This window comes from Streptomyces sp. NPDC058683 (assembly GCF_042716195.1).
Classification (GTDB): domain Bacteria; phylum Actinomycetota; class Actinomycetes; order Streptomycetales; family Streptomycetaceae; genus Streptomyces.
Window position 1 is genome coordinate 1 of the sequence record NZ_JBHXSK010000022.1, and the last position, 54,737, is coordinate 54,737.

Consider the following 54,737-nt stretch of genomic DNA (forward strand, 5'->3'; position numbering starts at 1 on the left):
GTCCACCGGAGACGGGGCCCCACGCGCGCGTGCCGTCAGCTACCGACGGTCTCCAGAGCCGGGGCCGGCTCCCCCTCGGTCACCGTCCGCGCGGCGCGTCGCCGGCCGGGGATGAACAGGGCCGCGATCCCGGCGAGGGCGACCACGGCCGAGCCGGTGACCAGGGCGGGCCGCAGCCCGTCCACGAAGCTCTGGGCGCTCTCGTAGCCGCCCTGGGCGGCGAAGATGGACGACATGACGGCGATGCCGAGCGCGCCGCCGACCTCGCGCAGCGCGTTGTTGGCGCCGGAGGCGATGCCCTGTTCCTGCGGGCGTACGGCGGACATCACGAGGTTGGCGGCCGGGGCGAAGTACAGCGCCATGCCGATACCGCTGATGATCAGACCGGGCAGCTGGACACCGTAGGAGGCGTGGGCGGTGACCACGGAGGCCATGTAGCCGAGCCCGGCGGCCTGCAGGAAGAGTCCGGCGGCGGCGACCGGGCGGCCGCCTATCCGGTCGGAGAGGATCCCGGCGATCGGTGCGACGAGCATCGGCATGCCGGTCCAGGGCAGCATCCTGAGGCCCGCCTCGGTGGGCGAGTAGCCGAGGACGCCCTGCATGTACTGGCTGAGCAGGAAGATCGAGCCGAACATCCCGAGGAACATCAGCAGGCTCGCCGCGTTGATCCCGGAGAAGGCGCGGGAGCGGAAGAGCCGCATCGGCAGCATGGGGTTCTTGGCGCGGCTGCCGTGGATGACGAAGCCGACGAGCAGGGCGCCGCCCGCGAACAGCCCGGTGAGCACGAGGGAGCTGGTCCAGCCGTCGGCCGGGCCGCGCACCAGGCCGTAGACGATCCCGAAGAGACCACCGCTGGCGAGCAGGGTGCCGGGGAAGTCGAGCGGGGCGCCGGTGCCGTGGGACTCGGCGAGACGGAGACGGGCGAGCGGCAGCAGGGCGAGGCCGAGCGGGACGTTCAGCCAGAAGATCCAATGCCAGGACACGTGTTCGGTGAGGCTGCCGCCGATGAGCGGCCCGGAGGCGACGGCGAGCCCGTTGACGGCACCCCAGATGCCGTACGCCATCCCCCGCTTGGCCTCGGGCACGGCCGCCGTCAGCAGGGTGAGCGTCAGCGGCATCATCACGGCCGCGCCGACGCCCTGCACCGCGCGGGCGGCGATCAGTGAGTCGATGCCGGGCGCCATGGCCGCGGCGGCGGAGGCGACGGTGAAGACGGTGATGCCGGCGAGGAAGAGCCGGCGGCGGCCGAAGCGGTCGCCGAGGGCCGCGCCGAACATCAGCAGGACGGCGAAGGTGAGCGTATACGCGCTCACGGTCCATTCGAGGTCGTCCAGGGCACCACCGAGGTCCTTGCGGATGGAGGGCAGTGCGGTGGTGACGACGAGGTTGTCGAGGGCCGCCATGAAGCCGGCGACGCTGGTGATGACGAGCGCCCATACGGCGCTCCCCTTGCGTGCGGTGTGCTGCGCGGTCTGCTGTGACATCGCTCCCCCAGAGCGTGTTCCAAGAGTTGATTAGTTATGAGTCACTAACTTTCATGCCCATGAAAAGGCCCGGACCGGGAAGGACGAACCGCCCCCTCACCCGCCCCTTCACCCGTCGCCGCAGTCCTCCAGCCGCCCGGTGGCCCCGGCGTCCGGGTACATCCCCTGCCAGACCCGGTGTTCGGGTGGAAACCCCATGGCCGCATAGGTGTTGATGAGCATTCCTTTGGCCAGGAAGGTCGTGGTGCGGTCGACGTCGGCCCCCGAGAGCAGATGCACGGTGTCCCACAGCCGGCCCCAGCCGGCCCGCACGAGCTCGCCGAACTCGTGCTCGCCTTCCGCCTCGGCGGCCGCGACCGTGATGTACGTCTGCATCTGCATCTGGAGCCGCTCCGGCCGCTCCTGGATGAGCCGCACATACGCGTCACCCATGGCGTGCAGGGCATCTTCGCCCCGCAACCCCTCGGCAGCCTTCTCGAAGAGCTCACGCATATCGTCGATGCAGCGCTGCGAGGCGGCGGCGAAGATCGCCTTCTTGCCCGGGAAGAGCCGGAAGAGATAGGGCTGCGAAACCCCGACCCGCCTGGCGATCGCCTCGGTGGAGGTGCCGTAATAGCCCCTCTGCGAGAACTCCGCGATCGCCGCGCGGACGACGCTCTCGCGCCGCTCCTCAGCACTCATCCTGACCATGCGATGAAGTTAGTACTCAATCACTAACCATGTCAAGGGACCGGGAACGCCCCCTCCTCGCGGGCCGTTTCATGGCCAGGGGGCCGCACATGCGTAAGGGGCGCCCCACCATGGAGAGCGCCCCTTACCGGGCCGTGGAACTCGCCGGGCTCAGCCCAGCCGTACGACCGCCCGAGACATGCCCAGCACCTTCTGCCCGGCGCTCATCGCCGTCAGGTCGACGCGCACGGTGTTGTCGTCGAGCTTGGCGGCAACCTTGCCGCTGACCTCGATCAGGGCGCCCTGGTCGTCGTTCGGGACGACGACGGGCCGGGTGAAGCGCACGCCGTACTCGGTGACCGCGCCCGGGTCGCCGGTCCAGTCGGTGACCACGCGGATCGCCTCGGCCATGGTGAACATGCCGTGCGCGATGACGTCCGGCAGACCCACCTCCTTGGCGAACTTCTCGTTCCAGTGGATGGGGTTGAAGTCCCCGGAGGCGCCCGCGTACCGCACCAGCGTGGCGCGGGTCACGGGGAAGGTCTGGGCGGGCAGTTCGGTGCCGACCTCGACGTCCTCGTACGCGATCTTCGACGTCATCGGATCCTCACGCCTCGCCTTCTTCGGCGTCCGCAGCGCGGGCCACCAGCTTGGTCAGGGCGCTCACCACGAGCTCGCCCGCCTCGTCGTGGACGTCGCCGCGGATGTCGATGACGTCGTTGCCCGCGAGGGACTTGACCGCCTCGATCGTCGAGACGACGGTCAGCCGGTCGCCGGCACGCACCGGACGCCGGTACGCGAACTTCTGGTCGCCGTGCACCACCCGGCTGTAGTCCAGGCCCAGCTGCGGGTCCTCGACGACCTGCCCGGCCGCCCGGAAAGTGATCGAGAAGACAAAGGTCGGCGGGGCGATCACATCGGAATAGCCGAGCGCCTTGGCGGCCTCCGGGTCCGAGTACACGGGGTTGATGTCGCCGATCGCCTCGGCGAACTCACGGATCTTCTCCCGGCCCACCTCGTAGGGCTCGGTGGGTGGGTAGGTCCGTCCCACGAAGGACTGGTCGAGCGCCATTGGCCCGGCACCTCCTGATATCTGCTGTGATGCCCCACAAACTAGCGGGAAAGCCATCTGCCGAAACGCCGTGAGGCCGCCCCCGAGTCGGGGACGGCCTCACGAACGAGCCTGTTGTTATCGCGTTTCGCGGTGCGCAGTGTGCGCATTGCAACGCGGGCAGTGCTTCTTCATCTCAAGACGGTCCGGGTTGTTACGCCGGTTCTTCTTGGTGATGTAGTTCCGCTCCTTGCACTCCACGCAGGCCAGCGTGATCTTCGGGCGGACGTCGGTGGCAGCCACGTGAGTGCTCCTAAGACGAACGGATGGACTGATTCAACGCAAAAAGAGTAGCCGATCGAAGGACCGACCCCGCAATCGGCTACTGTCAGTAGCGGTGACCGGACTTGAACCGGTGACACAGCGATTATGAGCCGCTTGCTCTACCGACTGAGCTACACCGCTTTGATGAGATCAGTCCCGCCTCGCGACGGGACCTCTCACACCAGAGCCCCAATACGGAATCGAACCGTAGACCTTCTCCTTACCATGGAGACGCTCTGCCGACTGAGCTATTGGGGCGAGCGATGAAGACATTACACGCTCGGCCGCCGTTCACCCAAATCCGTTTCCCGCCGCCCCACCGGGCCCCTTCCGCCCGGCTCACGGCAGCCTCTCGGGCCTCTTCCGACGCTCCTCACGCGCGCGTACCGACCCGTTCCCGACCGGTCCGACGACGCCGGTACGACTATTGCGCTCCTCCCCGCCGCACGCGGCTCGCCACCCTAGGCTCGACTCACTCTGCGTGATCTTGAGTCCCCGCCCGGACCGACCTTCCTGGAGCGCGATGCCCGACAGCCAGCCGCAGCCGCCCTCGTCGTCGTCCAACTCCCCGGGCTCCTCGGGACAGTCCGAGCCGACCGGGCTCCTGCTGTGCGGGGCACGGCTCACCGACGGCCGGACCGTGGACGTACGGCTGGGCGGCGGGCGCATCGAGGCGGTCGGTACGGCCGGCAGCCTGGCACCGGGTCCGGCCCGCGCGGGCGGCGCGCGCGTGGACCTGAGCGGCTACCTCCTCCTCCCGGCCCCGGCCGAACCGCACGCCCACGGCGACACCGCGCTCTCCGCCGATCGCGGCGGCCCCGTTTCGTACGACCCCGACGACGTCCAGCGGCGCGCCACGGAGGCGGCCCTGCTGCAACTCGGTCACGGTGCCACGGCGGTACGCGCGCACGTGCGCGTCGGCGACGTCCAGGGGCTGGCCGCCCTTGCCGCCGTCCTCCAGGCGCGCCGCGCGCTGCGCGGGCTCGCGGAACTGACGGCGGTCGCGATGCCGCGTGTGCTGACCGGGGTGGCCGGCGCCGAGGGGCTGGCGATACTGCGGGACGCCGCGAAGATGGGCGCGTCCGTGCTGGGCGGCTGCCCCGACCTGGACCCCGATCCCACGGGCTATGCGGAGGCCGTCCTGGAGGTGGCCTCCGAGCACGGCTGCCCGGTCGATCTGCACACGGACGCCGTCGACCCGGCCCGGCTGGCGAGGCTCGCGGCGATGGCGGGTGGCATGCGCCCCGGCGTGACACTCGGCCCGTGCGCCGGGCTCGCGCGCCTGCCCGCCGAGGCGGCCGTCCGGGTCGCGGACCAGCTCGCCGCGGCCGGCGTCACGGTGGTGTGCCTGCCCCAGGGCGGCTGCGGGTCCGTCGACCGCCGCGGCACGGCTCCGGTACGGCTGCTGCGCGCGGCCGGGGTACGGGTCGCCGCCGGCAGCGGCGCCCTGCGCGACCTGTCGAACCCCGTCGGCCGGGGCGACCCCCTGGAGGCCGCCTACCTTCTGGCCTCCCGCCACGGTCTGCGCCCCGAGGACGCCTACGACACCGTCAGCGCATCCTCGCGGGCCGCCCTGGGCCTTCCCGAGGTCCGCGTCGAGGCCGGCTTCCCCGCCGAACTCCTCGCCGTACGCGGCGACCACCTGGCCGGCGCCCTCTCCCTCGCCTACAGCAGGATCGTGGTGCACCGGGGGCGCGTGGTGGCACGCACGAGCGCGGTCCGCGAGTACTGCAACTCGGCGGCGACAGCGGAGCTGGGGCTGCCTCGGCAGGGGCGGGGCGAGGTGTCCTGAGAGGCGCCCGGGCGGAGGCGCCGGGCGCGTGACGAGGGAGTGCGAGCGGGTGCCGGGGCGGCTGGGCGGCTGGGTGGCTTGCGGTGGTGGGAGTACGCGGGGGCGCGCGACGCGGAAGCGGGAGGCAGGAGGCGGCGCGGAAGCGGGCGCGGTCGGTGGTTGCCGGGCGCGCGGCGGAGGGTGTGAGCAGGCGCGCGGGCGCCGGGGCGCGTGTTCGAAGCGTGGGCGCCGGTGGGCGAATGAGTGCGTGAGAGCGCGCGGCGCGCAGGAGCGTGTCAGCAGGGAAGGCTCGAACCTGGCGGGGCGCTTCTCGGGATCTGTGTGGGCGCGCGGGGCGCATGAAGTCATGCGGCGGATGCGGGGCTTCGGGCGTACGGTCGGAAACATGCGCATTGTCATCGCTGGTGGTCATGGTCAGATCGCGCTGCGGTTGGAGCGGCTGCTCTCCGCGCGTGGGGACGAGGTCGCAGGAATCATCCGGAAGGCCGAGCAGGGCGACGATCTGCGGGCGGCCGGTGCCGAACCGGTGCTGCTCGACCTGGAGTCGGCGTCGGTCGAGGAGGTCGCGGCGCGTCTGCGGGGAGCGGACGCGGCGGTGTTCGCGGCGGGCGCGGGCCCGGGCAGCGGCACGGCCCGCAAGGAAACGGTGGACAAGGGTGCGGCGGTGTTGTTCGTGGAGGCGGCCGTACGCGCGGGCGTGCGCCGTTTCGTGGTCGTCTCGTCGATGGGCGCGGACCCGGCGCACCAGGGCGACGAGGTCTTCGACGTGTATCTGCGGGCCAAGGGCGAGGCCGACGCGTACGTCACCCGGCAGAGTGCCCTGGACTGGACGATCCTGCGCCCCGGTTCGCTGACGGACGAGCCGGGCAAGGGCCTGGTGCGTCTGGAGGCACACACGGGCCGGGGTCCGGTCACGCGCGACGACGTGGCCGCCGTACTCGCGGAGTTGGTGGACACGTCGGCGACGGCCGGCCTGACCCTGGAGCTGATCGGCGGTTCGACGCCGGTCACGGTGGCCGTGAAGTCGGTGGCCGGGAACTGAACTCACCGCCCCGGCCGTTGGGACTTGTGACGGTGACGACGGCCGGGCGGAGCCCTCAGAACAGCGACAGCTGTCCGGGAAAGTCCGGCACGGCGTAGCCGTCCAACGACGGTTGCTCCGCCCCGAGTCGGGCTTGTCGCCGCGAGCCGGGGCAGGAGACCAGGTCGCCGGTCTCCCGCGCCCCGGGCGGGTCATGCCGCGCGAAGCGTCCCGCGACGACGGCGATTTCACGGCGGCACACCGGACAGGTTCTACGTCGGGAGGACATGTGCCCAGTGTGCCCCGGGGCGGGGCACATGCACCGGGGGCCGTGGGGGTCCAGGGGCGGCTGATCCGGGCGTCCCCGATGTCGGTGGTGCGGGCGCCGGCAGTGCGCCCGTGAGGCCCGCACCCGTTACGAGGGCCGGCTCCACGGAGGGGCGGCGACGGCGCTGAGCGCAAGGGTGCTCAGGCGCCCTCGGTCTGGTGCGCCTCCGCGTTCTCCTACGCCTTCGGAAGCGGCCACTTCGCCCTCGCTGTGGGGCACGTCACGCCTCCGCTCGACGCCGTCCATGGCACAACGAAGAGACCCGCTCCGACCTGTGTTTCCACGGTCCGGAGGGGGTCTTCCTCAAAGTGGCGGCGCCAGGATTCGAGCCTGGGAAGGCGGCGCCGGCAGATTTACAGCGGGCCGAGCGGGCCAACCCCGCCCTCTGTGACCTGCGAAAACGTCAAAGTCGTACCAGTGCGGGGCCACCTGGGGAGGCGCCGCCGCGCCTTCCTTCTGTCCTGTATCGCGTTGGCTACCTCTCGTTGCTGCCTGGCAACGCTTCGCTCCTCCGCGATCCCCTCAGTGCAGCGCGAATGGGGTACTGGATCCAGGAGGTCACACGGACGAAATTTCTCCGGCGCGGTGCTCATCCGACCCCGAGGAATGAGTACGCCGAGCGTGCCACCAACTCCGGATGGTGTGACCTACTAGAGCCAAGGCAACAGCGGCTGCGATGAACCGAATCACAGTCCAAGTAATTTCAACGACTACACGTTGCCTGTCCGCCTCTGTAGCCAGCCGCATAGAGGTCTCAAAAAAGGTTACGAACGGAACAACCAGCCGGAATGGAAGGCCACCGACGCCTGGGATTCGCGCCAGGTTGCCAAAGAGCCCCAAGGGGGCTCCGAGAATGAAAGCCGCTATTCCCCACACAAACATCCCGGAGGAAATTCCCTCGCTGACGGCACCAGATTCCAGCCCGGCCGGGATGGTGGGACTCAGATATTTGAACAGGTAGTACGCGACCACGCCGACAGCCAAACCCAAAGACGACAGCAAAGCTGACTCAATTTTGGATCGGCGCAAATAGCCTACCAAGAACGCATAACAGGCCCACGACCACCCGCTGGAAAAAACTGCATTCAGGGTGACGCAATCGGGATTGCCGCATTTTTCGGCAAGAGGGCCCGCCAGGCCAAGCAGCAAACCCACCCCGAGGGACGCTACGATCGGCGCAACGCGAGTGCGCAGGAAGTGTGCGATTTCTCTTCGCCATCCCGTGACTGACTCAGAACTGGCGGCGCCACTCCGGTACTGCACGGGCGACCGCACAGACCGGAGTGGCGCACCAACTTACCCCAGCTACCGAGGGGTTACCGCTCGATGCGGGGACCAGAACCTACTTGATGCTGTAGTAGGTTTCGCAGGTGTAGGCAGCGCCCGCCGTGCGGTGGGCATTGGAGTAGTCGTTGGCTGCCACCCAACCACTGTCGACCGTCCCGCCGGCAATCTTCACCGAAGACTTGTGGACGTCATCGTGGTGGTAGTAGTTCGAGTAGCAGTACTTACCAGACGTGTTCAGGTAGTAGCCGTAGCACCACTGCCCGCCACTCGCAGGGACGCAGGCCTCCGACAGCGGCGAAACGGCGCCCACCGAATGGTGCACGCTGACCGTCGCCACACCCCATTGAGAGGGGTTGCCCAGCTCGGCGGGCGGCTTCGTGCCGTCACCACGCTTATGGAAAGTGATCTGGCCAACCTTGGAACCGTCCGCGGCGATGACAGTGCCGTGCGCGGTAACGGTCGCAACCCGAGGGCTGTCTGCCGCGGCCGGCGCGGCGAAGCTACATACTGCGAGCACCATGCTCACAAAGCCGAGAGCCAACGATCTACCGGATATCCTCACGAGATTTCCTTCCTCCCCAACTCCCCCGTAGGAGTTGCCTAGTGATCTTCAGCAAGGAAATGGCGGTAGTCAACAGCCTCAGGGAGTGTTGTCCGAAAACACCCCGCCGGGTTTGTGGGCCCTGTGCACTTAACCTCGGACTTTCACGCAATGCCCTGTTCCGTCATAGATACCGAAACGCGAGAAGTATCCCTGACCTGCAACGATAGGACTTACTGAGGGTCCTGTTGGCTGCGAGGAAGCAGGACATTCCAGGTGAAGGTGCGTAGCGGCTGGTACCCGCCTGGCGCACCGCCGTCCGGAGGGTGTTCCACCGTCAGAGGCACTTCCAGTCAGACGCTGGACTGAGGATGCCCGCAGGGGCCGGGCGGGCCCTGCCGGGCTCGGCTCAAGCCACGGACGGGAGTCGTGCTGGGGGCGGGGTAAGTGCGGTCCGTGAATCCGTGACCTGCGGGTCGCGCCTTCCGCTGTGCGAGCCACCCGGAGACCCGCGGTCGCCGTTCACTGCGATGCCCTCGCGGACGGTGCGAACGTGCATGAAGTCCCGCCCGGGGTAGTACCGCTGGAGCCCCTCGTCTGTCGTCCACGCGCCCAGCCGAAGCCACCGAACACCGGCGGCGGTGCGCGCGATCGCCAGCCAACCTCACTCGGTGTCCGCCTGCAAGCCCATCGAACCGCGTGGCATCCGCACCCCGCCGGACACCGGAGGGCGACTACGCGGAAGACCTCACGAACGCCTGGACGCAGCCCTGTCCCGAGGTCAGTTGAGGCGGTGGACCCGAGACCGGTTACGGGGAGGCGTGGGCGAAGGCTCGCCAAAGTGTCCTGCGCGAAGCGGAGACGTCCTCACTGCTCGCTCGCCGACCTGCGACCTACGGCATGCCTGGGTGTAGTTCCGGCGTGGGCGCCATGGAGTGCGCCCAGCGAGCCGGCCACAGCATCGCGGTGCTGCACAAGGTGTACGCCAAGGTGCTTGACCAGACCCGGGAGCATGCCAACAGCCGGATCGATGCAGCACTTCGGGAGTGGAACGAGCCTGAGTGATCATGCTCACCCCCGGGGGGCACCTGGGGGACACGCATTGGTCAACAGTGGGGTGCGGGCGATACGGGGTGAGACACGTCCACGTCTCGTCCACGCCGGATCGAGCGGGGCCGACCAACAAGAAACCCCCTCCGACCAGGCTAAGAACCTGATCAGAGGGGGTCTTCCCCAAAGTGGCGGCGCCAGGATTCGAACCTGGGAAGGCGAAGCCGGCAGATTTACAGTCTGCTCCCTTTGGCCGCTCGGGCACACCGCCGGGGTTTGCCACCAAGTCGAACCGTTTTTCGGCGGTGCTCCCTGGCAACGACGTAAACAATACCCGATCCCTAGGGGTGCTCCGCCACCCGATTGATCGGCGCTCGCGAGACGTGAGGTGGCTAGGCTGGTCCGGATGCGGCCCGGTCCCCACACCAGGTGCGGCCGCCGTCGCGCGCCGGAACGCATCCCGTTACGCCCCCAGATACAAGGAGCCACAGGACATGGCCGACTCCAGTTTCGACATCGTCTCGAAGGTCGAGCGGCAGGAGGTCGACAACGCCCTCAACCAGGCCGCCAAGGAGATCTCGCAGCGCTTTGACTTCAAGGGCGTGGGCGCCTCGATCGCCTGGTCCGGCGAGAAGATCCTGATGCAGGCGAACTCCGAGGAGCGGGTCAAGGCGATCCTCGACGTCTTCCAGTCGAAGCTGATCAAGCGCGGCATCTCGCTGAAGGCGCTGGACGCGGATGAGCCGCAGCTCTCCGGCAAGGAGTACAAGATCTTCGCGTCGATCGAGGAGGGCATCTCCCAGGAGAACGCGAAGAAGGTCGCGAAGATCATCCGCGATGAGGGCCCCAAGGGTGTGAAGGCCCAGGTCCAGGGCGAGGAACTGCGCGTCAGCTCCAAGAGCCGCGACGACCTCCAGGCCGTGATCGCGCTCCTGAAGGGCCAGGACTTCGACTTCGCGCTCCAGTTCGTGAACTACCGGTAGTCACTGCCGGCCGAGGTACGAGGAAGGGTGGGCACCCCTGGTACCCACCCTTCTCCTCTGCCGGTCTGCAGCAGGCGCGCTCAGTCGCGCGAATTGCCGAACAGAAGGCGGTAGACGATCAGCAGGACCACCGAGCCGCCGATCGCCGCCACCCAGGTCGCGCCGTCGTAGAAGTCCTTGGTGATGGGGTGGTCCAGCCAGCGGGCCGATATCCAGCCACCGAGGAACGCGCCCACGATGCCGATGAGGGTCGTGCCGATGAAGCCGCCCGGGTCGCGTCCCGGCAGCAGGATTTTGGCGATGGCGCCGGCCAACAGTCCCAGGATGATCCAACCGATGATGCCCATGCCCTGAACCTGCCCTTCCGCGCTGTGTTCGCGCTGTTCCGGCCCTGTGTCTTCGTTCTCGGCCGGCTGTGCCGGACAGGCCGTCCGAGAACGCCCGCAGGCAGCCGTCGCGCGTCTGTTCGTGCCCTGTCGATGACGAGGACGCCACGGCGACTCCTCACGGTTGCGGCGATCAGTAGGGTGCGGCGCATGGCCTCCTCCTCTCCCGGTCTGCGGCGCACGCTGGGCGTGCACGACGCCGTGGTCGTCGGTCTCGGCTCGATGATCGGGGCCGGCGTGTTCTCAGCCCTGGGTCCGGCGGCCCACGCGGCCGGGTCGGGGCTGCTGCCCGGGCTGGCCGTCGCCGCCCTGGTCGCCTACTGCAACGCCATGTCCTCGGCCCGCCTCGCCGCCCGCTACCCGCAGTCGGGCGGCACCTACGTGTACGGGCGGGAGCGGCTCGGCGCCTTCTGGGGATACCTCGCCGGATGGGCGTTCGTCGTCGGCAAGACGGCGTCCTGCGCCGCGATGGCACTCACCGTGGGCGCCTACGCCTGGCCGGGGCAGGCGCACACGGTTGCGGTCGCGGCCGTGGTGGCGCTGACCGCCGTGAACTACGGCGGCATCCAGAAGTCGGCCTGGTTGACGCGGGTGATCGTGGCCGTGGTGCTGGCGGTCCTCGCTTCCGTGGTGGTCGTGTGCCTGACGTCCGGGCGAGCGGACGCCGGGCGGCTGGACATCGGCCTGTCCTCGGGTGTGGGCGGCGTGCTTCAGGCGGCCGGCCTGCTGTTCTTCGCGTTCGCCGGGTACGCGCGGATCGCGACCCTCGGCGAAGAGGTGCGGGACCCGACGCGCACCATCCCGCGCGCGATTCCACTGGCCCTGGGTATCGCGCTGGTGGTGTACGTGTGCGTGGCGGTGGCCGTGCTCTCCGTGCTCGGCGCCGACGCACTGGGACGGGCGGGGGCGCCGCTGGCCGACGCGGTGCGGGCGGCCGGGGTGCCGGGGCTGGTGCCCGTGGTGCGGGTGGGGGCGGCGGTGGCCGCGCTCGGCTCGCTGCTGGCGCTGATCCTGGGCGTGTCACGGACCACGCTCGCCATGGCCCGTGACGGCCATCTGCCCCGGGCGCTGGCCTCCGTGCATCCTCGTTTCCAGGTCCCGCACCGCGCGGAGCTGGCCGTCGGCGCGGTGGTCGCCGTGGCGGCGGCGACGGTGGACGTCCGGGGTGCCATCGGTTTCTCCTCCTTCGGCGTGCTGGCGTACTACGCGGTGGCCAACGCATCGGCCTGGACGCTCGATCCGGCCCCGCGCGCCCGTGTGGTTCCGGTGGCCGGCCTGCTGGGCTGTGCGGCGCTGGCCTTCGCGCTGCCGCTGGTGTCGGTGGCCGCCGGGGCGGCCGTGCTGGCCGCGGGCGCGGTGGCGTACGCCGTACGGCGGCGGGTGACGGCTCGGTAGCCGGCTGCCGCGCTCAAAAGGCCCGGTCTCTCAGGAGGCCTGTTCCGGAGCCGGAGCCGTGCGTATCCGGACGTCGTCCCACGGCGCCAGATCCGTGCCCTCGTCGGTCTCCTCGTACCAGCCCGTGCCGTTCAGCCAGACGCACAGCCAGTCGGTGAGGGTGGGCGCGTCCACGAACCATGCGCCGTCGGCGCCGTCGGCGTTCGGCTCGTGGAGCAGGACCGTGGCCTGCGGGGTGCGGCAGTCCACGCAGGCGTACATACCGCAGCCCCAGTGGGATATCGGCAGGACGCCCTCCGGCCAGGGCCACTCCGGGTTCTTGCGGCCGTACTCGCGGTTGGCGAGGTACTGGGCGACGGCGGCCGGTTCGCCGGAGGGGGCGGCGTCGAGCAGGGGCAGCAGGCCGTAGGACGGGCCGAAGCCGCCGTCGCCGACCTGCTCGTAGAGCGCGGCGAGGAGGGGTGGCAGGGGGAAGCCCAGGGCCTCGCGGGCGAGGTCGAGGGTGGCTGCGTCGACGGGCGCGGGGAGCGAAGGCCAGCCCCACGGACGGGAGTCGCGGGCCCGTACGGCCACCCGTGTCAGCAACTGCTCGATCTCGGTCATGGCTTCATGATGCAGGCCGCCACTGACAATCGCGGCGGCCTGTGGACAACCCCGGGCCCGGGTGCGGGCCTGTGGACAACTCGTGTGCGGAAAGAGCCGGATGAAAGGTGGTCAGCGAGTTGCGAACGGCTGGTCCGTGGGCACGATCTCGCGTCCCAGCGGAAGCAGGGAGACCGGGATCAGCTTGAAGTTGGCGATGCCGAACGGGATCCCGATGATCGTCAGGCACATCACGACACCGGTGACGATGTGGGCGAGGGCCAGCCACCAGCCCGCGAGGACCAGCCACAGGACGTTGCCGACACAGGACGGGGCGCCGGCGTCCCGCCGCTCGACGGTGGTGTACCCGAAGGGCCACAGGGCGTAGACGCCGATACGGAAGGCCGCTATGCCGAAGGGAATGCCGATGATCGTGATGCAGAGGATCACGCCCGCCAGCAGGTAGCCGAGGAACAGCCAGAAGCCGCTCAGGACGAGCCAAATGACGTTCAGGATGGTCTTCACTGCGGGCGACCTGCCATCTTCTCTAGCCGGGCGATCCGCTCCGCCATGGGCGGATGCGTCGAGAACATCTTGGACAGTCCCTGGCCCGGACGGAAGGGGTTCGCGATCATCATGTGGCTCGCGGTCTCGATCCGCGGCTCGGGGGGCAGCGGGAGCTGCTTGGTGCCGGCCTCCAGCTTGCGCAGGGCGCCGGCGAGGGCGAGCGGGTCGCCGGTCAGCTGGGCACCGGAGGCGTCCGCCTCGTACTCCCGGGAGCGGCTGATGGCGAGCTGGATGACGGTCGCGGCGAGCGGGCCCAGGATCATGATCAGCAGCAGGCCGAGGAAGCCGGGGCCGTCGTCGTCGTCCGAACGGCCGACCGGGATCAGCCAGGCGAAGTTGACCAGGAACATGATCACCGAGGCGAGGGCGCCGGCGACCGACGAGATGAGGATGTCGCGGTTGTAGACGTGGCTGAGCTCGTGGCCGATCACCCCCCGCAGTTCGCGCTCGTCCAGGATGCGCAGGATGCCCTCGGTGCAGCACACGGCGGCGTTGCGCGGGTTGCGGCCGGTCGCGAAGGCGTTCGGGGCCTCCGTCGGGGAGATGTACAGGCGGGGCATGGGCTGGCGGGCCTGGGTGGAGAGGTCGCGGACCATCCGGTACAGGGCCGGCGCCTCGAATTCGCTCACCGGGCGCGCGCGCATCGCGCGTAGCGCCAGTTTGTCGCTGTTCCAGTACGCGTACGCGTTCGTGCCGAGGGCGACGAGGACCGCGACGATCAGACCCGTCCGGCCGAAGAAGCTGCCGATGACGATGATGAGTGCCGACAGTCCCCCAAGGAGAACTGCCGTTCTGAGTCCGTTGTGCCGGCGGTGCACGGTACGCCCTCCAAGTCGTGCGGCAGGGGAGCCCTTTGCCTGCGGTGCTGCCTTCCGATCTGCGATGCCACCGGTGTCGTGGTGTCACGTCCAGTGGACCCTTCCGCACTGGTCAACGCCAGGCGACGGCCACTAGTTCCCTTGTGTCCGCTGTGCGCCGCGTGAGCCGTCCGGGTGAAAGCCGCGCCCCGCCCCGCGCGCCGGTGGACCGCACGCGCGCGTGAAGGGCGTCAGAACAGGCCGGTGGCGGCGAAGCGGAGCACCAGCTGGGGCGCGCCGGACAGCGCGACGCCGAGGGCGCCGGTGAGGGCGAGCGCGGCCGTGAGGGGGGCCGGAAGGCGGTGCCTGGCGGTGTCGCCTTCGGGGGCGCGGAACAGCAGGGCCGTCCACTGGAGGTAGTAGTAGAGGGCGATCACGACGTTGACGGCCATGACGACGGCCAGCCAGCCGAGGCCGGCGTCGACGGCCGCCGAGAAGACGGTGACCTTGGCGAACAGTCCGATGATGCCGGGCGGGAGCCCGGCCAGGCACAGCAGGAAGAACGCCAGGAGCAGTGCGGTCAGCGGGTTCTTGCCGTACAGGCCGCGGTAGTCGGAGAGCCGGTTGAGTTCCTTCGTACGGCCGACCAGGGCGGCCACCGCGAAGGCGCCGAGGTTCACGGCCGCGTACATGAGGGCGTAGGCGACGGTGGAGCCGACGGCCTTCTGGGGGTCCTTGGCGTATCCGGCGGCGGCGATCGGCACGAGCAGGTAGCCGGCCTGGCCCACCGACGACCAGGCGAGCAGTCGTACCGCGCTGTACGCGCGCGTGGCCTGCTGGCGCAGGGCCGCGACGTTGCCGACGGTCATGGTGAGGGCGGCCAGGGCGGCGAGTGCGGGGGCCCAGACGTCGGCGTACGACGGGAAGGCGACGACGGTGACCAGGATCAGGCCGGAGAAGCCGACGGCCTTGCCGACGACGGACAGGTAGGCGGCGATGGGGAGCGGGGCGCCGATGTAGGTGTCGGGGACCCAGAAGTGGAAGGGGACGGCGGCTGTCTTGAACGCGAAGCCCACAAGGGTGAGGACGACACCCGTCTGGGCGAGGGTGTGCAGCTGGCCGTCGACGTGCTGGATGCGGTCGGCGACCTGGGTGAGGTAGAGGCTGCCGGTGGTGGCGTAAACGAAGCTGATGCCCAGGAGGCTGACGGCGGTCGCGGTCACCGAGGACAGGAAGAACTTCAGGGCGGCTTCGGAGGACTTCGCGTCGCCGTGCCGGATGCCGACGAGGGCGAAGGCGGGCAGGGAGGCGACCTCCAGGGCGACGATCAGGGTGGCGAGGTCGCGGGAGGCGGGCAGCAGGGCGGCGCCGGCGGCCGAGGAGAGCAGCAGGAACCAGAACTCGCCCTGGGGGTAGCGGCGGTTGCCGTCCTTCAGGGTGGTGACGGACAGCAGGGCGGTGAGCAGGGCGCCGCCTAGCACCAGGAACTGCACGACCAGGGTGAACCGGTCGGCCGTGTAGCTGCACGCGCGCGTGGCGCCCGTCAGGCAGAAGGTGCTGCGGTCGTGGTCCAGGAGCGGCAGCAGCAGGACGGCGGCCGCGGCGAGTCCGGCGACCGACACCCAGCCGAGGAGCGGCTTTCTGGCCTCCGGCACGAACAGGTCCGCGACGAGGACGGCGAGGGCGACGACCGCGGTGAGGGTGGGCGGTGCGATGGCGAGCCAGTCGACGGACTGGACGAGGTTCGCGGCCTGCGGCTGGGCCAGGACGCTCATCGGGGGCCTCCTGCGAGGAGCTGCTGCACTGCCGGGTCGGTGAGCCCGAGCAGGGCCTTCGGCCACAGTCCGGCGACGACGGTGAGGGCGACGAGCGGGGTCCAGGCCGCGAACTCGTAGGTGCGGACGTCGGCGAGTTTCGGCATGTCCTGCGGTACGGCGCCCATGCAGACGCGGCGGACCACGGCCAGCATGTACGCGGCGGTCAGCAGGGTGCCGAAGGCGGCGATCGCCATGAAGGTGAGGAAGGCGGGGCGGCTGAGGCCGGCGGCGGGTTTGAACGCGCCGAACAGGGTGAGCATCTCGCCCCAGAACCCGGCGAGTCCGGGCAGTCCGAGCGAGGCGACGGCGGCGAAGGCGAGGAGCCCGCCGAGGCGCGGTGCCTTGCCGTAGAGCGCGGCGCCGGTCTCCTCGGCCAGGGTGTCGAGGTCGGTGGTACCGGTGCGGTCCTTGAGGCCGCCGATCAGGAAGAACAGCAGGCCGGTGATGAGGCCGTGGGCGATGTTGGCGAACAGGGCGCCGTTGACGCCGGTCGGGGTCATGGTGGCGATGCCGAGCAGGACGAAGCCCATGTGGCCGACGGAGGAGTAGGCGATCAGGCGCTTGAGGTCGCCCTTCGCGCCCCGTTTGGCCAGGTTCAGGCAGGCCAGGGAGCCGTAGATGATCCCGACCACGGCGAAGGCGGCGAGGTACGGCGCGAAGGTGCGGAATCCGTCCGGCGCGACCGGCAGCAGGATCCGGACGAACCCGTACGTACCCATTTTCAGCAGGACGCCGGCCAGCAGGACCGAGCCCACCGTCGGCGCGGCGGTGTGGGCGTCCGGCAGCCAGCTGTGCAGGGGCCACATCGGGGTCTTGACCGCAAGCCCGATCCCGATCGCCAGAACGGCGATGACCTGCACGGATGCGGTCAGTGACCGGCCGTTGTCAGTGGCGAGTGCCACCATGTCGAAGGTGCCCGCCTTGATTCCGATCAGGAGCAGGCCGAGCAGCATGACGACGGATCCGAGCAGGGTGAAGAGGATGAACTTCCAGGCGGCCTGGGTCCGCCCCTCGCCGCCCCAGCGGGCGATGAGGAAGTACATCGGGATGAGGACCATCTCGAACGCGAGGAAGAACAGCAGCAGGTCGAGGACGGCGAAGCTCGCGAGGGTGCCGGACTCGAGGACGAGCAGCAGTGCGACGAAGGCCTTCGGGGACGGGCCCGCGGGCATGTTGAAGTACGAGTAGAGCGCGCAGAGGAAGGTCAGCAGCGCGGTGAGGACCACGAGGGGGAGGGAGATGCCGTCGATGCCGAGGTGGATGCGCACGTCGAGTGCGGGGATCCAGCTGATGTCGGTCGTGGCCTGCATCCTCGACGGATGGTCGTGGTCGAAGCCGAGCGCGAGGACGATCGCGGCGATGAGGATCGTGCCGGTCACGGTCACGCCGTGGCGGAGCACGGCCTGCTCGGGTGACTTCCCCTTCAGCCCGGTCGGGGCGGGGAGCAGGGCGGCGACGGCTCCGAGGAGCGGGCCGACGACGATCAATGCCAGAAGAAACTTCATCACGGACTCGTTGATATCGATCACGCCTGCTCACGCTCCCGTGGCGACGAGGAGGACGGCGACCGCCAGGACGACGGTGCCGGCGAGCAGCGCGCTCACGTAGGTCTGGACGTTGCCGGTCTGGGCGCGTCGTACGGCGGCGCCGAGCAGGCGGGGTGCGGCGGCCGCGCCGCGGACGTAGGTGTCGACGACCTCGCGGTCGAGGAACTGGACGAGGCTCGCCGCCGCCAGGACCGGGCGGACGAACAGCACGTCGTACGCGGCGTCCAGGTGGAAGCCTTCGGCGGCGTGCCGGCGCAGCGGGCCGAGCAGCAGCCGGGCGGGGTCCGCCGGGTCGGGTGCGTAGGCGATGTCGCCGAACGCGGGCTCGTGGGCGGCGACGGCCTCGGCCTCGACCAGTCCGGCGTCGCCCTCGGGGTGCGCGGCGACGGCGCCGATCGGTGCGCGGGCGGCCAGCGCCCTGGTGCGCTGCCAAGCGCCGTAGGTGACGAGTCCGCCGGCGAGCGCGAGGCCGGTGCCGAGGATCGAGGTGGTGAGGGTCGGGGTGAGGTCGCGGCCGTCGAACCAGCCGGGCAGCGACCGGTAGGCGAGCCCGCCGAAGGCGAGGGACGGGACGGTCAGGACCCACAGCACGACGGTCATGGACAGCGGCTGCCGGCCGTGGTCCGGGGCCTCGGTGCCCCGGCCCCGGAAGGCGAGCAGCCACAGCCGGGTCGCGTACGCGGCGGTGAGTACGGCGGTGACCAGGCCGGCGACGAGGACGATCCAGCCGGCGCTGCCGGGGGCGTGCGCGGTGTGGCCGGTGGCCGTGTGTTCGGCGGCGCCCAGGACGGACTCCTTGGAGAAGAAGCCGCTGAAGGGCGGGATCGCGGCCAGCGCGAGAAGCGCCACGGTCATCGTCCAGTAGGCGTCCGGGACGCGTTCGCGCAGTCCGGAGGTGCGGGACATGACGGCCAGCGAGTTGGTGCCGGCGGCGTGGATGATCACGCCGGCCGCGAGGAACAGCAGTGCCTTGAAGGCGCCGTGGGACAGGAGGTGGAAGACGGCGGCACCGCGGTCGCCGACGGCGAGGGCGCCGGTCATGTAGCCGAGCTGGCCGATCGTCGAGTAGGCGAGGACGCGTTTGATGTCGTCCTGGGCGAGGGCGGCGAGGGCCGAACCGACCATCGTGACGGCGCCCATGACGGCGAGGACGACCATCACGGCCGCACTGGCCTCGAAGACCGGAAGGAGACGGGCGACGAAGTAGACGCCGGCGGCGACCATCGTGGCGGCGTGGATCAGCGCGGAGACGGGGGTCGGGCCCGCCATGGCGTCGGGGAGCCAGGTGTGCAGCGGGAACTGCGCCGACTTGCCCGCCACTCCGCACAGGAGCAGCAGGGCTACCAGAGTCGGATGGTGCAGTCCGCCGTTCGCGACGGTGCCGAGGATCGTGGTGATGCGGAAGGAGCCGGCGTCGGTGGCGAGCGCGAACAGGCCGATCAGGAACGGCACGTCGCCGAGTTTGGTGACCAGGAAGGCCTTGATGGAGGCGGCGCGGGCCTCGGGGGTCTCCCAGTAGTGGCCGACCAGGAAGTAGGAGCAGATGCCCATGACTTCCCAGCCGACCAGCAGCACGATCAGGTCGCCGGAGTAGACGACCAGCAGCATCGCGGAGGTGAAGAGGGAGACGAGGGCGGCGTACGAGGGGTAGCGCGGGTCGTCGCGCAGGTAGCCGGTCGAGTAGATCTGCACACAGGTGGCGACGAAGGCGACCAGGACGGCGACGAGGGCGGCGAAGCCGTCGATGTGCAGGGCGAGTTCGATCGGGACCGAGCCGGTCGGGGTGAGTTGGGTGTGGGCGTCGACGGCCCGGCCGCCGCCCTGGTCCACGGCGACCGTGATGGCCAGCGCGAGCGCGGCGAGGGTCGGCAGGACCGCGAGCGGGCGGACGAAGCCGGGGGCCGTGCGCCCCACGAGCAGGCCGGCCGCGGCGGCCAGGAAGGGCAGGAGGGGGACGAGGACGGCGAGGGTGGTCGTGGTCACGCGGTGGCCTCAGCCTTCTCGTCGGCCGTCCCGTCCGTGGGCGTGCCGTGCTCGTGGCCCTCGGCGGTGTCGCGGAGCCGGTCGATGGCGGAGGTGCCGCGGTTGCGGTAGACGGCGAGGACGATCGCCAGGCCGATGCCGATCTCGGCGGCGGCGATGGCGATGGTGAACAGGGTCAGCGCCTGACCGGAGTGCAGGGTGTCCCGGGCGGCCCTGCTCAGCCACACGTCGAAGGCGACGAGGTTGAGGTTGACGGCGTTGAGCATCAGCTCGACCGACATCAGGACCAGGATCGCGTTGCGGCGGGCGAGGACGCCGTACAGGCCGGTACAGAAGAGGAGGGCGGAGAGAACGGCGGGATAGGCGAGGTGCATCAGCGGGCGCCTTCCTGCTCGGTCTTTTGCTCGATCGGGTGAATCCCGGAATCCGTGACCGAAGGGGAACTCTGCGTGACGGTCCGCCCGTTCACAGGGGGCGGGACCGAGTCCGCCTTCGCCTTCCGGGACAGGACGATGGCGCCGACCAGGGCCGCGAGGAGGAGGACGGAGAGCGCCTCGAAGGGCAGGACCCAGTTCTGGAAGAGGCTCTCTCCGGTGACCTTCGTCGAACCGGCGGCAGGGCCGTCCAGGTCGATCCAGGTGGCACGGAAGGCGTCCACGACCACCCAGACCAGGGCGGCAGCCGCGGCCACGGCGACGGCCGACGCGGCCCAGCGGTTCCCGGAGTCGGCGTCCGGGGAGCGGCCGATCGGGGCCTTGGTGAGCATCAGCCCGAAGAGAAGGAGGACGACTACGGAGCCCACATAGATGAGGACTTGCACCCAGGCGATGAACTCGGCGGTGAGCAGCAGGTATTCGACGGCGAGACCGCCGAGGGTGACCACCAGCCACAGGGCGGCGTGCACCAGTTGGCGGGTGGTGACCGTGACGAGGGCGGCGCCGAAGGTGACCAGGCCTACGAGGAGAAAGGCGATCTCCACGCCGGTCGGGGACAGGAAGCCGTGCGGCGCCTGGGCGAGGGGGCTCACGAATCCCCCTCCTGCGGCTCGGCCTGGGCGGCCGCGAGCTTCTCGGCGGTCTTCCGGGCGGCGGCGATCTCCTTCGGTTCCTCCGCGCCGGGGTCGAGGGCGGGCGGGGCCGGGACCGTCCACATCCACTCGCGGAGCTTGTCGCGCTCGTGGGTGAGTTCGTGGATGTCGGTCTCGGCGTACTCGAACTCCGGGGACCAGAACAGGGCGTCGAAAGGACAGACCTCGATGCAGATACCGCAGTACATGCACAGGGAGAAGTCGATGGCGAAGCGGTCCAGGACGTTGCGGCTGCGTTCGCGGCCGCCCGGGGCCGCCGCCGGGACGGTCTCCTTGTGGGAGTCGATGTAGATGCACCAGTCGGGGCACTCACGGGCGCAGAGCATGCAGACCGTGCAGTTCTCCTCGAACAGGCCGATCACACCGCGGGTGCGGGGCGGGAGCTCGGGCAGGGCGTCCGGGTACTGCTCGGTGACCGTCTTCCGGGTCATCGTGCGCAGGGTGACGGCCAGGCCCTTGGCGAGGCCGCTGCCGGGGATGGGGGCCATGGTTAGGAGATCACCACCTTGACGATGCCGGTGAGGGCGATCTGGGCGAGAGAGAGCGGGACGAGAAGGGTCCAGGAGAACTTCTGCAGCTGGTCCTCGCGCAGCCGGGGGTAGGTCACGCGGAGCCAGATCACGACGAAGGCGAGGAGTGCCGTCTTCACAAGGGTCCACAGCCAGCCGAGGCCGTCCGCTCCCCACGGGCCGTGCCAGCCGCCCAGGAAGAGGACGGTGGTCAGGCCGCACAGGACGACGATCCCGGCGTACTCGGCGAGCAGGAACAGGGCGAAGCGCAAGCCGGTGTACTCGGTGTACGCGCCGAAGATGATCTCCGTGTCGGCGACGGGCATGTCGAAGGGAGGCCGCTGGAGTTCCGCGAGGCCGGCGATGAAGAAGACCAGGCCGCCGGTGAGCTGCCAGGGCAGCCACCACCAGTGGAAGGCGCCGACGATGCCCGGCAGGGAGACCGTGCCGGCCGCCATCGCCACGGAGGCGGCGGCGAGCAGCATCGGGAGTTCGTAGGCAAGGAGCTGGGCGGCGGTACGCAGGCCGCCGAGGAGGGAGAACTTGTTGGCACTGGCCCAGCCGGCCATGAGCGAGCCGAGGACGCCGACGCCCATCACGGCCAGCACGAAGAACACACCCGCGTCCAGGACCTGGCCGACGGCACCCTCGCCGGGGCCGATCGGGATGGCGAGCAGCACGAGCAGATACGGGAGGAGGGACACCGCGGGCGCCAGCTGGAAGATACGGCGGTCCGCGCCCGCCGGGACCACGTCCTCCTTCTGCGCGAACTTCACGCCGTCGGCGATCAGCTGGGCCCAGCCGTGGAAACCACCGGCGTACATCGGGCCGAGGCGGCCCTGCATATGGGCCATCACCTTGTGCTCGGTCTGACCGACGATCAAGGGAAAGGTGAGGAAGACGACGAACACGACGAGGAGTCGCAGGACGACGTCCAGAGCGTCGTTCACTACGGGCCTCCTGGACGGTCTTCGCGGGGGGCGGGTTGTTCGGGGGTGGCGCTGCCCTGAGGCGGCGCCGGGGCTTCGGGACTGGGAGGAGCGTCGGCGGCGGGGGCGTCGGACGCCGGGGCCTCAGGGGCGGGAGCGTCGGGGGCTGAGGCGTCCGCGGAGTCGGAGGGTGAGGTCGCAGGTCCGGCTTCCTGGGAGGCCTCGGCGTCCTCGGGAGCCTCCGGTCCGGCAGGTGCCTCGGGCTCGGCAGGCTCCGGCTCGGCCGAGACCGGTGCGGTCGGTGCGGACGCGGCCGACTCAGGCCCGGCCGACTGAGGTCCAGTCGGCTCAGGCTCAGTCGGCTCAGGCCCGGCTGACTCAGGCGCCGCCGACCCAGGTCCAGCCGACTCCGACCCCGTCGGCTCCCCCGCCTCCGCCTCTGGCTCCGGCTTCTCGGTCTCGGGCCCATCCCCGCGTGCCTCGGCCGGCTCAAACGGCTCCGTCGGCTCCGTCGGCTCCGTCGGCTCAGACGGCGTAACCCGCCGCTCCTCGCCTCCCGGTTCGTCGAAGGCCGGGCGGGCGTGGTGCCACGGGGCGTCGGCGCTGCGTGGGCTCGCGGGGCGGGCCGGGGTGGCCGGTTCTGCCGGCGGTGCCGTCTGCTGCGCGCGCTGCGACGCGGAGCCACCCGAGGCGGTACGTGCCCGGCGCGGTCCCCGGGGAGCGGCGGCCGTCGGCTCCTCCGCCGGAGCGGTCTCGTCTGCCGCGGATCCCGCCCGCTGGGAGGCGGAGCCCTCGGTCGCACTCCGTGCCCGGCGCGGACCCGCCGGCGGCTGTTCCCCGGAAACCGCGCGCTGGGAAGCAGACCCCTCGGTCGCGCTCCGTGCCCGGCGTGGGGTGGACGTCGGCTGTGCCTCGGCGGACGCCGCCTCCACAGCCGGGGCCGCCTCCACAGCCGGCGCCGCCTCCACAGCCGGCGCCGCCTCGACAGCCGGCGTCGCTTCCGCCGCAGGCGTCGGCCCGGCTGGGTTCCCCGCCCCGGCCGTCTGGCTCGCCGAGCCCTCCGCTGCCGTGCGGGAGCGCCGTACCGGGCGTTCGCCGGGCGTACGGGGCGGGCGTTCGCCGGGCGGGCCGGCCGGGCGTTCGCCGGTGGGGCGTCCCGCTGCCGCTCGGGCCGGGCGGGCGGGGGCTGCGGGGAGCCGGCCCTTCAGGGGGCCCCATTCGTTGGGGTCGGGGACGCCCGGGGGGAGCATCTGGCGGCGCCTGGGGCCGCCGTGGTCGGACTCGCCGGGTTCCTTGGCGCCGGGCCAGGCCTTGGCGACGCGGGCGGCGAGGACGAAGTCCTTGCGGAGGGGGTGGCCCTCGAAGGTTTCCGGGAGGAGGAGATGGTCCAGACCGGGGTGGCCGGAGAAGCGGACGCCGAACATCTCGTGGGTCTCGCGTTCGTGCCAGCGGGCGCCCGCGTAGACGCCGACGGCGGAGGGGAGTTCGGGGGCGGAGTGCGGCACGGTCGTCCGCAGGAGCAGGCGGCGGACCGGGGCGAGGGCGACGACGTGGGCGGAGACGCGGAAGCCGGTGCCGGGTTCGTCGACCGCGCTCAGCCAGTCGAAGAAGGTGCAGTTCAGGGTCGTACGGGCGGTCTCCAGGGCGGCGAGCCAGGAGGCGGGAGGTACGTCGACCGTGAGGACCTCGTAGGACTCCTCGGCCGTGGCGTCCGAGCCGAAGAGTTCGTCCACGGGGGTGGGGAGCCAACCGGTGGGGGCCGTCATCGCGCGTCCCCTTCGGCGGCGGGGGCCGGTGGCCGCACCAGGTCGCTCTGGAGGGCGGCGGCGGACGGACGGGGGGTGCCGTAGCGCTCGCCCAGGGACTCCGCCGCGATCTTCTCCTGGAGTTTGAGGATGCCCTGGAGGAGGGCCTCGGGGCGCGGCGGGCAGCCGGGGACGTAGACGTCGACCGGGATGATCTGGTCGACGCCCTTGGTGACGGAGTAGGAGTCCCAGTACGGGCCGCCGCAGTTGCTGCACGCGCCGAAGGAGATGACGTACTTGGGCTCGGGCATCTGCTCGTACAGGCGCTTGACGGCCGGGGCCATCTTGTCGGTGACCGTGCCCGAGACGACCATCAGGTCGGCCTGGCGGGGACCCGGCGCGAAGGGGATCACCCCGAGGCGGATGAAGTCGTGGCGGGCCATCGACGCGGCGATGAACTCGATCGCGCAGCAGGCGAGGCCGAAGTTGAAGACCCAGAGCGAGTATCGGCGGCCCCAGTTGAGGACGACCTTCATCGGCTCGGGGGCGAGGCGGGCGAGCGTGCCCAGCCTCTTCGGCTCCGGCAGGGAGACAGGCTCCGTCACGTCCATGTCAGGACGCCCTTCTTGTATGCGTACAGCAGGCCGATGGCGAGGAAGCCGAGGAAGACGAACATCTCCACGAGCGTGGTGGCGCCGTAGCCGGGGGCGGCGAAGACCGTCGCCCAGGGGAACAGGAAGATCGAGTCGACCGCGAAGATGACGTAGAGGAAGGCGTAGACGTAGTAGCGGACCTGGGTGTGCGCCCAGCCCTCGCCGACGGGGTCGACACCGCACTCGTAGGTCAGGAGCTTCTCGGGCGTGGGGACCACGGGGCGCAGCAGCCGGCCGGCTCCGAAGGCGGCGGCGACGAAGAGCACGCCGACGAGGGCCAGCAGTCCCACGACCGAGTAGGACGCGAAGTAGTCCGCGGCGACGACCACGGTCCGCTCACCGCTCACCGTCTCCCACATCGTCCGTCTCCTCACTCCCTCGACAGACAACGGGCCTGCCCGGCTCCGCGTCGTGACCTCAGTCAACTCTTGATTCGACGATCTGTACGCACGGGAGTCTAGGCCCTGATAAAGACACGGTAAGCAGCCCGTCACGCGGTGATACGTGACACCGGGGCGACCGGTGGGGTTTTCCCCAGGGTGGTCCGGGCGGTGAACTGCATGGCATTGCGTCACGGCACACGGCACGCTGGCGCATATGACCGTACCCGTACCCCGTTCCCGCAGCCTGGCCGACGGCGGCGAAGACCGCGACCGGCTGCCGCCCGTCCGCTTCGCCTACGACGGTCACACCTGGAAGGAGATCGCGCACCTCCTGCTGAACCTGCCGGTGTCGGTGTTCGGCTTCATCTATGTGTTCACGACGGTGTGGGTGAGCGCGGCGCTGACGATCACGGTGGTCGGCATCCCGCTGCTCGCCGGCACGCTGCTGGGCGCCCGGCAGCTGGGCAAGCTGGAGCGGGCACGCGCGCGTGCGCTGCTCGGGGTGCGGGTGGAGGAGCCGACTCCGCTGCCCTTGGGCAAGCGGAGTGGGGGCACTGGGCGGCTGTGGATGGCGCTGAAGGATCCGGTGGGCTGGCGGACGCTGCTGTACGACTTCATCCGGCTGCCCTGGGGCATCCTCACCTTCTGCACCGTGCTGACGTCGTTGTTCGTGCTGTGGCCGGTGCTGCCGTTCATCGCGCGCGGGCTGGCGAACGCGGACCGGGCGATGGTCCGCGGTCTGCTGTCGCCCTCCGACGAGCTGGAGCGCCGGATCGCCGAACTGGAGTCGGACCGGGGGGTCGTGGTGGACACGGCCGCCGCCGACCTGCGGCGTATCGAACGGGATCTGCACGACGGCGCCCAGGCGCGCCTCGTCAACCTCGCCATGGGGCTCGGTCTGGCGAAGGAGAAGCTGCTGGAGGACCCCGACGGGGCCGCCGCGATGGTCGAGGAGGCGCACGGCGAGGTGAAGCTGGCGCTGCAGGAGCTCAGGGACCTCGCCCGGGGCATCCACCCGGCGGTGCTGACCGACCGCGGGCTGGACGCGGCGCTGTCCTCGGTCGCCTCGCGCTGCACGGTACCGGTCCAGGTGACCGCCGACCTGCCGTCCAGACCGGCGCCCGCGATCGAGGGCATCGCCTATTTCACCGTCTCCGAGCTGCTGCAGAACATCAGCAAGCACAGCGGGGCGCGCAGCGCGTCGGTCGACGTGTGGCGCACCGACGACCGGCTGCTGATCCAGGTGACGGACGACGGGCAGGGCGGCGCCAGCCTGGACGGCGGCACCGGGATGCGCGGGCTCGCCGACCGGCTGGGCGCGGTGGACGGCCTGTTCGTCGTCGACTCACCGGCCGGCGGTCCCACGACGGTCACCGCCGAGCTGCCCTGGCGCGACCGGGGGTAGGGAAAACCCCCCGTTCAAGATGCCGACGGCCTCCATGGTTCGCGGACCTGCGGCACAGCAGGGTGGAGGTACGACAGGGACAGGCCTGACGGGACGAGCTGGAACAGCCGGCACAGACGGCACAGGACGGACGGGACGGCACCGATGGCCACGGAGTACGGGCACGGGCACGGATACGGGCAGGACGACGGGTACGGATACGGCTACGGGCAGGGCCACGGGTACGGCTACGGGCAGGGCCACGGGTACGGCTACGACCCGTACGGTGAGCCTCGGCACCGGGTGCCGGCCGTGCTGCGGGCGCCGTTCGAGGCGCGCAGCTGGCGTGAGTTCGCCTATGTGCTGCTGGGCTTCCCGATCGGCGTCACGCTGTTCGTGTGGACCGTGACGATGGTGTCCCTCGGCGTCGGTCTGCTGGTGACCTTCATCGGGGTCCCCCTGCTGGCCGCCGCCCTCGCCGGCTGCCGGGGCTTCGGGGCGCTGGAGCGGGCGCGGGCGCGCGGGCTGCTGCGCCTGGAGGTGGCCGACCCGGAACCGTTGCGGATGCGCAAGCCCGGGGTGATGGCATGGATCGGCGCGGTACTGAAGAGCGGCACGTCCTGGCGCCATCTGCTGTACGCGGTCCTCCAGTTCCCCTGGTCGACGTTCTCCTTCGTCGTCGCGCTCAACTTCTGGGCGTACGGCTGGGCCCTGCTGACGTATCCGCTGTGGTTCTGGGTCTTCCCGATGTACGCCGGGCAGGGCGGTCTTCAGCTGTACGGCGACGCGCATCACAGCGTCTACCTCGACAACCCGTTCGAGATCACCGTGACCGCGCTGGTCGGGCTGTTGTTCACGCTGGCCACGCCGTGGATCGTACGGGCGCTGACGCTGGTGGACCGGCTGATGGTGCAGGGGCTGCTCGGGCCCTCGAAGCTGGCGTCGCGGGTCGTGGAGCTGGAGTCGGACCGGGGGGTGGTCGTCGACACGGCCGCGGCCGACCTGCGGCGCATCGAGCGGGATCTGCACGACGGGGCGCAGGCCCGGCTGGTGGCGCTGGCCATGGATCTGGGGCTGGCGAAGGAGAAGCTGCGGGAGGATCCGCAGGTCGCGGCGCGGATGGTGGACGAGGCGCACGGTGAGGTGAAGACCGCGCTGCAGGAGCTCAGGGACCTGGCCCGGGGGATCCATCCCGCGGTGCTCACCGACCGGGGGCTGGACGCGGCGCTGTCGGCGGTGGCCTCGCGGTGCACGGTGCCGGTGCGGGTGGAGGTCGACCTGGCGGAGCGGCCGGCGGCGGCGATCGAGGGGATCGCGTACTTCACAGTGTCCGAGCTGCTGCAGAACATCAGCAAGCATGCGCGGGCGAGTGCGGCGGCCGTGGATGTGTGGCGGAGCGAGGACCGGTTGATGCTGCAGGTCGTGGACGACGGGGTGGGGGGTGCGGACACGGCGAAGGGGTCGGGGCTGGCGGGGCTGGCCGAGCGGCTGGACGCGGTCGACGGGATCGTGGTGGTGGACTCGCCGGTGGGCGGGCCCACGCGGGTGACGGCGGAGCTGCCCTGGCGGGGCTGAAGCCGCGGATCTCCCCCCGCCGCCCTTGCCCGCCCCCTCACCGGGGGGCTCGGCCCCTTCGACCCCCGGGCAGCTGGGGGCTGCCGCGCGCAGCCCCCGCATCGGCCTGAACGGCCTCGTCCTCGGACGCCGGACGGGCTGGATGGTGGACGGGGGTGCCGGGCGGGTCGGTACGAGGTTGCCCTGATGTCGGCGGGCTGAATTGGGTCGTCTCCTCTCATGACCGCGCCGCGCTCCGATGCGAATGCTGGAATGCTGGTCTTTCGGACAGGGCAGGCATGTACGCCGGACGGGGTGTGGGGGGCCGGGAGATCGTGGAGGACAGGGTGCGGGTGGTCATCGCCGAGGATTCCGTGCTGCTCAGAGAGGGGCTGACCCGGCTGTTGACCGACCGCGGACATGATGTTGTCGCGGGTGTCGGCGACGCGGAGGCGCTGGTCAAGACCATCGCCGATCTCGACGCGCAGGGTGCGCTGCCGGACGTGGTGGTGGCGGACGTACGGATGCCGCCGACGCACACCGACGAGGGGGTGCGTGCCGCCGTACGGCTGCGCAAGGCGCATCCGCAGCTCGGGGTGCTGGTGCTGTCGCAGTACGTGGAGGAGCGCTACGCCACCGAACTGCTGGCCGGTTCCAGCCGGGGCGTGGGCTATCTGCTCAAGGACCGGGTCGCCGATGTCCGGGAGTTCGTGGACGCGGTCGTGCGGGTCGCCGAGGGCGGTACCGCGCTCGACCCCGAGGTGGTCGCGCAGCTGCTCGGGCGCAGCCGCAAGCAGGACGTGCTGGCCGGGCTGACCCCGCGCGAGCGGGAGGTGCTGGGGCTGATGGCCGAGGGGCGGACGAACTCGGCGATCGCCCGGCAGCTGGTCGTGAGCGACGGAGCCGTCGAGAAGCACGTCAGCAACATCTTCCTCAAGCTGGGTCTCTCCCAGAGCGACGGGGACCACCGACGGGTTCTGGCCGTTCTGACCTATCTGAACTCCTGACGGGCCGACACCGTGTCGGAGCCGGAAGGCAGCCAGGGGGAGAGAAAATCATGACAAGTCAGGGCGACAGGTCGTCTCAGAACGCCGTCCATCATGTGAGCGGTCACGGGAAGGCGACCCTAACCGACGTAGGGTTGATTGCGGGATGGTCCGTGGGACGACCCCGCCCGGGCAGCCGCCTCGAAGGAGGTCCAGTTCAGTGACCAGCCAGGTCAGCAGGACAACGGAACAGGCCGACGGAACCGTCGTGGGAGAACAGCGCAGGCCGGGCGGTGTGAAGGCCGTCCGGCGCCTTGATCGGGTGATCATCCGGTTCGCGGGGGACTCGGGTGACGGTATGCAGCTCACCGGTGACCGGTTCACGTCGGAGACCGCGTCCTTCGGCAACGATCTCTCGACCCTCCCCAACTTCCCCGCCGAGATCCGTGCACCGGCAGGCACCCTGCCCGGGGTCTCCTCATTCCAGTTGCACTTCGCCGACCACGACATCCTCACCCCCGGGGACGCGCCGAACGTGCTGGTCGCGATGAACCCGGCCGCCCTGAAAGCCAACATCGGGGACCTGCCACGCGGCGCGGAGATCATCGTCAACACGGACGAGTTCACCAAGCGGGCGATGCAGAAGGTCGGCTACGACGCCTCCCCGCTGGAGGACGGCTCACTGGACGGCTACAGCCTCCATCCGGTGCCGCTGACCACTCTGACGGTGGAAGCCCTCAAAGAATTCGACCTCACCCGCAAAGAGGCCGAGCGCAGCAAGAACATGTTCGCGCTCGGCCTCTTGTCATGGATGTACCACCGGCCCACGGAGGGCACGGAACGGTTCCTCAAGCAGAAGTTCGCCCGCAATCCCGAGGTCATGAACGCCAACCTGGCGGCCTTCCGCGCGGGCTGGAACTTCGGGGAGACGACCGAGGACTTCGCGGTCTCCTACGAGATCGCCCCGGCGACCACCGCGTTCCCGGTGGGCACCTACCGCAACATCTCCGGGAACCTGGCCCTGGCCTACGGCCTGGTCACCGCGTCCCGCCAGGCCGACCTGCCGCTCTTCCTCGGCTCGTACCCGATCACCCCGGCCTCCGACATCCTCCACGAACTGTCCAAGCACAAGAACTTCGGTGTGCGGACCTTCCAGGCCGAGGACGAGATCGCCGGGATCGGCGCGGCACTGGGCGCGGCCTTCGGCGGCTCGCTCGCCGTCACCACCACCTCCGGCCCCGGTGTGGCGCTGAAGGCGGAGACGGTGGGGCTCGCGGTGTCGCTGGAGCTGCCGCTGCTCGTCGTCGACATCCAGCGCGGCGGCCCGTCCACCGGGTTGCCGACCAAGACCGAACAGGCCGACCTGCTCCAGGCGATGTACGGCCGCAACGGCGAGGCCCCGGTCCCCGTGATCGCCCCCCGGACCCCGGCCGACTGCTTCGACGCGGCGCTGGAGGCGGCCCGGATCGCGCTGACGTACAGAACGCCGGTGATGCTGCTGTCCGACGGCTACCTGGCCAACGGCAGCGAGCCCTGGCGCATCCCGGAGCTGGAGGAACTCCCCGACCTGCGGGTCCAGTTCGCCCAGGGCCCCAACCACACCCTCGACGACGGCACCGAGGTCTTCTGGCCGTACAAGCGCGACCCGGGGACACTCGCCCGCCCGTGGGCGATCCCGGGTACGCCCGGTCTCGAACACCGTATCGGCGGCATCGAGAAGCAGGACGGCACGGGCAACATCTCCTACGACCCCGCCAACCACGACTTCATGGTCCGTACCCGGCAGGCCAAGATCGACGGCATCGACGTCCCGGACATCGAGGTCGACGACCCGGACGGCGCGCGCACCCTGGTCCTGGGCTGGGGTTCCACCTACGGGCCGATCACGGCCGCGGTACGGCGGCTACGGCGGGCCGGCGAGCCGATCGCGCAGGCGCACCTGCGTCACCTGAACCCCTTCCCGCGCAACCTGGGTGCGGTCCTGGGGCGGTACGACAAGGTGGTGATCCCCGAGATGAACCTCGGCCAGCTCGCCACCCTCATCCGGGCGAAGTACCTCGTGGACGCGCATTCGTACAACCAGGTCAACGGCATGCCGTTCAAGGCCGAGCAGCTCGCCGAGGCGCTCAAGGAGGCCATCCATGACTGACACCGCCGACGGACTGCTCCAGCTCGTCCCCAAGGCCGCGGCCAAGCAGTCCATGAAGGACTTCAAGTCCGACCAGGAGGTGCGCTGGTGCCCGGGCTGCGGTGACTACGCGATCCTGGCCGCGGTGCAGGGGTTCATGCCGGAACTCGGGCTGGCGAAGGAGAACATCGTCTTCGTCTCCGGCATCGGCTGCTCCTCCCGTTTCCCGTACTACATGAACACCTACGGGATGCACTCCATCCACGGCCGTGCCCCCGCCATCGCCACCGGACTGGCGACCTCCCGCCGGGACCTGAGCGTCTGGGTCGTCACCGGGGACGGCGACGCCCTCTCCATCGGCGGCAACCACCTCATCCACGCCCTGCGCCGCAACGTCAACCTGAAGATCCTCCTCTTCAACAACCGGATCTACGGGTTGACGAAGGGCCAGTACTCACCGACTTCCGAAGTCGGGAAAATCACCAAGTCGACACCGATGGGCTCCCTGGACGCCCCCTTCAACCCGGTGTCCCTGGCGATCGGCGCCGAGGCGTCCTTCGTGGCCCGCACCATCGACTCCGACCGCAAGCACCTCACCGACGTGCTGCGCCAGGCCGCCGCCCACCCCGGCACGGCCCTGATCGAGATCTACCAGAACTGCAACATCTTCAACGACGGCGCCTTCGACACCCTCAAGGACAAGCAGTCCGCCGAGGAAGCGGTGATCCGCCTGGAGCACGGACAGCCCATCCGCTTCGGCACCGACGGCGCGCGCGGGGTCGTACGCGACCGGCTGACCGGCGACCTGACGGTGGTCGACGTGACCCCGGACAACGAGTCCGAGATCCTCGTCCACGACGCCCACTCCCCCTCCCCCACCACGGCCTTCGCGCTCTCCCGGCTGGCCGACCCGGACACCCTGCACCACACGCCCATCGGCGTGCTCCGCTCGGTGGAACGGCCCGTCTACGACGTCCAGATGTCCGAGCAGCTGGACACGGCGGTGGAGCAGCACGGCAAGGGCGACCTGGGGGCGCTGCTGGCCGGCGGGGACACCTGGACGGTCGTCGGCTGACCGTCATCGAGCAGTGAGCGCGAGCGGGCCCGGACACTGCGTCCGGGCCCGGTTCGCGTTCAGGCGCGCTTCGCCTCGTCGTACGCCTCCCGGGCCCGGGTCACGTCCGCCATCCGCCGCTCGGTCCACAGCGCGAGGTCCCGTACCTGCCGGGCGGCCTCGCGGCCGAGGTCGGTGAGGGAGTAGTCGACCCGGGGCGGGATGACGGGCTTGGCGTCCCGGTGGACCAGGCCGTCCCGTTCCAGGGTCTGGAGGGTCTGGGTGAGCATCTTCTCGCTGACCCGGCCGATGGCGCGGCGCAGCTCGCTGAAGCGGTGGGGGCGGTCGAGGAGCTCGATCAGGACCAGGACGCCCCAGCGGCTGGTGACGTGCTCCAGGACCAGGCGGTACGGGCACATCGCCTCACCGACGACGTACTTGTCGGCCCTCGTCGCGGGCGCGTCGGGGCGGTTCTCGACTTCGGGAGTACTTACTGCCATGCCAGTACCTTACTTCAAAGTGGGTACTTTCTTTCAGTTAGCGCACCTCCTAGGGTTAGTGACATCGGAACCCCACAAGGAGATCGCAGACCATGAGCATCGTTGTCACCGGAGCCACCGGACACCTCGGCCGTCACGTCGTGACGCAGCTGCTGGAGAAGGTCCCGGCCGAACAGATCACCGCCGTCGTCCGCGACAAGTCCAAGGCCGCCGACTTCGCCGCCCGGGGCGTCAACATCGCCGTCGCCGACTACAACTCCCCCGAGACCTTCGACGGCCTCTTCGCCGCCGGCGACAAGGTGCTCCTGATCTCGGGCAACGAGTTCGACAAGGGCCGCCCGCAGCAGCACAAGGTCGTCATCGACGCGGCCAAGGCGGCCGGCGTGGCCCTGCTCGCGTACACCAGCGCCCCGGGCAGCCTGACGGCGTCGCTCGTGGACGACCACCGCGCCACCGAGGAACTGCTGCTCGCCTCCGGCCTGCCCTACGCCCTGCTGCGCAACGGCTGGTACCACGAGAACTACACCGAGAACCTCGCCCCGGTCCTGGAGCACAACGCCGTCGTCGCGGCCGCCGGTGAGGGCCGGGTCTCCTCGGCCTCCCGCGCGGACTACGCGGCCGCCGCCGTCGCCGTACTGACCGGCGAGGGCCACGAGAACCAGACCTACGAGCTGGGCGGCGACGTCGCCTGGAGCTTCGACGAGTACGCGGCCGAGATCGCGCGGCAGACCGGCAAGGAGATCGCCTACAACTCCGTGCCCGGCGAGGTGCTCCAGTCCATCCTCACCGGCGCCGGCTTGCCGGAGGCGTTCGCCACCATCCTGGTCGGCGTCGACGCGTCGATCACCAAGGGCGAGCTGGTCGTCGACTCCGGCGACCTCTCCCGCCTGGCCGGCCGCCCGACCACCCCGATCTCCGAGGCCGTCGCGGACGCGCTGAAGTAGGCCCTGCCCCTGGCAGGCCCCGAGAAACCCGAGAAACCCGGGAGGCCCAGGAGGTCTGGGAGGGCCTGGGAGGTCTGGGAGGCCTGGAGGCCCAAGCGGCCTGTGAGGCCCGGGAAGTCCCACCCCCGTCTGTCATGACCGTATGCCGATACGGCCATGACAGACGGGGGTGCTCAGCGCTACCTTCGTCCCGGTGTGCTGGAGCTGGGCGTAAGGAGGGCCGGTGGCCGAGATATCGAGGGGTGAGCGGCGGAAAGGGCTGGTGAACGGCTTCGCGGCCTACGGGATGTGGGGCCTGGTCCCCCTCTTCTGGCCGTTGCTGAAGCCCGCCGGGGCCCTGGAGATCCTGGCCCACCGGATGGTGTGGTCCCTGGTCTTCGTCGCCGTCGCGCTGGCCTTCGTACGACGCTGGGCCTGGGCCGGTGAGCTGCTGCGGCAGCCGCGCCGACTGGCGCTGGTGACGGTCGCCGCCGCCGTGATCACCGTCAACTGGGGCGTCTACATCTGGGCCGTGAACTCCGGGCACGTCGTCGAGGCCTCACTCGGCTACTTCATCAACCCCCTGGTGACCATCGCCATGGGCGTGCTGCTGCTGAAGGAACGGCTGCGGCCCGCGCAGTGGACGGCGGTGGGCGTCGGCTTCGCCGCCGTGGTGGTGCTGACCGTGGGTTACGGGCAGCCGCCGTGGATCTCACTCGTCCTCGCCTTCTCCTTCGCGACCTACGGACTCGTCAAGAAGAAGGTCAACCTCGGCGGCGTGGAGTCACTCGCGGCGGAGACGGCGATCCAGTTCCTGCCCGCGCTCGGCTATCTGCTGTGGCTGGCCGGCCACGGCGAGTCCAGCTTCGTCAACGACGGTGCCGGGCACGCCGCGCTGCTGGCCTCCACCGGTATCGTCACCGCGCTCCCGCTGGTCTGCTTCGGCGCCGCCGCGATCCGCGTCCCGCTCTCCACGCTCGGTCTGCTGCAGTACCTGGCGCCGGTCTTCCAGTTCCTGCTCGGCATCCTCTACTTCCACGAGGCGATGCCCGCCGAGCGCTGGGCCGGCTTCTCCCTGGTCTGGGTCGCCCTCGCCCTGCTCACCTGGGACGCGCTGCGCACCGCCCGCCGGTCCGCGCGGGCACTCGCTGCGGCGGCCGTACCCCGGCCGGTGACGGTGGCCGCGGAGACTCCCAGAAGTCAGGTGTGAGGCCGGCGGCCGTCGGCTATAAGTGGGCGGCATGACGCAGACGCCCGCACCCCTGCACTGGAAACTCGTCGTCGACGCCCGCGACCCGCACGTACAGGCCGACTTCTGGGCCGCCGCACTGCACTATGTGGCCGAGGACAACAGCGCGTTGGTCGAACGCCTGCTGGAGCAGGGCGCGCTGCCCGGCGCGGCGACCGTGGAGTACCACGGCCGTGCCGCCTTCCGTGACCTGATCGCCGTACGGCATCCGGACGACCCGTTCGACCAGGAGCGCGGGACCGGGCTGGGGCGGCGGCTGCTGTTCCAGCGGGTGCCGGAAGGAAAGTCCGGCAAGAACCGGCTCCACATCGACCTGCACGCCGAGGCGGGCAAGCGGACGGACGAGGTGGCGCGGCTCGAAGGGCTGGGCGCGACGGTGGTTCGGCACGTGTCCGAGTCGGCCGGGGAGTGGACGGTGATGGCCGACCCGGAGGGAAACGAGTTCTGCGTGCAGTGACCGACCGACCGGCCGGCCGACCGGCTGTCTGGCTCGCTTGCTCGCTCGCTCGCTGACGCTCAGGCGTTCTCGGCCGCGCGGCGGGCGCGTTCGGTGAGGCGGGCCATCCGGGCGCGGGCCGAATCCAGTTCCTCCGGGTCGTCGGCGGCCGGGCCGTCCTCGGTGATGAGCTGCGCCCACAGGTCGATCAGGTCGCGGCCGAGGCGCAGTCCGTGCTCCGGGTCGCGCACCGCGCGCCAGGCGGTTGCCGCGCTCCGCACGTTCCCGTACGCCCCCTCGCCGTCCCGGGCCTGCCGGTGCTGCCTGGCCAGGTCGAGGGAGAGGTGGAAGGCGCGCAGCGGGTCGCCCGCCAGGTAGGCGATGTAGGCGGTCAGCTCGCGCAGGTGCAGCACCTCGGTGTGACCGTCGCCGAGGGTGGCGGAGGCCTCGGCGACGGTGCGCTCCGCGAGTTCGGCCGCCACTTCGATACGGCCCGCCCGGACGGCCTCGTTGATCTGCGACACCGGCTCGGTGAGCAGCGCGGCCCCCTCCGCGGTCACGGTCACGGGCTCGTCCCCGAGCACCTCCTCGGCGACGGCGTCGAAACCGCGGGCCGGGGTGTGCCTGGGGTCGGGGTCGAAGACACCGGCGGACTCGGGTTCCACGAGGGGTTCTATGAGGGGCTGCGTGCGGGGCTCTGTGCGGGGTTCGACACGAGGGTCGGTCCTGGGCACCGCCGACTGAGGCCCGGTGACGGGCTGAGCGGGTACGACGGCGGGGGCGGGGGTTCCGTGCATGACGGGCGGCGGGCCGAACACCCCGGTCGGCGGCTGGACCGTGCCCGGCGCCGATGGTGCCGCGACTGGCGGTTCGGGGACCGCCCGTAGGGGGAACGCTGGGGCCGCTTCCGCAACCGCCGCTTCCATGACCGGCGCCTCCGCGACCGGCGCCTCCGCCACCGGTGCGTCCGCGACCGGCGGTTCGTCGACGGCGTGCAGGAGATGCGTCGGCCGGTCCCGGCGGGGCTGCTGTGCCGATTCCTGGGGGACGGGCGCGTTCGGCGTACCGGGCACGGCCATCCGTACCGGGTCGCCGGTGAAGCTGCTGGAGCCGTCCAGGTTCACCTGGAGGCGGACGACGTAGCCGATGCGGCTGTCGTGAACGGTGGCGAGGACGGGACGGCCGGTGGCGTGGGCGAGGCGCTGGAGGTGGTTGAGGACCGCCTGCTGGGGCTCCTCACCGGGCGCGGGGAACAGCGGCACGCCGTCCACGGTCGCGGCCCCGCCCGTCACGCGGACCTCGACCGGTTGTGCCGACCGGTCGGTCTGCTGAGTTTCCCGCTTCGTCTCGCGGCTGAGTCGGGACATCGGCCCTCATTCCCCCGGCGTCACCGTCCGGTCGTACCCGTGCGTACGGTCAAGTCTGGCCGCTCCCCTCGGTCCACGCGTCACCGCGACGTCACAGCCTCGCATCAGGAAGGGGGCCATCCGGTGTCCTGGTGTCCTGGTGTCCGGCCCGACGGCGACCCACTGGCCAAATTAAATGCGCACGCATAAGATGCATGCACCGTTATTCATCGCACGCCGCTCACCTGGGGGATCTCGTGACTCGCCGTTTCCTGTTCGTGCTGGGCAGTTCCCGTCTCGACGGCAACACCGAACTGCTGGCACGCCGAGCCGCCGAACAGCTGCCCGAGGACGTCGAACAGCGGTGGATCAGCCTGGCCGACCATCCGCTGCCGGACTTCGTGGATCTGCGACGCGACGCCGACCATGTGCGGGCGCCCTCCGACACCAACACCGGGCTGCTGCTCGATGCCACGCTCGCCGCGACCGACATCGTGATCGTCTCGCCGGTGTACTGGTACTCGGTGTCCGGCCTCACCAAGCGCTACCTGGACTACTGGTCGGGCTGGCTGCGCACCCCCGGTCTCGACTTCAAGGCGACCCTGACGGGGCGCACCCTGTGGGGAGTGGCCGTGCTGGCGGACCACGAGCCGTCCGTCGCCGATCCGTACGCCGGCCTGCTCCACAACTCGGCCGCCTACATGGGCATGCGCTTCGGCGGGGTCCTGCTCGGCAACGGCAGCGCGCGAGGAGATGTCCTCAAGGACACCGAGGCGCTGGCACGCGCCAAGGAGTTCTTCGCCCAGGAGGCGCCGCCGGCCCGCTTCGCGGTGGGCGCGGCCGCCCCCGCCGTTACGCCGTGATGTCCTTCGTCGTGAACCGCGCCCAGGCCGCGGACCCGAACACCGCCACGTACAGGGCTTGCAGCTCCAGGTTTCTGACCAGGTCGTCCCAGTAGACGGGGTCGCGCACCAGGTCGGCGAAGGACAGCCAGTAGTGGGAGAAGAAGTACGGCTGGAGCGCGTGCAGCTGCGGGATCTGGTCGAGGATCTGGACGGTGATCAGCAGGCCGACGGTGGTCGCCATCGCCGCGATGCCGCTGCTGGTCAGCGTGGACACGAAGAGACCCAGCGCCGCTATGCCGGTCAGGGAGACCGCCACCACCAGGGCGATCAGCAGGGCCCGGCCGAGGCCCTCGGTGAACGAGATCCGGGTGCCGGAGATGGTGGTCAGGTCGCCGAGCGGGAAGAGGATCGCGCCGACGGCGAGGGCGGAGGCGGCCACCACCAGGGTGGCCAGCAGACAGAAGGCCATCGTCGTCGCGTACTTGGTGAGCAGCAGCCGGGTGCGGCCCGCCGGGGCGACCAGCAGATAGCGCAGGGTACCCGCGCTGGCCTCGCCGGCGATCGCGTCCCCGGCCACCACCCCGACGGCCATCGGAAGGAAGAACGGGAGGGTCGCCGCCAGTGCCGTGAAGACCAGGAACAGTCCGTTGTTGGTGATCTGCGCGATGAACGCGGGCCCGCCGCCCCCGCCTCCACCACCGCCGGCCTGGCCGTCGCCCCCCGTCTCGATCTTGACGGCGACCCCGACCAGGACCGGCACCGCCGCCAGTACGCCGAGCAGCGCGAGGGTGCGCCAGCGCCGCAGGGTGATGGCCAGCTCGCTGCGGAACAGGCCGAGGGTCCACAGCGGGTTCGGCCGTACGGCCGTTCGTTCCACGACCGCCACGTCAGCCTGCGACATCGAAGCCCTCCCCGGTCAGCGCCACGAACGCGTCCTCCAGCGAGGCCCGTTCGAGCGTGAAGCCGCGTACGCGCACACCCGCCGCGACGAGCGCCGCGTTGACCTCGGCGAGGTCGCGCTCGGGCGGCTCGCCGGTGACCCGGTCCTCGGCGATGACGACATCCGGGACGCCCTGTTCCTTGAGCACCCGGGCCGCCTCGCCGGTGTCCGGGGTGGTCACCACGAGCCGGCCGCGGGCCCCGGCCGCCAGGTCGGCCACCGCGCCCTGGGTGATCAGCCGGCCCTGCGCCATCACGGCGGCGTGGGTGCAGACCTGCTCGATCTCGTCGAGGAGGTGGGAGGAGAGGAAGACGGTCGTGCCGTCCCCGGCCAGCTCCCGCACCAGGGAACGGATCTCCCGCATGCCCTGTGGGTCGAGGCCGTTGGTGGGCTCGTCCAGGACCAGCAGCCTGCGGGGCTGGAGCAGCGCGGCGGCCAGCCCCAGGCGCTGCTTCATGCCCAGGGAGTAGGCCTTCGCCTTCTTCGCGGCCGCGGCCGTCAGGCCCACCCGGTCCAGCGCGGCCTCGACACGGGTGCGCCGGGTGCGCGGGTCGGCGGTCGGGTCGGCGGCGTCGTACCGCAGCAGGTTGTCGCGGCCGGAGAGGAAGCCGTACAGCGCCGGGCCCTCGATGAGGGCGCCGACCTGGGGCAGTACGGTGCGGGAGGCGCGCGGCATCGGGCGGCCCAGGACGCGGGCCGTGCCCGAGGTGGGGGTGATCAGGCCCATCAGCATGCGGATGGTGGTGGTCTTGCCGGAGCCGTTCGGACCGAGGAAGCCGAAGACGCTGCCCGCCGGGACGGTCAGGTCGAGACCGTCCACGGCGAGCTGTCCGCCGCGGTAGCGCTTGGTGAGGCCGCGGGTGTCGATGACGCTCGCGTGTGCCGGGCCGTCCTGGCCCGGGCCCTCCTGGCCCGGGTCGTCCCGCCCCTGGTCCTCCGACTCCGGCTCCGTGGCGGACGGTTGGTCCATCGGCTCCCTCGATTCGTCGTGCGGCACAGGGTACCGGGGTACCCGTCCGGCCTTGCTACCCCGCGTTCGCCGCCTTCACCAGCGCCGCCTTGTCCACCGCGCCGACGTAGACCTTGCCGTCGTCCGTGATCAGGGCGTTGATCAGCCGGGTCGAGAAGACGGTGCCCTTGCCGAACTTGCCGGAGACCGGGTCGCCGAGCGAGCCGAGGAAGCCGCCGAGGTCACCGCCGGAGGCGGAGTCGGTGGGCAGCCCGCCCTTGCTGCCGGTGTCGAGGACGGCTATGGAGTTCCAGCCCTTGCCGAGGACGTCGAAGCCGTTCTTGCCGAGCTCCTCGGGGGTGTCCTTGCCGGGCGACTTCGTGATCTCGTCGCCCTTGTCGGCCCGGTTCGCCTTGTCGAGGCTGTCGCCCTCGGTGACCTTGGCGCCCTTGGGCGGGGTGAAGTCGAAGGTCGAGGCGGCCGGCTTGGCGAAGCTCACCTGGGTGTAGCCGGCGTCGACCACGGCCGCGCCGCCGCTCGACGGGGTGAGCGTGAACTTCAGCGGGGTACCGGTCTTGGCGTCCACCGCGATGCTGATCGCGCCGACCGTCGTACCGGACTGCTTGGGCTTGATGACCAGCCGGTAGGCGTCGCGGCCGGCCACCTGGGCGGTGCCGTCGACCTTCACCGACGTGGTGTCGTCGACCGACTTGAGGACCTCGTCGGCGAAGTCCTTGGGCGTGGCCGGGGCTTCGTGCTGCTCGGCCTTGCCGGAGTCGGCGGCGGTGGAGTGGTAGACCTCGTTGGACTTGCTGTCGTAGCCCCACACGTCCGTGCCGTTGTGGATGAGGCTGTACTCGGCGCCGCTCTCCAGCAGCGACACCTTCTGCTTCTCGGGGCCGTCGGCGGCCACGCGCAGCGTGTGCGTGCCGGAGGCCAGCTCGGTGAGCTTGGTCGACGGGTCGGCGGACGAGCCGTCGCCGCCCTGGGCCGCGCCGGACGTCAGGCCGCTCTCCAGACCGCCGAGGTCGGGCAGGCCGAGGTCGGTGCTGATCTTCACCGTGCCGGACAGCTGCTGCACGTCCGACTTGGCGATCTTGTTGATGAGTTCCTGAGCGGTGATCTTCGGCAGGTCGGGGTCGCCGGAGTCGGCGAGCGCCGGAACCAGCCCGATCGTGGCCGCGGCCACCCCCATGACCGCGACCGGGACGACGTATCGCGCGGCCTTGCGCCGCCGCTCGGCGCGCAGCTCGTCGTCGGCCTGCGCGGCCCCCGTGCTGTCCTCGGTTTCGTACGGTGCCATGTGTGCCTTACCTCCGTCGTCGGCGGCGGCTGTGCTCGCACGTGTTCCCACCCTGAGCCGCCATTCTCACCCGAATCGGTGAGCGGTGGTGATTTCCGTGGTTTCCATCTCACCAAATCGGGGCCTCCCAGGCGTCAGACCCGGGAGCCAACTCCGCGTACGCCTCCGGTATGACACAAGGGTGGAGGCGCCTGCCCCGACCCGTAGGGGTCGTGCGCGAAGGCGCCTCCTGTCACTTGCTGTCACGTGCCCCGTTCACTCAGTGTTGCTGCACGAACACGTAGTCGGCCCGGTAGGGGACGCCGGCGACGGCACCCGGGGTGCAGGAGCCGGCCGGGGCGACGCCGCCGACGGTGTTCAGGCGCAGGATCTCGCCGGTGTGCGCGAGCAGGCCGTGCTTCTTGCCCGACCGGGTGGTCCGGAGGTCCAGCTCGGGGATGTTGCCGTCGCCGTTCGGCGTCTTGGTCAGGACCGCCCCGGTGACCGCGCTGCCGTCGGGGGCGACCCACTGCGGGGTGCCGGATCCGGGCGCGACGAAGGAGTGCCGGATGCCGCCGCCGAGCTTGGCGCTGACGTCACGCTGGGCGAAGGCGTAGCCGCCGCCGTCGGCCGCCTTGCACTCGTAGATCTGCTTGCCGGTGATGACGGAGGCCTGGAGGCCGCCGCCCCTGAGGTCGGTGACGGTGGTGACGGCGTGCAGCTGGCCGCGGACCGCCCCGCCCGGGAACTCGGTGGTGTGCAGGTTGGCGTAGAAGGCGCCGGGGTCGGTGGTGAGCTGCTTGAGCAGGGCCTTGTCGGTGACCTTGACGCTGCCGGTGACACTGTGGCCCTCGGCCTTCTTCAGGAGCTTCCCGAAGTTGATCTTCACCCCGCCGTTGGTGCCCTTGGCGCCCTGGTGGATGTGCAGGTCGGTCGGCCTGCCGGTGCCGCGCCAGGTCACGGCGACGGTCACCTTGTCCCCCTTGACCTGGATGAACTCCAGCGCCACGCCGTCCTTGTCCCCGACGGCGGGCCCTCCGGCGACGGGCACCTCGTTGGCGCCGCGCAGACTGGCGACGAGGACGACGGAGCCGGTGGAGCCGCGGCCGGCAGAGCTGTGGCTGGTGGCGGCGGATGCCGGGACGGCGGCACCGCCGAGAGCGGTCACGGTGACGGCTGCGGCGACGAGGCTCTTGCGACGCGTTGCATTGATGACCATGATTCCGTTTTCTCCCCCTGTGTCAGCCGACGCCCCCTGCGTCGGCTTCTGGGGAGGGGTACGGAACGGATCCTAGATTGGACTCAGTCCAGGAGTGTGACGTGCGTCACGGCGGTTGCTCCTTGGGTGCGGCCTCTCGGGAAGCCGAGTCGGCAGAACGGGCAGGGGGCTAGCCCGCCCGGTGCACCACCGCGTCGCACAGCTCCAGGAGCGTCACCTTCGCGTCGCATTCGGCCAGAGGGGCCAGTGCGGCCCGGGCCTCCTCCGCGTACCGGACCGTGTCCCGGCGCGCCTGCTCCAGCGCCGGATGCGCCCGCAGGGCCGTCAGGGCCTCCGCGTGCCGCGCGTCGTCCGTGAGGTCGGAGTCCAGCAGCTCGCACAGTGCGATGTCCTCGGCCAGCCCCAGCCGCGCGGCCCGCTCCCGCAGCCGTAGCACCGGAAGCGTGGGGATGCCCTCGCGGAGGTCGGTCCCCGGGGTCTTGCCGGACTCGCGGGAGTCGGAGGCGATGTCCAGGACGTCGTCGGCGAGCTGGAAGGCGACACCGAGGCGTTCGCCGTACTGGGTGAGGACGTCCACGACCGTCTCGTCGGCGCCGGACATCATCGCGCCGAAGCGGCAGGAGACCGCCACCAGCGATCCGGTCTTGCCGCCGAGCACGTCGAGGTAGTGGTCGACCGGGTCGCGTCCGTCCGAGGGACCCGCCGTCTCCAGGATCTGACCCGTCACCAACCGTTCGAACGCGAGGGCCTGGACCCGCACCGCCTCGGGTCCGAGGTCGGCGAGGATCTGCGAGGCGCGGGCGAAGAGGAAGTCGCCGGTGAGGACGGCGACCGAGTTGCCCCAGCGGGTGTTGGCGCTGTCGACCCCGCGCCGCACGGCCGCCTCGTCCATGACGTCGTCGTGGTACAGCGTGGCGAGGTGGGTCAGCTCGACGACCACGGCCGACGGCACGACGCCCGGCGCGTACGGGTCACCGAACTGCGCGGCCAGCATCACCAGCAGCGGCCGGAACCGCTTCCCGCCGGCCCGCACGAGGTGCTGCGCGGCTTCCGTGATGAACGGGACCTCACTTTTGGTGGCTTCTAGCAAGCCCTCCTCGACAGCCGTCAATCCGGCCTGGACATCGGCTTCCAGAGCCTGGTCCCGCACGCTCAGCCCGAACGGCCCGACGGTCACGAGGGGTCTCCTGTCTGCTGGTGTCCACTGGCGATTACACGGTTTGTCGATAGGTCGCTGCCATCACTCAAGTCAGCGTATCCGGTCAGGTTTCGATCACCGAGGGCGCCCACCGTTACACCCCGGGCGCTATCGGATCACGACCGGTATGTTTTTGATCAGCCGATACGATCTGACATCCAATGACTTAACAGGAAGTACCGACAGTTGTCCCGAACCGGGGTGTAAGCCGTGTCCCCGGCCGAGGCGTGAACCGCGTCCCGGACCAGCGCCGTCAGCGCGTCCGACGCCGGACCGTCCGGCAGACCGGCGACCACGGACGGTCACCCACTCCCCGTCCGACGTCACCTGCCCGGAGGTACCCCCTTCGCCGCCCGCCAAAGCCGACGGGGGCACACCGCGCCGATCCGCATCCATACCGCCGCCCTCTACGAGATCACGCACGAGGACCTCCGCACCCCTCTTCGCCGCCAGGACGTTGCCCCCACGCGCGCGAGGCGTCCACTGGCGGACGAGCCCGCCCACACACGCACCTCACCCCCACCTCCCCCACCCGCGGCCCGATGCGCCACGGGCACGTCTCGGCCGATGGGCAGGGCGGGCCCGCGACCGTCGAGCGGTCGACGGCGCGGCCGCGGTACAACGCAAGCCCTCGGCACGGTCGGCTTCTCCCAGGACGGCTGCATCTCCCTCCGGACGGCGGCCCTCGCGCCCGAGCCGCTCAAGGCGGTCGCCGCGGCCCGCTCCACGGACGGCCACTATGACAACGACGGGCGGTGCGGCGGAGGTTCCGCCCTCACGGTGGACACGCGCGCGTGGACGACCGCCCTGCCCGCCGCCGGGTCGGCAAACCCGCCCCCCTCCTCCGACGTGACCGGATTCACGTACGACCGTCACGCATGAACTCCTGGCGCACTCCTGGACCTTGGGCCGACCGATGGCCTTCGAGACACCCGAGGAGACCAAGCCGCCGGATGCCGACCTGCCCACCGCACACGATCAGCGGCACGCGCGCGTACCCGGACCGTACGGAGTTCACGAGGGCGCGCCGGAGAGGGCACACGACCGGATGAACCGGATGCCCAGAGCCCCCTGCCGATCCACACCCGACCGGACCCCACCGGTTCCGCCCCACCGGGCCGGAATTCCTCTGAATAAGGCAATTCGGACAATCTATTGAATTTCCTGTGATGCGGGTCACTTAACCCACCCCAATCAAGGCAATCCACGCGAATGACAGCGGGACACTTTTCCGCCGATGCCCGGAAAAACGGATTCCATGAATCCCTCTTGTCCGATTCGCCGCAATTGCCGTTTCGTGAAGTGGGTCACGTGGCCCGGAGTGCCACCGAGGCGGTAAGGCGACCCTTTCTTTCCTTTTCCTGTGGGCGAGTTGAGGCTTGGCAGACGCAAAGGATCAAGTTACCCATACGGCTCAGATCAAGGTCAATGGGTGTGTTGTGTGAATCAGGCACTTGTTCCGGACATGTGCTCTCGCATACGTTCCCGCTCGCCGGGCGGACGCCGAATCCTGCCGCCGCCCGTCGTGACCCATCGACGAGTCCATTCGCACGGCAGGAGCGGGGAAACCAGGTAAGTCGCCGGACCGGGCGACCGACGTCACCGACGGACGTCGTACCGGAACGGCTAGGGGTGAAGTCGCCTCGCCTCAGGGCGGCGCGGCCGGGCACTCCCCGGGCCCGAACCCGACAGCTCACCTCGCAGGCGACGGAGAGGAACTACGCCATGTCTGCTGCCGCCCAGCACCGCTGTCCCCGCCGTAACCGCATCATCCGCACGCTCGCCATCGCCAGCACCGGCGCCGCCGTTCTCGCCCTCCCGCTCATCGGGGCCACGGCAGCTTCCGCCGCCACCTCCACCACCTCGACGGCCTCGACGACGCTCGCCGGGTACCCGAACAACCTCGACGGCTGGATCCGCGAGTCGCTCGCGATCATGGCCGAGAAGCACATCCCGGGCAGCTACAACGGCATCTACCGCAACGTGATGCGTGAGTCCTCCGGCAACCCGCAGGCCATCAACCTCTGGGACTCCAACGCGGCCGCCGGCATCCCGTCCAAGGGCCTGCTCCAGGTGATCGACCCGACGTTCAAGACCTACCACGTGGACGGCACGTCGTTCGACATCTACGACCCGGTCGCGAACATCACCGCCGCCTGCAACTACGCCGCCGCGCGGTACGGCTCGATGGACAACGTGCACGGCGCGTACTGACCGGCACCGTCAGCCGAAGAGTCTTTCGAGGACGACGGCGATGCCGTCGTCCTCGTTCGACAAGGTGATCTCGTCGGCCACCGTCTTGAGTTCGGGATGGGCGTTGGCCATGGCCACCCCGTAGGACGCCCAGTCGAACATGGGGATGTCGTTGGGCATGTCCCCGAAGGCGACGGCCTGTTCGGGGCTCAGTCCCAGATGGTCGGCGGCCAGCGCCAGGCCGGTCGCCTTGGTCACCCCGCACGGCTGGAGCTCGACGGTTCCCGGCCCCGACATGGTGACCGTCGCCAGCGAGCCCACCACCGCGCGCGCGGTCGCCGCCAGTTCGTCGTCGGACAGGGTGTGGTGGCGCAGCAGCACCTTGCTGATGGGCGCGCACCACAGGTCGTCGCGCCGGCCCACGCGCAGCGCGGGCAGCGTGGGGTGGGGCATCAGATAGCCCGGCTCGATGAGCGTGAGCCCGTCCACGCCGTCCTGGTCGACCGCCGCGTACACCTGCCCGACCTCGGCCTCGATCTTGCCGAGGGCGGTCTCCGCCAGTTCCCGGTCCAGGGTGACCGACCACAGCAGCCGGTCCGCGCCGGCGTCGTACACCTGCGCGCCCTGGCCGCAGACCGCGAGTCCCGTGCAGCCGAGGTCGTCCAGGAGGGGGCGCACTCTCGGCGCGGGGCGGCCGGTCACCACGAGATGCCGGGCGCCGGCCCGGCCGGCCCGCGCGAGCGCGGCGAGCGACCGTTCCGACAGGGTGTCGTCGGCGCGCAGCAGCGTGCCGTCCAGGTCGGTGGCGATCAGTGAGTACGGGGTGGGTGCGACCATGATCAGAGAATACGGACAGCACGCCCCTGAGACTCACTGTGCGTTTCGGCCTCAAGTGGCGCCCGCCGTCGCCGTGATGGGGCGTTGTCAGTGGGGCGCGTTACGTTGGCGGTGGGTTGAGCGCACCGATCGGACGGGGGCGGGCGTGGTGACGGACGGACCGGGAGACTTCCGGGCGCATCTGCTGGAGGCGGCGACCGGGGTGCTGGAGCGGTTCCCGCGGGAGCTGCGGCCGGAGATCTACGCGCTGTCGTTCCGCATCTGGCGCGTCGAGCACGACGATCGCAGACCGTACGTGGCGATCGGCTACAACACCGAGAGCCAGTACGACGCCGAACGGAACCCGGCCGACCCGGGCGAGGCGCGCTGGAACTACGCGTGCTGGCTCCTCGACGGCTTCGAGATGCTCGGCAACTGTCCCGAGGACCCGGTCGGCGGCGCGCTGTACGCCGAAGAGGTCCGGCGGCTCGGACTCTGGTTCGACGGGGACGGCGACGGCCCCGAACTGGACGCGAAGCGTGACCTGTTGGGGCTGCACTTCGCCGACGCGTGCATACGGCTGGCCCAGGACCTGCATGCCGGAGGCCGCATCGAGAAGGTACTCGGGCGGCCGCTGCCGGTGGTGGTCTTCGACATGTACTGCCCGGGCTGGGAGGTCGAGGCCACGGAGGCGGCCAACCCGCCCGAGCTGATCGAGGAGTTCCTGGCCTGGCAGCGGGCGGCCGCGGAGGCGTAGCCCCGGAGCCGGGTGGCGGCCCGGCCCCGGGACGGGTGTCAGGCGTGGGCGGCGGCCATGTGCTTGGCCAGACGCGGCGAGGCGAACTCCGTACCGCACACGAACCGCATCACCGGTCCGTACGACGCCGCCGCGGGCAGGCCGGTGAAGTACAGGCCGGGCACGGAGGAGACGTATCCGGCGCCGAGTTTCGGGGCGCCGCGGCTGACCGCGACGCGGGTGCGCAGCTCGGGGCCGAGGAAGTCCATCGCCGCGGTGTCCACGCGGTAGCCGGTGGCGGCGACGACATGGTCGGCGGTGAGCCGGTCGGTGCGTCCGTCGTGGGTGCGGACGGTGAGGACGGGGGCTCCGTCGGAGGTGTCGGCGCCGGTCACACCGGCGACCTCGTGGACCTGGACCTTGTCCTCGAAGCGGTCGCGCAGCCACCAGGCGCCGAGCGGGCCGAGCACCCGGCGGACCAGGTGGTGGCGAGTGCGCGCGGGGAGGTAGCGGTAGGGGTGCGGGTAGTAGCTGAGCGCCCACAGCGACCAGGCCCGGCCGAACGGGGACTCCGGGCGCAGCCGGGGCTGGTCCCAGGGCGGGGCGCCGAAGGCGACCTTGCCGCGTCCGCGTGAGACCACCCGCACCTGGGCGCCCGCCTCGGCAGCGAGAGCGGCCGTCTCCAGCGCGGACTGCCCGGACCCGACGACGATCAGTTCCTTGCCGGAGAAGCGGGTCAGGTCGTGGTGCTGGGAGCTGTGCGAGACGGTTCCCGCGGGCCCGTCCGCCGCCGCTCCCACGAGCTCCGCGGGAAGGTGGGCGAGCCCCGACAGACCGGTGGCGACGACGACCGCGCGGGCCGTGAACAGCTCCCCCGAGTCCAGCTTGAGTTCGAACCCGGCCGCCTTGTCGCGGTCCACGGAGACCACCCGTACCCGCTCCAGCTCGGGCACCAGCTTCTGCTGGAACCACTCGCCGTAGCCGATGAAGGTGTCCACCGGGATGATGTCCTCGTCGGTCACCAGCCTGCGCAGGCCCGCCGCGTCGCAGTAGTCGGCGAGGGTGTGCCCGCGCTGCGGGCAGTCGAGGTTGGAGGCGGCGGGCGTCGACTTCAGGAGCATGCCCTCGGGCATGTGGTCGCGCCAGCTGACCATGGGATCGCCGAAGACCCGGACGGGGATGCCGCGCGCCCGCAGATGGGCGGCGGTGGACAGGCCGAAGGGCCCGGCACCTATGACTGCTACCGGTTGGATCACGAAGTCCCTCCCCAGGAACGTGGTGCCTACTTCGTGGAGGTGCTGGAACCGCGGCGGTTGGTGCGCCACAGCTGATAGAGGTGCTTCGCGCCCGGACGCACGAAGCGGGCGAGCATCGTGACGAACGGCAGCGGGTCGTCACCCGCGAACCAGGCCAGCTCGGTCCCGCTCGGCCGCTCGGGTGCATGCGGCGTCGTGTAGCCGCTGCGGCGGTAGGCGAGGAGGGCGGGCAGGTCGATGTTCTCCACGACGTACCGGTGGCCGGCGCGCTGTTCCCCCTCCGGGACGCGGCGCCCGGTCAGATCCAGGTGCATGGCACGGACCACGTCCACCCCCGACTCGCTCTCGAAGAGCCGGAACTGGGCGCCCATGCGCGGGTTGAAGTCGAGCAGCTTGTACTGCCCGTCGCGGCGGTCGAAGCGCAGGTCGAGGTCGATGATGCCGCTGAAGCCGATCTGTTTGATGAAGCGCGCGGCGAGGTCGGCGAGCTCCGGGTTGTCGACGACGTACGCGTTCGCGGTCATGCCCGCGTGCGGCGGCCACGAGCGCACCTTGACGCCGGTGAACAGAGCGCGCGGGTTCGAGTCGGCGTCGAAGTAGGCGTGCACGATCCAGTCCTCGGCGTCCTCCCTCGGGAGGTACTCCTGGAGGATGACACCCGGATGGGTGCCCCAGTCACGCGCGAGAGTGAGCAGTCCCTCGCGGGTGGCGATCTTCGTCGTGCCGTTGACGGCGGGTCGACTGCGCCGGACGAACGCCTCGCGGTTCTTGGCGACGATCGGGAAGCCGGCCTTCTCGGCGAAGTCGACGATCTCGTCGTACGACTGCGGGAAGGCGGCCGCCGGACTGGGGATGCCGTGTTCCACACAGAGTTCGTGCAGCCCCTGCTTGCTGGCGAGCCGGCGGGGCAGTGCGGCCTCCACGCGCGGGAAGAGGAAACGGTCACCGAGCGCGTCCTGGTGCTCCGCGATCAGGACGGCGGCCTCCTCGTCGGTGGGGATCAGCACGGTCGGACGGCCGATGCGGCGGCCGATGCGCAGCAGCCCCTCGACCAGATGATCCGGTTCCTCGGCGCCTGTTGTCGGCCACACGAACGCCCGTTTGAGATAACGGGAGGAGGCCGCCGGTGTGTAGGCGTCCTCCGTGATCGCGTACATGGGAACGCCCAGGCGGCCCAGACTGCGAATCGCGCCGACCCCGCCGTGGTGCAGCGGATAGTCGCCGAACTTGACGATCAGGCCCGGCACGTCGCGATCCGCATCGAACGGCATGCTGACGGCATTCCTGGCCACGGGTCCCCCCACGTGTCCCCCCTACGGACCGGACCCACCCCGTCCGTGTCCCCCAAAGGACGCTAAGCCGGAATTGACCCCTCCGACAAGGCCTATTCGGACATTGCGAACTCTTTAGACACTGCCACGACAGCCAACTCACCCGTAACGTGTGGCCCGACCACATGGAATGCCGCGCAACACCAGAGCGACGTCACCACACAGTCGGCCCAGCGCGGCACGGATGAGAGCGAGGCAGCCACCCCATGCCCCCCTTGCCCCCCTTCGAGGTCCCCGAGGGTGACCCCTTCGGCCCGCACAATCTTCCGTATGGCGTGTTCTCGACTCCCGAGAGCACGGAACGGAGGGTCGGCGTCCGCCTCGGTGACCACGTCCTCGACGCCGGCGCCGCGGCTCTCGCGCTCGGCTCCCCGTACGCCTCGCTGCTGGCCCGCCCGACCCTCAACCCGCTGCTGGCCGCGGGCCGCACCACCTGGTCGGACGTACGGCGCGCCCTGACCGCCTGGGTGACCGTGCCCGCGCACCGCGAGGTGCTCGAACCCCTCTTCCACCCACTGGACGCGGTGACCCTGCACCTGCCCTTCGAGGTCGCCGACTACGTCGACTTCTACGCCTCCGAGAACCACGCCCGGAACGCCGGCCGCATCTTCCGCCCCGACGCCGCCGAACCGCTCACCCCCAACTGGAAGCACCTGCCGATCGGTTACCACGGCCGCGCGGGCACGGTCGTGGTGTCGGGGACGGACGTCGTACGGCCGTCGGGCCAGCGGAAGACGTCGGCGGACCCCTCGGAGGCTCCGGTGTTCGGCCCGTCGGTCCGGCTGGACATCGAAGCCGAGGTCGGCTTCGTCGTCGGCGCGCCGTCGCAGCAGGGACGGCCGGTGGCGCTGGGCGACTTCCGGGAGCACGTGTTCGGGCTCACGCTCCTGAACGACTGGTCGGCGCGCGACATCCAGGCCTGGGAGTACGTCCCGCTCGGCCCGTTCCTCGGCAAGTCGTTCGCCACCTCGGTCTCGGCGTGGATCACCCCGCTGGACGCACTGGAGGACGCACGGATCGCCCCGCCGCGGCGGACGCATCCACTGCTGCCGTACCTCGACGACTCCGCCGAGGAGCCCGCGGGTTACGACCTGCGGATGTCGATCGCGATCAACGGTCACGTGGTGTCCGAGCCGCCGTTCTCCACCATGTACTGGACCGCCGCGCAGCAACTCGCCCACGTGACCGTCAACGGCGCCTCACTGCGCACCGGCGACCTGTACGGCTCCGGCACGGTGAGCGGCACGGAACCCGCCGAGCGCGGGTCGCTGCTGGAACTCACCTGGAACGGGCAGGACCCGCTCGAACTCCCGGACGGCAAGCGGGCGTACCTGGAGGACGGCGACGTGGTGACGCTGTCCGCGTGGGCGCCGGGGCCGGGCGGGAGCCGGGTGGGACTCGGGGAGGTCAGCGGGCGGATCGTGGCGGGGTGAGGGGCGGTCGGGCCGGGCAGCGCGCGTAGGGGCAGGGGCGCGCTGTCCGCCGGGGTGCGGCGAGGAGGACACCCGGATCCTCGTCGGCACCTGACTCGGAGCGCTCCGTCCCGTCATACTGACGGGACACGCACCATGCGAGGCGACGGCGCACGCGTCACGTGATGCGCCGGCGTACGCACTCTGTCGCGCAACGGCGCATCACCCCCGCACCACCCGTCACCCGCACACCCCTCCGATCGGGAAACGGAGCCTCGGCATGACCTTCTGCCTGCTCCTGCTGAGCGTCGTCGCCCTGACGGCCGCGGTGCCCGCGCCGCGTGCGCTGGTGCAGTCCCTGTGGCCCGAGCGGGAGCCGGTGGTCGCGCTGTGGGTGTGGCAGTGCCTGGTCGCCACCGTGCTGATGTGCTGCCTGGCCGCGCTCGTCCTGGGCGCGGCGGCCGTCTTCCACACCGTGCGCGACCGGGTGTTCGCGCCGGCGCCACCGGCGGTCACCGCGGCGTACGACCTGTCCGTCGCGCCCCTGTGGGCGGTCGCCCTCACGGTGCTCCTCGCGTGCGGGGCCGCATGGACGACGGCGATGCTCGCCCGCGAGCTGGTCGAGGCCCGGCGGCACCGCGACCAGACCCGCGCACACCTGCGGGAACGGGCACCGGAACTGCCGGCGGGGCTGCCGGCCGCGCGCGGGCCGATGCTGGTGCTGGAGGACGAATACCCGGACGCCTGGTGGATGCCCGGGCATCCACCGCAGCTGGTCGTGACGACCGGGGCGCTGCACCGCCTCACCGACCACCAGCTCGACGCCGTACTCACCCACGAGCGGGGCCACGCCCGCGCCCACCACGACTGGCTGCTCCACCTGTCCAGCGCGCTGGCCACGGGCTTCCCGCGCGTGCCGCTGTTCTCCCACTTCTGCGACCAGACCCACCGGCTCGTCGAACTCGCCGCCGACGACGCGGCATCCCGCCGCTGCGGCCACCTCACGACCGCCCTGGCCCTGATCGAACTGAACCAGCACCGCGGGGTCCTGTCCTGCGCGTCCAGCCGACGGCTGCTCGGTGAGCGGGTCGACCGACTCCTGGAACCACCACCACGGCTGCTGCGCCGCCAGCGGGCCCTGACGACGACGGTGGCCGCGCTGGTACCCCTGCTGCCGCTGCTGATCACCTTCGCACCGGGGCTGACGGCGCTCGGGTAGAGCTCCTGCCCCGGCTGGAGGTCCGGCAACGGCCGCGCGGTGCAAGGTACGACCTAGGCGCGGGTCGTGGGTGGGCTTGAGCTCTCGTCGCCGGCGAAACCCTCGGCGACTACCAGAGCCGCGGAGATAGCTTCAGCACTGCCATCGTTCGACGGGGAGGGGCGCGACATGCAGGACGTGCAGGGGCAGGACTGGGTCGCGCATGCGGAAGAGCTTTTCGAAGCGGCGATGTTCGGCAGCGACACATCCGCATTGGACCGGTCCGACGACGTGCTGGACGCTGTCGAGGCGCCGCTGTCCATGGCGCGGGGCAAGGTCCTGCATGTGCGCTTCCTGAACCACCGTGAGGAGAACACCCAGGAGTTGGTGCTGTTCGAACGGGCGGCCGAGCTGTACCAGCGGCTGGGAAACGCGTCGGGTGAGGCGGACGCGTTGTTCTGGATCGGCTGCTGGCACCAGGTGGTGAAGGGCGACGGCGCCACCGGCAGACCGTACTTCGAGCGGTCGTACGCGCTGGCGCAGTCCGTCGACGACCGGATGACGATGTCCTACGCGATACGCCACCTCGGCTTCGCCGACAAGGACGCGGGCGACCTCGACCAGGCCCGTGAACGGTTGACCGAGTCGGTGTCGCTGCGCCGGGCGATCGGCTTCAGGCCCGGGGAAGCGGCCGGCCTGGTGGCACTGGCCCACCTCGCGGCCGAGACGGGGAACAGATCGGGCGCGCTCCACCACCTCGACGAGGCACAAGCGGTCGCCGAGAGCTGCGGAGCCAAGGCCGTGACGGGGTGGATCGAGCAGGCCCGCACGATGCTCCAGGCTTAGCCGTCCGACGGCGCGGTGGTCCTCGTCGCCCGGGTGTTCAAGATCTGCCTTCGCGCCGGCCTGAGGGTGCGCGAGCGGGACCCGCGCCCTGGTGGCAGATCTCTCTCACGCCACCCTAAAGCCCCAGGTCAGCGATGTGTCCGATGAGTTCTCAGGTGGCGCAACAATCCGGCAACACCCCATTCCCTACCTCATGAGTATGGTTCGAGCCATGCCACCCACCGACCGCATCCGAGACCACGCCGGTCAGGGCGCCGCCACCACGGTGGCCGCCCACCGGACGCGTCGCCGGCTGCGTGCGGACCAGGCCCGGCAGCTCGCCGACCTGCTGCGTCACCAGATCCTCGTCGGCGCCTTCCAGGACGGCAGCCTCCCTCACGAGTCCACTCTCGCCACCGACTACAGCGCCACCCGCAACACCGTCCGCCAGGCCCTGGACCTGCTGCGGGCCGAAGGCCTGGTGGACCGCCTCCCCGGCGTGGGCACCGTGGTCGTCGCCCGGAAATACCCGCACGGGCTCGACCGTCTGATGGGCCTCGCGGAAACCCTCCGCGAACACGGCCGGGTCACCAACGAGGTCCGCACCATGGGCCCCGCCCCGGCACCCGCCCCCGTCGCCGAACGCCTTCGCGTCCCGCCAAACGCCGACGTCCTCTACATCGAACGCCTGCGCCGGCTCAACGGCCTCCCGCTCTCCCTCGACCTCACCTACATCCCCCTCGACATCGGCACCGCGCTCCTCGGCGCCGATCTGGAGAACAACGACGTCTTCCGGCTCCTCGAGTCGATCACCGGCCAGCCCCTGGGCCACGCCGAGATCACTCTGGAAGCGGTGAACGCGGACACACACTCCGCCGCCGTACTCCAGGCCCCGCGCGGAGCGGCCGTCCTGATGCTGGAACGGCTCACCCACCTCGCCGACGGCCGGCCCGTCGACCTGGAGTTCATCCGTTTCCGCGGCGACCGCATCACCATGAGCGGCCTCCTGCACCGCTCTCTCTGACCCCTTCCGCTTGACCCGTTTCCTGAAGACAGCCATGCCTTTGGCGCCCCAGCGGGCCGACGTGCCCGTGACCATCGACGAGTCCAAGTGCATCGACGGCTGCACGCTCTGTGTGGACATGTGCCCGCTGGACTCCCTCGCCATCGACGAGAGCAACGGCAAGGCCTACATGCACGTCGACGAGTGCTGGTACTGCGGCCCCTGCGCGGCCCGCTGCCCCACCGGAGCCGTGACGGTCAACATGCCCTATCTGCTCCGGTGAGAGGCCCACAACTCCCATGAAACGCACCGCGATCGCCGCATCCGCAGCCCTCCTGCTGCTGCCCCTGTCCGCCTGCGGCGGCAGCGCCGTGGCGGGCGACAGCAAGACGGTCACCATCACCGTCGGCTACCAGTCCAAGACCATCAACACCGTCACGGCGGGCACCCTGCTGCGTTCCCTCGGCTACTTCGAGCAACAGCTCAACGCCCTCCATGACGGCCACACCTACAAGGTCGACTGGCAGGACTACGCCACGGGCGCACCGATCACCGCGCAGATGACCGCCGGGAAGATCGACATCGGCTCGATGGGCGACTTTCCGCTGCTGCTCAACGCAGCCCGCGGAAAACAGCTCGGACAGCCGACGCGTCTGGTCTCCGTCACCGGCTACAACCTGCGCGGCGGCCTCAACACCGTGGTCACCGCACCAGACTCCAAGCTCACCTCGCTGACGGACCTGAAGGGCAAGAAGGTCTCGACGAGCATCGGCTCCGCTGCCGACGGCACCCTCGTCCGCGCGCTCCAGCGCGCCGGCATAGACCCGGACAAAGGCATCTCCAAACTCAACCAGCAGCCCGCGGTGGGCGCTTCGGCACTGACGGCGGGCAGCGTGGACGCACTGTCACAGTTCGTGGCCTGGCCGGGGTTGCTTGCCTACCAGGGCAAGGCGAAGGCTCTGTACGACGGCGCGCAGCTGGACCTCCCCACCTTCCACGGTGTCACCGCCCGCGAGGACTTCGCGAAGCAGCGGCCCGCCGTCCTGGAGGCGTTCCTGAAGGCC

General features: G+C 70.6%; 55 protein-coding genes, 3 tRNA genes, 1 pseudogene and 1 riboswitch (1 of these 60 running past the window's edge). Of the genes and pseudogenes, 23 read left to right on the plus strand and 36 right to left on the minus strand.

Features of this window, described 5'->3' with window-relative positions; all coding sequences use genetic code 11:
• Positions 1 to 35: 35 nt before the first annotated feature.
• The 7 genes from ACFWXC_RS24245 to ACFWXC_RS24275 all read right to left on the minus strand — a co-directional run bounded on the left by ACFWXC_RS24245 (position 36) and on the right by ACFWXC_RS24275 (position 3,786).
• Positions 36 to 1,484: an MFS transporter gene (locus ACFWXC_RS24245; protein WP_384481851.1), complete on the minus strand. Its 1,449-nt coding sequence runs from the start codon at positions 1,482 to 1,484 to the stop codon at positions 36 to 38.
• Positions 1,485 to 1,592: 108 nt separating this feature from the next.
• Entirely contained in the window at positions 1,593 to 2,174 is a 582-nt protein-coding gene (locus ACFWXC_RS24250) for a TetR/AcrR family transcriptional regulator (protein WP_384481853.1), read from the minus strand.
• A gap of 150 nt (positions 2,175 to 2,324) precedes the next feature.
• The gene (locus ACFWXC_RS24255) at positions 2,325 to 2,753 is read right to left on the minus strand and encodes a MaoC family dehydratase (RefSeq protein WP_384481855.1); all 429 of its coding nucleotides are present in this window, start codon (positions 2,751 to 2,753) and stop codon (positions 2,325 to 2,327) included.
• A gap of 7 nt (positions 2,754 to 2,760) precedes the next feature.
• Positions 2,761 to 3,225 carry a MaoC family dehydratase N-terminal domain-containing protein gene (locus ACFWXC_RS24260; RefSeq protein WP_384481857.1) on the minus strand — a complete coding sequence of 155 codons (465 nt, stop codon included), beginning with the start codon at positions 3,223 to 3,225 and terminating at the stop codon, positions 2,761 to 2,763.
• A 117-nt stretch (positions 3,226 to 3,342) separates the two neighbouring features.
• The gene (rpmG, locus tag ACFWXC_RS24265) at positions 3,343 to 3,507 is read right to left on the minus strand and encodes a 50S ribosomal protein L33 (protein WP_003948671.1); all 165 of its coding nucleotides are present in this window, start codon (positions 3,505 to 3,507) and stop codon (positions 3,343 to 3,345) included.
• A gap of 89 nt (positions 3,508 to 3,596) precedes the next feature.
• Positions 3,597 to 3,669: transfer RNA gene (locus ACFWXC_RS24270), tRNA-Met, on the minus strand.
• A 44-nt stretch (positions 3,670 to 3,713) separates the two neighbouring features.
• Positions 3,714 to 3,786: transfer RNA gene (locus ACFWXC_RS24275), tRNA-Thr, on the minus strand.
• Between the two features lie 265 nt (positions 3,787 to 4,051).
• Between ACFWXC_RS24275 and ACFWXC_RS24280 the strand changes: the two genes are divergently transcribed.
• Both ACFWXC_RS24280 and ACFWXC_RS24285 read left to right on the plus strand, forming a co-directional pair.
• A complete protein-coding gene (locus tag ACFWXC_RS24280) occupies positions 4,052 to 5,320 on the plus strand; it encodes an amidohydrolase family protein (protein ID WP_384481859.1) in 1,269 nt (422 codons plus the stop codon).
• 385 nt (positions 5,321 to 5,705) lie between these two features.
• A complete protein-coding gene (locus ACFWXC_RS24285; protein WP_384481861.1) occupies positions 5,706 to 6,362 on the plus strand; it encodes an SDR family oxidoreductase in 657 nt (218 codons plus the stop codon).
• A gap of 55 nt (positions 6,363 to 6,417) precedes the next feature.
• Here the strand turns inward: ACFWXC_RS24285 and ACFWXC_RS24290 are convergent, their stop codons facing one another.
• From ACFWXC_RS24290 to ACFWXC_RS24305, 4 genes and pseudogenes are all read right to left on the minus strand, one after another.
• Positions 6,418 to 6,630 (minus strand): hypothetical protein, encoded by a 213-nt coding sequence (locus tag ACFWXC_RS24290; RefSeq protein ID WP_384481863.1) that lies wholly within the window; start codon positions 6,628 to 6,630, stop codon positions 6,418 to 6,420.
• Positions 6,631 to 7,227: 597 nt separating this feature from the next.
• Positions 7,228 to 7,824, minus strand: coding sequence for a hypothetical protein (locus ACFWXC_RS24295; protein WP_384481865.1), 597 nt, complete (start codon positions 7,822 to 7,824; stop codon positions 7,228 to 7,230).
• 187 nt (positions 7,825 to 8,011) lie between these two features.
• Positions 8,012 to 8,476, minus strand: a complete 465-nt coding sequence (locus ACFWXC_RS24300; RefSeq protein ID WP_384481867.1) for a lactococcin 972 family bacteriocin — start codon at positions 8,474 to 8,476, stop codon at positions 8,012 to 8,014.
• A gap of 374 nt (positions 8,477 to 8,850) precedes the next feature.
• Positions 8,851 to 9,159 (minus strand): annotated as a pseudogene (locus ACFWXC_RS24305) (hypothetical protein); the annotation flags it as partial.
• A 259-nt stretch (positions 9,160 to 9,418) separates the two neighbouring features.
• Here ACFWXC_RS24305 and ACFWXC_RS24310 point away from each other — a divergent pair.
• The gene (locus tag ACFWXC_RS24310; protein WP_384481869.1) at positions 9,419 to 9,562 is read left to right on the plus strand and encodes a hypothetical protein; all 144 of its coding nucleotides are present in this window, start codon (positions 9,419 to 9,421) and stop codon (positions 9,560 to 9,562) included.
• Between the two features lie 174 nt (positions 9,563 to 9,736).
• On the opposite strand, the gene ACFWXC_RS24315 is transcribed toward ACFWXC_RS24310, so the two are convergent.
• A tRNA-Tyr gene (locus ACFWXC_RS24315) sits at positions 9,737 to 9,818 on the minus strand.
• A 223-nt stretch (positions 9,819 to 10,041) separates the two neighbouring features.
• On the opposite strand from ACFWXC_RS24315, the gene ACFWXC_RS24320 reads away from it, so the two are divergent.
• A complete protein-coding gene (locus tag ACFWXC_RS24320; RefSeq protein WP_384481870.1) occupies positions 10,042 to 10,530 on the plus strand; it encodes a YajQ family cyclic di-GMP-binding protein in 489 nt (162 codons plus the stop codon).
• Positions 10,531 to 10,610: 80 nt separating this feature from the next.
• On the opposite strand, the gene ACFWXC_RS24325 is transcribed toward ACFWXC_RS24320, so the two are convergent.
• The gene (locus ACFWXC_RS24325) at positions 10,611 to 10,877 is read right to left on the minus strand and encodes a GlsB/YeaQ/YmgE family stress response membrane protein (protein ID WP_384481872.1); all 267 of its coding nucleotides are present in this window, start codon (positions 10,875 to 10,877) and stop codon (positions 10,611 to 10,613) included.
• A 189-nt stretch (positions 10,878 to 11,066) separates the two neighbouring features.
• On the opposite strand from ACFWXC_RS24325, the gene ACFWXC_RS24330 reads away from it, so the two are divergent.
• Positions 11,067 to 12,311 (plus strand): APC family permease, encoded by a 1,245-nt coding sequence (locus ACFWXC_RS24330; protein WP_384481874.1) that lies wholly within the window; start codon positions 11,067 to 11,069, stop codon positions 12,309 to 12,311.
• Between the two features lie 30 nt (positions 12,312 to 12,341).
• Here the strand turns inward: ACFWXC_RS24330 and ACFWXC_RS24335 are convergent, their stop codons facing one another.
• From ACFWXC_RS24335 to ACFWXC_RS24395, 13 genes are all read right to left on the minus strand, one after another.
• The gene (locus ACFWXC_RS24335) at positions 12,342 to 12,914 is read right to left on the minus strand and encodes an SMI1/KNR4 family protein (protein WP_384481876.1); all 573 of its coding nucleotides are present in this window, start codon (positions 12,912 to 12,914) and stop codon (positions 12,342 to 12,344) included.
• Between the two features lie 111 nt (positions 12,915 to 13,025).
• Positions 13,026 to 13,418: a YccF domain-containing protein gene (locus tag ACFWXC_RS24340; protein WP_384481878.1), complete on the minus strand. Its 393-nt coding sequence runs from the start codon at positions 13,416 to 13,418 to the stop codon at positions 13,026 to 13,028.
• The gene (gene htpX, locus ACFWXC_RS24345; protein ID WP_384481879.1) at positions 13,415 to 14,278 is read right to left on the minus strand and encodes a zinc metalloprotease HtpX; all 864 of its coding nucleotides are present in this window, start codon (positions 14,276 to 14,278) and stop codon (positions 13,415 to 13,417) included. Before htpX ends, ACFWXC_RS24340 begins: the two co-directional genes overlap by 4 nt.
• Positions 14,279 to 14,508: 230 nt before the next feature.
• The gene (locus ACFWXC_RS24350; protein WP_384481880.1) at positions 14,509 to 16,032 is read right to left on the minus strand and encodes an NADH-quinone oxidoreductase subunit N; all 1,524 of its coding nucleotides are present in this window, start codon (positions 16,030 to 16,032) and stop codon (positions 14,509 to 14,511) included.
• Positions 16,029 to 17,603, minus strand: coding sequence for an NADH-quinone oxidoreductase subunit M (locus ACFWXC_RS24355; RefSeq protein WP_384481882.1), 1,575 nt, complete (start codon positions 17,601 to 17,603; stop codon positions 16,029 to 16,031). The genes ACFWXC_RS24350 and ACFWXC_RS24355 overlap by 4 nt, the downstream gene beginning before the upstream one ends.
• 6 nt (positions 17,604 to 17,609) lie before the next feature.
• Positions 17,610 to 19,604 (minus strand): NADH-quinone oxidoreductase subunit L, encoded by a 1,995-nt coding sequence (locus tag ACFWXC_RS24360; RefSeq protein WP_384481884.1) that lies wholly within the window; start codon positions 19,602 to 19,604, stop codon positions 17,610 to 17,612.
• Positions 19,601 to 19,978, minus strand: coding sequence for an NADH-quinone oxidoreductase subunit NuoK (gene nuoK / locus ACFWXC_RS24365; RefSeq protein ID WP_351693867.1), 378 nt, complete (start codon positions 19,976 to 19,978; stop codon positions 19,601 to 19,603). Before nuoK ends, ACFWXC_RS24360 begins: the two co-directional genes overlap by 4 nt.
• Positions 19,978 to 20,631 carry an NADH-quinone oxidoreductase subunit J gene (locus ACFWXC_RS24370; protein ID WP_384481886.1) on the minus strand — a complete coding sequence of 218 codons (654 nt, stop codon included), beginning with the start codon at positions 20,629 to 20,631 and terminating at the stop codon, positions 19,978 to 19,980. The genes nuoK and ACFWXC_RS24370 overlap by 1 nt, the downstream gene beginning before the upstream one ends.
• Entirely contained in the window at positions 20,628 to 21,179 is a 552-nt protein-coding gene (locus ACFWXC_RS24375; RefSeq protein ID WP_365289125.1) for an NADH-quinone oxidoreductase subunit I, read from the minus strand. The genes ACFWXC_RS24370 and ACFWXC_RS24375 overlap by 4 nt, the downstream gene beginning before the upstream one ends.
• Positions 21,180 to 21,181: 2 nt before the next feature.
• Entirely contained in the window at positions 21,182 to 22,150 is a 969-nt protein-coding gene (locus tag ACFWXC_RS24380) for an NADH-quinone oxidoreductase subunit H (protein ID WP_384481888.1), read from the minus strand.
• On the minus strand, positions 22,150 to 23,895 hold the full coding sequence (locus ACFWXC_RS24385) for an NADH-quinone oxidoreductase subunit C (protein ID WP_384481890.1): 1,746 nt from the start codon (positions 23,893 to 23,895) through the stop codon (positions 22,150 to 22,152). Before ACFWXC_RS24385 ends, ACFWXC_RS24380 begins: the two co-directional genes overlap by 1 nt.
• Positions 23,892 to 24,485 (minus strand): NADH-quinone oxidoreductase subunit B, encoded by a 594-nt coding sequence (locus ACFWXC_RS24390; RefSeq protein WP_384481892.1) that lies wholly within the window; start codon positions 24,483 to 24,485, stop codon positions 23,892 to 23,894. The genes ACFWXC_RS24385 and ACFWXC_RS24390 overlap by 4 nt, the downstream gene beginning before the upstream one ends.
• Positions 24,476 to 24,886: an NADH-quinone oxidoreductase subunit A gene (locus tag ACFWXC_RS24395; protein WP_384481894.1), complete on the minus strand. Its 411-nt coding sequence runs from the start codon at positions 24,884 to 24,886 to the stop codon at positions 24,476 to 24,478. Before ACFWXC_RS24395 ends, ACFWXC_RS24390 begins: the two co-directional genes overlap by 10 nt.
• A 238-nt stretch (positions 24,887 to 25,124) precedes the next feature.
• Here ACFWXC_RS24395 and ACFWXC_RS24400 point away from each other — a divergent pair, with 238 nt between their 5' ends.
• The 5 genes from ACFWXC_RS24400 (at position 25,125) to ACFWXC_RS24420 (ending at position 32,037) form a co-directional block, all read left to right on the plus strand.
• Complete coding sequence (locus tag ACFWXC_RS24400) at positions 25,125 to 26,315, plus strand: sensor histidine kinase (protein ID WP_384481896.1); 1,191 nt, start codon at positions 25,125 to 25,127, stop codon at positions 26,313 to 26,315.
• A gap of 144 nt (positions 26,316 to 26,459) precedes the next feature.
• Complete coding sequence (locus ACFWXC_RS24405) at positions 26,460 to 27,869, plus strand: sensor histidine kinase (RefSeq protein WP_384481898.1); 1,410 nt, start codon at positions 26,460 to 26,462, stop codon at positions 27,867 to 27,869.
• Positions 27,870 to 28,147: 278 nt separating this feature from the next.
• Positions 28,148 to 28,855, plus strand: coding sequence for a LuxR C-terminal-related transcriptional regulator (locus ACFWXC_RS24410; RefSeq protein WP_384481900.1), 708 nt, complete (start codon positions 28,148 to 28,150; stop codon positions 28,853 to 28,855).
• Positions 28,856 to 29,054: 199 nt separating this feature from the next.
• Positions 29,055 to 30,983, plus strand: coding sequence for a 2-oxoacid:acceptor oxidoreductase subunit alpha (locus tag ACFWXC_RS24415; RefSeq protein WP_384481902.1), 1,929 nt, complete (start codon positions 29,055 to 29,057; stop codon positions 30,981 to 30,983).
• On the plus strand, positions 30,976 to 32,037 hold the full coding sequence (locus ACFWXC_RS24420) for a 2-oxoacid:ferredoxin oxidoreductase subunit beta (protein WP_384481904.1): 1,062 nt from the start codon (positions 30,976 to 30,978) through the stop codon (positions 32,035 to 32,037). Before ACFWXC_RS24415 ends, ACFWXC_RS24420 begins: the two co-directional genes overlap by 8 nt.
• A gap of 59 nt (positions 32,038 to 32,096) precedes the next feature.
• On the opposite strand, the gene ACFWXC_RS24425 is transcribed toward ACFWXC_RS24420, so the two are convergent.
• Positions 32,097 to 32,435 carry a helix-turn-helix domain-containing protein gene (locus tag ACFWXC_RS24425; RefSeq protein WP_351748143.1) on the minus strand — a complete coding sequence of 113 codons (339 nt, stop codon included), beginning with the start codon at positions 32,433 to 32,435 and terminating at the stop codon, positions 32,097 to 32,099.
• A gap of 173 nt (positions 32,436 to 32,608) precedes the next feature.
• Here ACFWXC_RS24425 and ACFWXC_RS24430 point away from each other — a divergent pair, with 173 nt between their 5' ends.
• The 3 genes from ACFWXC_RS24430 to ACFWXC_RS24440 all read left to right on the plus strand — a co-directional run bounded on the left by ACFWXC_RS24430 (position 32,609) and on the right by ACFWXC_RS24440 (position 35,145).
• The gene (locus ACFWXC_RS24430; protein WP_384481906.1) at positions 32,609 to 33,460 is read left to right on the plus strand and encodes an SDR family oxidoreductase; all 852 of its coding nucleotides are present in this window, start codon (positions 32,609 to 32,611) and stop codon (positions 33,458 to 33,460) included.
• 223 nt (positions 33,461 to 33,683) lie between these two features.
• Positions 33,684 to 34,649, plus strand: a complete 966-nt coding sequence (rarD, locus tag ACFWXC_RS24435) for an EamA family transporter RarD (RefSeq protein WP_384481908.1) — start codon at positions 33,684 to 33,686, stop codon at positions 34,647 to 34,649.
• A gap of 31 nt (positions 34,650 to 34,680) precedes the next feature.
• On the plus strand, positions 34,681 to 35,145 hold the full coding sequence (locus ACFWXC_RS24440) for a VOC family protein (RefSeq protein ID WP_384481910.1): 465 nt from the start codon (positions 34,681 to 34,683) through the stop codon (positions 35,143 to 35,145).
• Positions 35,146 to 35,204: 59 nt separating this feature from the next.
• On the opposite strand, the gene ACFWXC_RS24445 is transcribed toward ACFWXC_RS24440, so the two are convergent.
• Positions 35,205 to 36,491, minus strand: coding sequence for a tetratricopeptide repeat protein (locus tag ACFWXC_RS24445; protein WP_384481912.1), 1,287 nt, complete (start codon positions 36,489 to 36,491; stop codon positions 35,205 to 35,207).
• 236 nt (positions 36,492 to 36,727) lie between these two features.
• Here ACFWXC_RS24445 and ACFWXC_RS24450 point away from each other — a divergent pair, with 236 nt between their 5' ends.
• Complete coding sequence (locus ACFWXC_RS24450; RefSeq protein ID WP_384481914.1) at positions 36,728 to 37,333, plus strand: flavodoxin family protein; 606 nt, start codon at positions 36,728 to 36,730, stop codon at positions 37,331 to 37,333.
• Here the strand turns inward: ACFWXC_RS24450 and ACFWXC_RS24455 are convergent.
• From ACFWXC_RS24455 to ACFWXC_RS24475, 5 genes are all read right to left on the minus strand, one after another.
• Positions 37,323 to 38,216: an ABC transporter permease gene (locus ACFWXC_RS24455; protein ID WP_384481916.1), complete on the minus strand. Its 894-nt coding sequence runs from the start codon at positions 38,214 to 38,216 to the stop codon at positions 37,323 to 37,325. The two genes, ACFWXC_RS24450 and ACFWXC_RS24455, sit on opposite strands and share 11 nt — an antisense overlap.
• Positions 38,203 to 39,225 (minus strand): ABC transporter ATP-binding protein, encoded by a 1,023-nt coding sequence (locus ACFWXC_RS24460; RefSeq protein ID WP_384481918.1) that lies wholly within the window; start codon positions 39,223 to 39,225, stop codon positions 38,203 to 38,205. The genes ACFWXC_RS24455 and ACFWXC_RS24460 overlap by 14 nt, the downstream gene beginning before the upstream one ends.
• Positions 39,226 to 39,280: 55 nt before the next feature.
• A complete protein-coding gene (locus ACFWXC_RS24465; protein WP_384481920.1) occupies positions 39,281 to 40,507 on the minus strand; it encodes an outer membrane lipoprotein carrier protein LolA in 1,227 nt (408 codons plus the stop codon).
• Between the two features lie 259 nt (positions 40,508 to 40,766).
• On the minus strand, positions 40,767 to 41,705 hold the full coding sequence (locus ACFWXC_RS24470; RefSeq protein ID WP_384481922.1) for a CHRD domain-containing protein: 939 nt from the start codon (positions 41,703 to 41,705) through the stop codon (positions 40,767 to 40,769).
• Between the two features lie 169 nt (positions 41,706 to 41,874).
• On the minus strand, positions 41,875 to 42,882 hold the full coding sequence (locus tag ACFWXC_RS24475) for a polyprenyl synthetase family protein (protein ID WP_384481923.1): 1,008 nt from the start codon (positions 42,880 to 42,882) through the stop codon (positions 41,875 to 41,877).
• 588 nt (positions 42,883 to 43,470) lie between these two features.
• Between ACFWXC_RS24475 and ACFWXC_RS24480 the strand changes: the two genes are divergently transcribed.
• Both ACFWXC_RS24480 and ACFWXC_RS24485 read left to right on the plus strand, forming a co-directional pair.
• A complete protein-coding gene (locus tag ACFWXC_RS24480) occupies positions 43,471 to 43,785 on the plus strand; it encodes a CocE/NonD family hydrolase (protein WP_384481924.1) in 315 nt (104 codons plus the stop codon).
• Between the two features lie 642 nt (positions 43,786 to 44,427).
• A riboswitch (cyclic di-AMP (ydaO/yuaA leader) is annotated at positions 44,428 to 44,623 on the plus strand.
• A 5-nt stretch (positions 44,624 to 44,628) separates the two neighbouring features.
• A complete protein-coding gene (locus ACFWXC_RS24485) occupies positions 44,629 to 45,117 on the plus strand; it encodes a transglycosylase SLT domain-containing protein (protein ID WP_384481926.1) in 489 nt (162 codons plus the stop codon).
• A gap of 9 nt (positions 45,118 to 45,126) precedes the next feature.
• Here the strand turns inward: ACFWXC_RS24485 and ACFWXC_RS24490 are convergent, their stop codons facing one another.
• Complete coding sequence (locus tag ACFWXC_RS24490; RefSeq protein ID WP_384481928.1) at positions 45,127 to 45,933, minus strand: HAD family hydrolase; 807 nt, start codon at positions 45,931 to 45,933, stop codon at positions 45,127 to 45,129.
• A 148-nt stretch (positions 45,934 to 46,081) separates the two neighbouring features.
• On the opposite strand from ACFWXC_RS24490, the gene ACFWXC_RS24495 reads away from it, so the two are divergent.
• On the plus strand, positions 46,082 to 46,669 hold the full coding sequence (locus ACFWXC_RS24495; RefSeq protein ID WP_384481930.1) for a hypothetical protein: 588 nt from the start codon (positions 46,082 to 46,084) through the stop codon (positions 46,667 to 46,669).
• Between the two features lie 38 nt (positions 46,670 to 46,707).
• Here the strand turns inward: ACFWXC_RS24495 and ACFWXC_RS24500 are convergent, their stop codons facing one another.
• Positions 46,708 to 47,904 carry an FAD-dependent oxidoreductase gene (locus ACFWXC_RS24500; RefSeq protein WP_384481932.1) on the minus strand — a complete coding sequence of 399 codons (1,197 nt, stop codon included), beginning with the start codon at positions 47,902 to 47,904 and terminating at the stop codon, positions 46,708 to 46,710.
• Positions 47,905 to 47,930: 26 nt separating this feature from the next.
• Positions 47,931 to 49,175 (minus strand): ATP-grasp domain-containing protein, encoded by a 1,245-nt coding sequence (locus tag ACFWXC_RS24505; protein ID WP_384481934.1) that lies wholly within the window; start codon positions 49,173 to 49,175, stop codon positions 47,931 to 47,933.
• A 275-nt stretch (positions 49,176 to 49,450) separates the two neighbouring features.
• On the opposite strand from ACFWXC_RS24505, the gene fahA reads away from it, so the two are divergent.
• From fahA to ACFWXC_RS24535, 6 genes are all read left to right on the plus strand, one after another.
• Positions 49,451 to 50,668 carry a fumarylacetoacetase gene (fahA, locus tag ACFWXC_RS24510; protein WP_384482128.1) on the plus strand — a complete coding sequence of 406 codons (1,218 nt, stop codon included), beginning with the start codon at positions 49,451 to 49,453 and terminating at the stop codon, positions 50,666 to 50,668.
• A gap of 259 nt (positions 50,669 to 50,927) precedes the next feature.
• Positions 50,928 to 51,866: a M56 family metallopeptidase gene (locus ACFWXC_RS24515; RefSeq protein ID WP_384481936.1), complete on the plus strand. Its 939-nt coding sequence runs from the start codon at positions 50,928 to 50,930 to the stop codon at positions 51,864 to 51,866.
• Between the two features lie 168 nt (positions 51,867 to 52,034).
• Entirely contained in the window at positions 52,035 to 52,691 is a 657-nt protein-coding gene (locus tag ACFWXC_RS24520) for a tetratricopeptide repeat protein (RefSeq protein ID WP_384481938.1), read from the plus strand.
• Positions 52,692 to 52,902: 211 nt separating this feature from the next.
• Entirely contained in the window at positions 52,903 to 53,694 is a 792-nt protein-coding gene (locus ACFWXC_RS24525) for a GntR family transcriptional regulator (protein ID WP_384481939.1), read from the plus strand.
• 34 nt (positions 53,695 to 53,728) lie between these two features.
• Positions 53,729 to 53,956, plus strand: coding sequence for a ferredoxin family protein (locus ACFWXC_RS24530; protein ID WP_010986276.1), 228 nt, complete (start codon positions 53,729 to 53,731; stop codon positions 53,954 to 53,956).
• A gap of 16 nt (positions 53,957 to 53,972) precedes the next feature.
• A protein-coding gene (locus ACFWXC_RS24535; RefSeq protein ID WP_384481941.1) for an ABC transporter substrate-binding protein crosses the window boundary here: on the plus strand, positions 53,973 to 54,737 show its 5' portion. Its footprint extends 582 nt past the window's final position; only the first 765 of its 1,347 coding nucleotides appear in the window; its start codon is at positions 53,973 to 53,975; its stop codon lies off the right edge, out of view.

Excerpts from the sequence above, each read along its gene's own strand:
- ACFWXC_RS24245 (WP_384481851.1), bottom strand. The coding sequence starts at position 1,484 with ATGTCACAGCAGACCGCGCAGCACACCGCACGCAAGGGGAGCGCCGTA.
- ACFWXC_RS24250 (WP_384481853.1), bottom strand. The coding sequence starts at position 2,174 with ATGGTCAGGATGAGTGCTGAGGAGCGGCGCGAGAGCGTCGTCCGCGCG.
- ACFWXC_RS24255 (WP_384481855.1), bottom strand. The coding sequence starts at position 2,753 with ATGACGTCGAAGATCGCGTACGAGGACGTCGAGGTCGGCACCGAACTG.
- ACFWXC_RS24260 (WP_384481857.1), bottom strand. The coding sequence starts at position 3,225 with ATGGCGCTCGACCAGTCCTTCGTGGGACGGACCTACCCACCCACCGAG.
- ACFWXC_RS24280 (WP_384481859.1), top strand. The coding sequence starts at position 4,052 with ATGCCCGACAGCCAGCCGCAGCCGCCCTCGTCGTCGTCCAACTCCCCG.
- ACFWXC_RS24285 (WP_384481861.1), top strand. The coding sequence starts at position 5,706 with ATGCGCATTGTCATCGCTGGTGGTCATGGTCAGATCGCGCTGCGGTTG.
- ACFWXC_RS24290 (WP_384481863.1), bottom strand. The coding sequence starts at position 6,630 with ATGTCCTCCCGACGTAGAACCTGTCCGGTGTGCCGCCGTGAAATCGCC.
- ACFWXC_RS24300 (WP_384481867.1), bottom strand. The coding sequence starts at position 8,476 with ATGGTGCTCGCAGTATGTAGCTTCGCCGCGCCGGCCGCGGCAGACAGC.
- ACFWXC_RS24320 (WP_384481870.1), top strand. The coding sequence starts at position 10,042 with ATGGCCGACTCCAGTTTCGACATCGTCTCGAAGGTCGAGCGGCAGGAG.
- ACFWXC_RS24325 (WP_384481872.1), bottom strand. The coding sequence starts at position 10,877 with ATGGGCATCATCGGTTGGATCATCCTGGGACTGTTGGCCGGCGCCATC.
- ACFWXC_RS24330 (WP_384481874.1), top strand. The coding sequence starts at position 11,067 with ATGGCCTCCTCCTCTCCCGGTCTGCGGCGCACGCTGGGCGTGCACGAC.
- ACFWXC_RS24335 (WP_384481876.1), bottom strand. The coding sequence starts at position 12,914 with ATGACCGAGATCGAGCAGTTGCTGACACGGGTGGCCGTACGGGCCCGC.
- ACFWXC_RS24350 (WP_384481880.1), bottom strand. The coding sequence starts at position 16,032 with ATGAGCGTCCTGGCCCAGCCGCAGGCCGCGAACCTCGTCCAGTCCGTC.
- nuoK (WP_351693867.1), bottom strand. The coding sequence starts at position 19,978 with ATGCACCTCGCCTATCCCGCCGTTCTCTCCGCCCTCCTCTTCTGTACC.
- ACFWXC_RS24375 (WP_365289125.1), bottom strand. The coding sequence starts at position 21,179 with ATGGCCCCCATCCCCGGCAGCGGCCTCGCCAAGGGCCTGGCCGTCACC.
- ACFWXC_RS24385 (WP_384481890.1), bottom strand. The coding sequence starts at position 23,895 with ATGACGGCCCCCACCGGTTGGCTCCCCACCCCCGTGGACGAACTCTTC.
- ACFWXC_RS24390 (WP_384481892.1), bottom strand. The coding sequence starts at position 24,485 with ATGGACGTGACGGAGCCTGTCTCCCTGCCGGAGCCGAAGAGGCTGGGC.
- ACFWXC_RS24395 (WP_384481894.1), bottom strand. The coding sequence starts at position 24,886 with ATGTGGGAGACGGTGAGCGGTGAGCGGACCGTGGTCGTCGCCGCGGAC.
- ACFWXC_RS24400 (WP_384481896.1), top strand. The coding sequence starts at position 25,125 with ATGACCGTACCCGTACCCCGTTCCCGCAGCCTGGCCGACGGCGGCGAA.
- ACFWXC_RS24405 (WP_384481898.1), top strand. The coding sequence starts at position 26,460 with ATGGCCACGGAGTACGGGCACGGGCACGGATACGGGCAGGACGACGGG.
- ACFWXC_RS24410 (WP_384481900.1), top strand. The coding sequence starts at position 28,148 with ATGTACGCCGGACGGGGTGTGGGGGGCCGGGAGATCGTGGAGGACAGG.
- ACFWXC_RS24420 (WP_384481904.1), top strand. The coding sequence starts at position 30,976 with ATGACTGACACCGCCGACGGACTGCTCCAGCTCGTCCCCAAGGCCGCG.
- ACFWXC_RS24425 (WP_351748143.1), bottom strand. The coding sequence starts at position 32,435 with ATGTGCCCGTACCGCCTGGTCCTGGAGCACGTCACCAGCCGCTGGGGC.
- ACFWXC_RS24430 (WP_384481906.1), top strand. The coding sequence starts at position 32,609 with ATGAGCATCGTTGTCACCGGAGCCACCGGACACCTCGGCCGTCACGTC.
- ACFWXC_RS24440 (WP_384481910.1), top strand. The coding sequence starts at position 34,681 with ATGACGCAGACGCCCGCACCCCTGCACTGGAAACTCGTCGTCGACGCC.
- ACFWXC_RS24445 (WP_384481912.1), bottom strand. The coding sequence starts at position 36,491 with ATGTCCCGACTCAGCCGCGAGACGAAGCGGGAAACTCAGCAGACCGAC.
- ACFWXC_RS24455 (WP_384481916.1), bottom strand. The coding sequence starts at position 38,216 with ATGTCGCAGGCTGACGTGGCGGTCGTGGAACGAACGGCCGTACGGCCG.
- ACFWXC_RS24460 (WP_384481918.1), bottom strand. The coding sequence starts at position 39,225 with ATGGACCAACCGTCCGCCACGGAGCCGGAGTCGGAGGACCAGGGGCGG.
- ACFWXC_RS24465 (WP_384481920.1), bottom strand. The coding sequence starts at position 40,507 with ATGGCACCGTACGAAACCGAGGACAGCACGGGGGCCGCGCAGGCCGAC.
- ACFWXC_RS24470 (WP_384481922.1), bottom strand. The coding sequence starts at position 41,705 with ATGGTCATCAATGCAACGCGTCGCAAGAGCCTCGTCGCCGCAGCCGTC.
- ACFWXC_RS24480 (WP_384481924.1), top strand. The coding sequence starts at position 43,471 with ATGGGCAGGGCGGGCCCGCGACCGTCGAGCGGTCGACGGCGCGGCCGC.
- ACFWXC_RS24485 (WP_384481926.1), top strand. The coding sequence starts at position 44,629 with ATGTCTGCTGCCGCCCAGCACCGCTGTCCCCGCCGTAACCGCATCATC.
- ACFWXC_RS24490 (WP_384481928.1), bottom strand. The coding sequence starts at position 45,933 with ATGGTCGCACCCACCCCGTACTCACTGATCGCCACCGACCTGGACGGC.
- ACFWXC_RS24505 (WP_384481934.1), bottom strand. The coding sequence starts at position 49,175 with ATGCCGTTCGATGCGGATCGCGACGTGCCGGGCCTGATCGTCAAGTTC.
- ACFWXC_RS24515 (WP_384481936.1), top strand. The coding sequence starts at position 50,928 with ATGACCTTCTGCCTGCTCCTGCTGAGCGTCGTCGCCCTGACGGCCGCG.
- ACFWXC_RS24520 (WP_384481938.1), top strand. The coding sequence starts at position 52,035 with ATGCAGGACGTGCAGGGGCAGGACTGGGTCGCGCATGCGGAAGAGCTT.
- ACFWXC_RS24525 (WP_384481939.1), top strand. The coding sequence starts at position 52,903 with ATGCCACCCACCGACCGCATCCGAGACCACGCCGGTCAGGGCGCCGCC.
- ACFWXC_RS24530 (WP_010986276.1), top strand. The coding sequence starts at position 53,729 with ATGCCTTTGGCGCCCCAGCGGGCCGACGTGCCCGTGACCATCGACGAG.